The organism is Polaromonas sp. (assembly GCF_043778355.1).
Lineage (GTDB): Bacteria > Pseudomonadota > Gammaproteobacteria > Burkholderiales > Burkholderiaceae_C > Polaromonas.
Window position 1 is genome coordinate 1 of sequence record NZ_JAYWHI010000068.1, and the last position, 55,497, is coordinate 55,497.

57 protein-coding genes and 1 tRNA gene (1 of these 58 only partly in view) are annotated in these 55,497 nt (G+C 63.2%); 28 read left to right on the plus strand and 30 right to left on the minus strand.

The features are described 5' to 3' along the window. Positions 1–245 (plus strand): hypothetical protein (locus ACH2CW_RS10580; RefSeq protein WP_395057856.1); only part of this gene is annotated, 245 nt, incomplete at its 5' end. Positions 246–462: 217 nt separating this feature from the next. On the opposite strand, the gene purH is transcribed toward ACH2CW_RS10580, so the two are convergent. The 3 genes from purH to dusB are packed head-to-tail and all read right to left on the minus strand — an operon-like array spanning position 463 to position 3,359. Beyond that, positions 463–2,034, minus strand: a complete 1,572-nt coding sequence (purH, locus tag ACH2CW_RS10585; protein ID WP_395057858.1) for a bifunctional phosphoribosylaminoimidazolecarboxamide formyltransferase/IMP cyclohydrolase — start codon at positions 2,032–2,034, stop codon at positions 463–465. A gap of 36 nt (positions 2,035–2,070) precedes the next feature. Further along, positions 2,071–2,310: a helix-turn-helix domain-containing protein gene (locus ACH2CW_RS10590; RefSeq protein ID WP_395057860.1), complete on the minus strand. Its 240-nt coding sequence runs from the start codon at positions 2,308–2,310 to the stop codon at positions 2,071–2,073. Then, a complete protein-coding gene (dusB, locus tag ACH2CW_RS10595; RefSeq protein ID WP_395057862.1) occupies positions 2,307–3,359 on the minus strand; it encodes a tRNA dihydrouridine synthase DusB in 1,053 nt (350 codons plus the stop codon). The genes ACH2CW_RS10590 and dusB overlap by 4 nt, the downstream gene beginning before the upstream one ends. Positions 3,360–3,497: 138 nt before the next feature. Here dusB and ACH2CW_RS10600 point away from each other — a divergent pair, with 138 nt between their 5' ends. Beyond that, positions 3,498–3,989, plus strand: a complete 492-nt coding sequence (locus ACH2CW_RS10600; RefSeq protein ID WP_395057864.1) for a YqaA family protein — start codon at positions 3,498–3,500, stop codon at positions 3,987–3,989. 127 nt (positions 3,990–4,116) lie between these two features. Here the strand turns inward: ACH2CW_RS10600 and ACH2CW_RS10605 are convergent, their stop codons facing one another. Both ACH2CW_RS10605 and ychF read right to left on the minus strand, forming a co-directional pair. Beyond that, positions 4,117–4,866, minus strand: coding sequence for an rRNA pseudouridine synthase (locus ACH2CW_RS10605; protein WP_395057866.1), 750 nt, complete (start codon positions 4,864–4,866; stop codon positions 4,117–4,119). 386 nt (positions 4,867–5,252) lie between these two features. Next, positions 5,253–6,344: a redox-regulated ATPase YchF gene (gene ychF / locus ACH2CW_RS10610; protein WP_395057868.1), complete on the minus strand. Its 1,092-nt coding sequence runs from the start codon at positions 6,342–6,344 to the stop codon at positions 5,253–5,255. 31 nt (positions 6,345–6,375) lie between these two features. Here ychF and ACH2CW_RS10615 point away from each other — a divergent pair, with 31 nt between their 5' ends. Further along, complete coding sequence (locus ACH2CW_RS10615; RefSeq protein ID WP_395057870.1) at positions 6,376–8,169, plus strand: 7TM diverse intracellular signaling domain-containing protein; 1,794 nt, start codon at positions 6,376–6,378, stop codon at positions 8,167–8,169. Between the two features lie 7 nt (positions 8,170–8,176). Here the strand turns inward: ACH2CW_RS10615 and ACH2CW_RS10620 are convergent, their stop codons facing one another. Next, positions 8,177–9,085: an MOSC domain-containing protein gene (locus tag ACH2CW_RS10620; RefSeq protein WP_395057872.1), complete on the minus strand. Its 909-nt coding sequence runs from the start codon at positions 9,083–9,085 to the stop codon at positions 8,177–8,179. Positions 9,086–9,157: 72 nt separating this feature from the next. Here ACH2CW_RS10620 and ACH2CW_RS10625 point away from each other — a divergent pair, with 72 nt between their 5' ends. From ACH2CW_RS10625 to ACH2CW_RS10635, 3 genes are all read left to right on the plus strand, one after another. Then, on the plus strand, positions 9,158–10,276 hold the full coding sequence (locus ACH2CW_RS10625) for an FAD-dependent monooxygenase (protein WP_395057874.1): 1,119 nt from the start codon (positions 9,158–9,160) through the stop codon (positions 10,274–10,276). Positions 10,277–10,293: 17 nt separating this feature from the next. Then, on the plus strand, positions 10,294–11,013 hold the full coding sequence (locus tag ACH2CW_RS10630; RefSeq protein ID WP_395057876.1) for a DsbC family protein: 720 nt from the start codon (positions 10,294–10,296) through the stop codon (positions 11,011–11,013). Positions 11,014–11,131: 118 nt separating this feature from the next. Then, the gene (locus ACH2CW_RS10635) at positions 11,132–12,967 is read left to right on the plus strand and encodes a M61 family metallopeptidase (RefSeq protein ID WP_395057878.1); all 1,836 of its coding nucleotides are present in this window, start codon (positions 11,132–11,134) and stop codon (positions 12,965–12,967) included. A gap of 9 nt (positions 12,968–12,976) precedes the next feature. Here the strand turns inward: ACH2CW_RS10635 and ACH2CW_RS10640 are convergent, their stop codons facing one another. From ACH2CW_RS10640 to ACH2CW_RS10655, 4 genes are all read right to left on the minus strand, one after another. Further along, positions 12,977–13,480, minus strand: coding sequence for a hypothetical protein (locus ACH2CW_RS10640; protein ID WP_395057880.1), 504 nt, complete (start codon positions 13,478–13,480; stop codon positions 12,977–12,979). A gap of 240 nt (positions 13,481–13,720) precedes the next feature. Then, positions 13,721–15,016, minus strand: a complete 1,296-nt coding sequence (gene paaK, locus ACH2CW_RS10645) for a phenylacetate--CoA ligase PaaK (protein ID WP_395057882.1) — start codon at positions 15,014–15,016, stop codon at positions 13,721–13,723. Next, on the minus strand, positions 15,013–15,462 hold the full coding sequence (gene paaI, locus ACH2CW_RS10650; protein WP_395057884.1) for a hydroxyphenylacetyl-CoA thioesterase PaaI: 450 nt from the start codon (positions 15,460–15,462) through the stop codon (positions 15,013–15,015). Before paaI ends, paaK begins: the two co-directional genes overlap by 4 nt. After that, positions 15,459–16,277: an enoyl-CoA hydratase-related protein gene (locus ACH2CW_RS10655; protein WP_395057886.1), complete on the minus strand. Its 819-nt coding sequence runs from the start codon at positions 16,275–16,277 to the stop codon at positions 15,459–15,461. The genes paaI and ACH2CW_RS10655 overlap by 4 nt, the downstream gene beginning before the upstream one ends. Before the next feature lie 115 nt (positions 16,278–16,392). On the opposite strand from ACH2CW_RS10655, the gene ACH2CW_RS10660 reads away from it, so the two are divergent. The 9 genes from ACH2CW_RS10660 (at position 16,393) to mdoH (ending at position 26,692) form a co-directional block, all read left to right on the plus strand. Beyond that, positions 16,393–17,169: an enoyl-CoA hydratase gene (locus tag ACH2CW_RS10660; RefSeq protein ID WP_395057888.1), complete on the plus strand. Its 777-nt coding sequence runs from the start codon at positions 16,393–16,395 to the stop codon at positions 17,167–17,169. A gap of 223 nt (positions 17,170–17,392) precedes the next feature. Next, positions 17,393–17,469: transfer RNA gene (locus tag ACH2CW_RS10665), tRNA-Met, on the plus strand. Positions 17,470–17,620: 151 nt separating this feature from the next. Next, the gene (locus ACH2CW_RS10670) at positions 17,621–18,085 is read left to right on the plus strand and encodes a hypothetical protein (protein WP_395057890.1); all 465 of its coding nucleotides are present in this window, start codon (positions 17,621–17,623) and stop codon (positions 18,083–18,085) included. A gap of 80 nt (positions 18,086–18,165) precedes the next feature. After that, positions 18,166–19,512 carry a tRNA (N6-isopentenyl adenosine(37)-C2)-methylthiotransferase MiaB gene (gene miaB, locus ACH2CW_RS10675; RefSeq protein ID WP_395057892.1) on the plus strand — a complete coding sequence of 449 codons (1,347 nt, stop codon included), beginning with the start codon at positions 18,166–18,168 and terminating at the stop codon, positions 19,510–19,512. Between the two features lie 30 nt (positions 19,513–19,542). After that, the gene (locus ACH2CW_RS10680; protein ID WP_395057894.1) at positions 19,543–20,964 is read left to right on the plus strand and encodes a sensor histidine kinase; all 1,422 of its coding nucleotides are present in this window, start codon (positions 19,543–19,545) and stop codon (positions 20,962–20,964) included. Then, entirely contained in the window at positions 20,948–21,565 is a 618-nt protein-coding gene (locus ACH2CW_RS10685; protein WP_395057896.1) for a hypothetical protein, read from the plus strand. Before ACH2CW_RS10680 ends, ACH2CW_RS10685 begins: the two co-directional genes overlap by 17 nt. Then, the gene (locus ACH2CW_RS10690) at positions 21,562–22,989 is read left to right on the plus strand and encodes a sigma 54-interacting transcriptional regulator (RefSeq protein WP_395057898.1); all 1,428 of its coding nucleotides are present in this window, start codon (positions 21,562–21,564) and stop codon (positions 22,987–22,989) included. The genes ACH2CW_RS10685 and ACH2CW_RS10690 overlap by 4 nt, the downstream gene beginning before the upstream one ends. 161 nt (positions 22,990–23,150) lie before the next feature. Beyond that, positions 23,151–24,719, plus strand: a complete 1,569-nt coding sequence (locus ACH2CW_RS10695) for a glucan biosynthesis protein G (protein ID WP_395057900.1) — start codon at positions 23,151–23,153, stop codon at positions 24,717–24,719. Then, positions 24,695–26,692: a glucans biosynthesis glucosyltransferase MdoH gene (gene mdoH, locus ACH2CW_RS10700; protein ID WP_395057902.1), complete on the plus strand. Its 1,998-nt coding sequence runs from the start codon at positions 24,695–24,697 to the stop codon at positions 26,690–26,692. The genes ACH2CW_RS10695 and mdoH overlap by 25 nt, the downstream gene beginning before the upstream one ends. A 643-nt stretch (positions 26,693–27,335) precedes the next feature. On the opposite strand, the gene ACH2CW_RS10705 is transcribed toward mdoH, so the two are convergent. Genes ACH2CW_RS10705 through ACH2CW_RS10725 form a run of 5 tightly spaced genes read right to left on the minus strand, consistent with a single transcriptional unit; the run spans position 27,336 to position 31,579 of the window. Continuing rightward, positions 27,336–27,614, minus strand: coding sequence for a YfhL family 4Fe-4S dicluster ferredoxin (locus tag ACH2CW_RS10705; protein ID WP_395057904.1), 279 nt, complete (start codon positions 27,612–27,614; stop codon positions 27,336–27,338). 2 nt (positions 27,615–27,616) lie between these two features. Then, positions 27,617–28,111 carry a pantetheine-phosphate adenylyltransferase gene (gene coaD, locus ACH2CW_RS10710; RefSeq protein ID WP_395057906.1) on the minus strand — a complete coding sequence of 165 codons (495 nt, stop codon included), beginning with the start codon at positions 28,109–28,111 and terminating at the stop codon, positions 27,617–27,619. A gap of 54 nt (positions 28,112–28,165) precedes the next feature. Next, a complete protein-coding gene (gene rsmD / locus ACH2CW_RS10715) occupies positions 28,166–28,819 on the minus strand; it encodes a 16S rRNA (guanine(966)-N(2))-methyltransferase RsmD (protein ID WP_395057908.1) in 654 nt (217 codons plus the stop codon). Then, a complete protein-coding gene (locus tag ACH2CW_RS10720) occupies positions 28,816–30,171 on the minus strand; it encodes a M16 family metallopeptidase (protein WP_395057910.1) in 1,356 nt (451 codons plus the stop codon). The genes rsmD and ACH2CW_RS10720 overlap by 4 nt, the downstream gene beginning before the upstream one ends. A gap of 43 nt (positions 30,172–30,214) precedes the next feature. Beyond that, a complete protein-coding gene (locus tag ACH2CW_RS10725; protein WP_395057912.1) occupies positions 30,215–31,579 on the minus strand; it encodes a M16 family metallopeptidase in 1,365 nt (454 codons plus the stop codon). A gap of 130 nt (positions 31,580–31,709) precedes the next feature. Here ACH2CW_RS10725 and ftsY point away from each other — a divergent pair, with 130 nt between their 5' ends. Further along, positions 31,710–32,852, plus strand: a complete 1,143-nt coding sequence (ftsY, locus tag ACH2CW_RS10730; protein ID WP_395057914.1) for a signal recognition particle-docking protein FtsY — start codon at positions 31,710–31,712, stop codon at positions 32,850–32,852. A gap of 12 nt (positions 32,853–32,864) precedes the next feature. Here the strand turns inward: ftsY and ACH2CW_RS10735 are convergent, their stop codons facing one another. Next, complete coding sequence (locus tag ACH2CW_RS10735) at positions 32,865–33,905, minus strand: YeiH family protein (RefSeq protein ID WP_395057916.1); 1,041 nt, start codon at positions 33,903–33,905, stop codon at positions 32,865–32,867. Beyond that, positions 33,902–34,690, minus strand: coding sequence for a GntR family transcriptional regulator (locus ACH2CW_RS10740; protein ID WP_395057918.1), 789 nt, complete (start codon positions 34,688–34,690; stop codon positions 33,902–33,904). The genes ACH2CW_RS10735 and ACH2CW_RS10740 overlap by 4 nt, the downstream gene beginning before the upstream one ends. Before the next feature lie 118 nt (positions 34,691–34,808). On the opposite strand from ACH2CW_RS10740, the gene ACH2CW_RS10745 reads away from it, so the two are divergent. The 9 genes from ACH2CW_RS10745 (at position 34,809) to rpoH (ending at position 42,867) form a co-directional block, all read left to right on the plus strand. Continuing rightward, positions 34,809–35,090, plus strand: a complete 282-nt coding sequence (locus tag ACH2CW_RS10745) for a UxaA family hydrolase (RefSeq protein ID WP_395057920.1) — start codon at positions 34,809–34,811, stop codon at positions 35,088–35,090. A 151-nt stretch (positions 35,091–35,241) separates the two neighbouring features. Next, positions 35,242–36,417, plus strand: a complete 1,176-nt coding sequence (locus tag ACH2CW_RS10750; protein ID WP_188705644.1) for a UxaA family hydrolase — start codon at positions 35,242–35,244, stop codon at positions 36,415–36,417. A gap of 11 nt (positions 36,418–36,428) precedes the next feature. Further along, on the plus strand, positions 36,429–37,439 hold the full coding sequence (locus ACH2CW_RS10755; protein ID WP_395057922.1) for an Ldh family oxidoreductase: 1,011 nt from the start codon (positions 36,429–36,431) through the stop codon (positions 37,437–37,439). 100 nt (positions 37,440–37,539) lie between these two features. After that, positions 37,540–37,998: a DUF962 domain-containing protein gene (locus tag ACH2CW_RS10760; protein ID WP_395057924.1), complete on the plus strand. Its 459-nt coding sequence runs from the start codon at positions 37,540–37,542 to the stop codon at positions 37,996–37,998. Between the two features lie 59 nt (positions 37,999–38,057). Then, positions 38,058–38,354 carry a hypothetical protein gene (locus ACH2CW_RS10765; RefSeq protein ID WP_395057926.1) on the plus strand — a complete coding sequence of 99 codons (297 nt, stop codon included), beginning with the start codon at positions 38,058–38,060 and terminating at the stop codon, positions 38,352–38,354. A gap of 132 nt (positions 38,355–38,486) precedes the next feature. Further along, positions 38,487–39,185, plus strand: coding sequence for a GntR family transcriptional regulator (locus tag ACH2CW_RS10770; protein WP_395057928.1), 699 nt, complete (start codon positions 38,487–38,489; stop codon positions 39,183–39,185). A 38-nt stretch (positions 39,186–39,223) separates the two neighbouring features. After that, positions 39,224–40,195 (plus strand): Bug family tripartite tricarboxylate transporter substrate binding protein, encoded by a 972-nt coding sequence (locus tag ACH2CW_RS10775; protein ID WP_395057930.1) that lies wholly within the window; start codon positions 39,224–39,226, stop codon positions 40,193–40,195. Positions 40,196–40,295: 100 nt separating this feature from the next. Beyond that, the gene (locus tag ACH2CW_RS10780; protein WP_395057932.1) at positions 40,296–41,675 is read left to right on the plus strand and encodes an MmgE/PrpD family protein; all 1,380 of its coding nucleotides are present in this window, start codon (positions 40,296–40,298) and stop codon (positions 41,673–41,675) included. A gap of 247 nt (positions 41,676–41,922) precedes the next feature. Continuing rightward, complete coding sequence (gene rpoH, locus ACH2CW_RS10785) at positions 41,923–42,867, plus strand: RNA polymerase sigma factor RpoH (RefSeq protein WP_395057934.1); 945 nt, start codon at positions 41,923–41,925, stop codon at positions 42,865–42,867. Between the two features lie 96 nt (positions 42,868–42,963). Here the strand turns inward: rpoH and ACH2CW_RS10790 are convergent, their stop codons facing one another. The 5 genes from ACH2CW_RS10790 to ACH2CW_RS10810 all read right to left on the minus strand — a co-directional run bounded on the left by ACH2CW_RS10790 (position 42,964) and on the right by ACH2CW_RS10810 (position 47,356). Continuing rightward, the gene (locus ACH2CW_RS10790) at positions 42,964–43,602 is read right to left on the minus strand and encodes an SCO family protein (protein ID WP_395057936.1); all 639 of its coding nucleotides are present in this window, start codon (positions 43,600–43,602) and stop codon (positions 42,964–42,966) included. Further along, entirely contained in the window at positions 43,599–44,516 is a 918-nt protein-coding gene (cyoE, locus tag ACH2CW_RS10795) for a heme o synthase (protein WP_395057938.1), read from the minus strand. Before cyoE ends, ACH2CW_RS10790 begins: the two co-directional genes overlap by 4 nt. Further along, positions 44,513–45,763, minus strand: coding sequence for a heme A synthase (locus ACH2CW_RS10800; RefSeq protein ID WP_395057940.1), 1,251 nt, complete (start codon positions 45,761–45,763; stop codon positions 44,513–44,515). The genes cyoE and ACH2CW_RS10800 overlap by 4 nt, the downstream gene beginning before the upstream one ends. A gap of 133 nt (positions 45,764–45,896) precedes the next feature. Next, positions 45,897–46,601, minus strand: coding sequence for a hypothetical protein (locus ACH2CW_RS10805; protein ID WP_395057942.1), 705 nt, complete (start codon positions 46,599–46,601; stop codon positions 45,897–45,899). Further along, positions 46,598–47,356: an SURF1 family protein gene (locus ACH2CW_RS10810; protein ID WP_395057944.1), complete on the minus strand. Its 759-nt coding sequence runs from the start codon at positions 47,354–47,356 to the stop codon at positions 46,598–46,600. Before ACH2CW_RS10810 ends, ACH2CW_RS10805 begins: the two co-directional genes overlap by 4 nt. 18 nt (positions 47,357–47,374) lie before the next feature. Between ACH2CW_RS10810 and ACH2CW_RS10815 the strand changes: the two genes are divergently transcribed. Beyond that, on the plus strand, positions 47,375–47,596 hold the full coding sequence (locus tag ACH2CW_RS10815; RefSeq protein WP_395057946.1) for a twin transmembrane helix small protein: 222 nt from the start codon (positions 47,375–47,377) through the stop codon (positions 47,594–47,596). Between the two features lie 155 nt (positions 47,597–47,751). Here ACH2CW_RS10815 and ACH2CW_RS10820 read toward each other — a convergent pair whose 3' ends face one another. The 8 genes from ACH2CW_RS10820 to ACH2CW_RS10855 all read right to left on the minus strand — a co-directional run bounded on the left by ACH2CW_RS10820 (position 47,752) and on the right by ACH2CW_RS10855 (position 54,236). Next, a complete protein-coding gene (locus tag ACH2CW_RS10820) occupies positions 47,752–48,633 on the minus strand; it encodes a cytochrome c oxidase subunit 3 (RefSeq protein WP_395057948.1) in 882 nt (293 codons plus the stop codon). 65 nt (positions 48,634–48,698) lie between these two features. Continuing rightward, the gene (locus ACH2CW_RS10825; RefSeq protein ID WP_395057950.1) at positions 48,699–48,911 is read right to left on the minus strand and encodes a DUF2970 domain-containing protein; all 213 of its coding nucleotides are present in this window, start codon (positions 48,909–48,911) and stop codon (positions 48,699–48,701) included. Next, positions 48,908–49,498 (minus strand): cytochrome c oxidase assembly protein, encoded by a 591-nt coding sequence (locus ACH2CW_RS10830; RefSeq protein ID WP_395057952.1) that lies wholly within the window; start codon positions 49,496–49,498, stop codon positions 48,908–48,910. The genes ACH2CW_RS10825 and ACH2CW_RS10830 overlap by 4 nt, the downstream gene beginning before the upstream one ends. Positions 49,499–49,501: 3 nt before the next feature. After that, the gene (locus ACH2CW_RS10835; protein WP_296921857.1) at positions 49,502–49,615 is read right to left on the minus strand and encodes a cytochrome oxidase small assembly protein; all 114 of its coding nucleotides are present in this window, start codon (positions 49,613–49,615) and stop codon (positions 49,502–49,504) included. Between the two features lie 29 nt (positions 49,616–49,644). Further along, positions 49,645–51,276 carry a cytochrome c oxidase subunit I gene (gene ctaD, locus ACH2CW_RS10840; RefSeq protein ID WP_296921855.1) on the minus strand — a complete coding sequence of 544 codons (1,632 nt, stop codon included), beginning with the start codon at positions 51,274–51,276 and terminating at the stop codon, positions 49,645–49,647. A gap of 80 nt (positions 51,277–51,356) precedes the next feature. Next, positions 51,357–52,496 carry a cytochrome c oxidase subunit II gene (gene coxB / locus ACH2CW_RS10845; protein ID WP_395057964.1) on the minus strand — a complete coding sequence of 380 codons (1,140 nt, stop codon included), beginning with the start codon at positions 52,494–52,496 and terminating at the stop codon, positions 51,357–51,359. A gap of 208 nt (positions 52,497–52,704) precedes the next feature. Further along, positions 52,705–53,205, minus strand: a complete 501-nt coding sequence (locus tag ACH2CW_RS10850; protein ID WP_395057954.1) for a DUF2244 domain-containing protein — start codon at positions 53,203–53,205, stop codon at positions 52,705–52,707. A gap of 134 nt (positions 53,206–53,339) precedes the next feature. Continuing rightward, on the minus strand, positions 53,340–54,236 hold the full coding sequence (locus ACH2CW_RS10855; RefSeq protein WP_395057956.1) for a biotin synthase: 897 nt from the start codon (positions 54,234–54,236) through the stop codon (positions 53,340–53,342). A 54-nt stretch (positions 54,237–54,290) separates the two neighbouring features. Here ACH2CW_RS10855 and ACH2CW_RS10860 point away from each other — a divergent pair, with 54 nt between their 5' ends. Both ACH2CW_RS10860 and ACH2CW_RS10865 read left to right on the plus strand, forming a co-directional pair. Further along, positions 54,291–55,040, plus strand: a complete 750-nt coding sequence (locus ACH2CW_RS10860) for a ComF family protein (protein WP_395057958.1) — start codon at positions 54,291–54,293, stop codon at positions 55,038–55,040. Positions 55,041–55,066: 26 nt separating this feature from the next. After that, positions 55,067–55,497, plus strand: the 5' portion of a protein-coding gene (locus ACH2CW_RS10865; RefSeq protein ID WP_395057960.1) for a tRNA (cytidine(34)-2'-O)-methyltransferase. The gene runs 40 nt beyond the window's last position; 431 of the gene's 471 nt are visible here — the first part of the coding sequence; it begins with the start codon at positions 55,067–55,069; its stop codon lies off the right edge, out of view.

The following is a 55,497-nucleotide window of genomic DNA, read 5'->3' on the forward strand; positions in this document are numbered from 1 at the left end:
TGCGCTTCCTGCACTCCGGATTTGAATTCGGCATTGGTTTTCGCCTCCACCCGTCGGGCTGGGCCGAGGAGCGCAGCCGAAAACGGATCAGGGCCAGCGATTGTCTGAGGCAAAGCCGAGTTCGCGCGAGACCCCGCTTTTACCGAGCACCGCAGGTTGCCCCGCAGCGCAGCGAAGGGGACCCGGACCATCGGGTCGCCTTTTTCTTTGCTCACTTTCTTTTTGGCGACGCAAAAAGAAAGTGAGTTGCCGCCGGGCAACCCCCGGCTTGCAGGAACACCCTTACCGCAAGAGGGAAAGACGGCTTCGACAGGCTCAGCCCGAACGGTGGTGAAAGATGGCCAACATGGATCCCGGATCAAGTCCGGGATGACAGATGGTCCGAACAGTTCGCTATGAATTCAGTAGCTGCTCGCGCCCATTGGATATGGGTTGGAACCACTTTTAGCTTGAAATCCGTGGTCAGTGCCGAAAGTGCCTGACCCCGCTCAGCACCATCACCACTCCGCGCTCATCCGCCGCCGCGATCACTTCCTCGTCCCGCATGCTGCCGCCCGGCTGGATCACGGATGTCGCCCCAACGTCGACCACCACATCGAGCCCGTCGCGAAAAGGAAAGAAAGCGTCGCTGGCCACGGCCGACCCGGCGAGGTCCAGCCCGGCATTGGCGGCCTTGATGGATGCAATGCGGGCCGAGTCGATGCGGCTCATCTGCCCGGCGCCCACACCCAGCGTCATGCCGCCACCGCAAAACACGATGGCGTTGGACTTGACGTATTTGGCGACCTTCCAGGCAAACAGCAGATCCTGCAGTTGCGCCGGTGTCGGCTGCAGCTTGCTGACAACCCGCAGGTCGGCCAGTGCGAGTTCGTGGTTGTCGGCGGTCTGCATCAACAAGCCCGAGCCGACACGTTTGAGGTCCATCAGGTTGCGGCCCTGTTTCCAGGCGGTATCGCCACCAGGCGGCAGGGCGATCTGCAGGATGCGCACATTGACCTTGCTTTTGAACACCGCGAGCGCCTCGGGCGTGAAAGCCGGGGCCATCAGCACCTCGACAAACTGTTTGGAGATCTGCTGCGCTGCCGCTTCATCGAGCACACAGTTCAGCGCGATGATGCCGCCGAAGGCCGAGGTCGGGTCGGTCTTGAAGGCCTTGCTGTAGGCCTCAAGCGCATCGGCGCCGATGGCTACGCCACAGGGATTGGCATGTTTGACGATGACGCAGGCGGACTCTCTGAAACTCTTGACACACTCCCAGGCCGCATCGGCATCGGCAATGTTGTTGTAGCTGAGCTCCTTGCCCTGCAGCTGCGTGGCCGTGACCAGCGAGCCGGGTGCCGGGTGCAGGTCGCGATACAACGCCGCCTGCTGGTGCGAATTTTCGCCGTAGCGCAAATCCTGCACCTTGATGAAACGGCCGTTGACCTGACCCGGGAACGGGCTCAGCGCGCCATCGGCCTGAATGCCGGAGAGGTAATCGCTGATCGCGCCGTCGTACTGACTGATGCGGTTGAAAGCGGCCACCGAGAGCGCGAATTTGGTGTTGTCGGTGAGTTTGCCGTCAGCCTTGAGTTCTTCCAGCACACCGGCGTACTGGGAGGCGTCTGTCAGCACACCCACGTCTTTCCAGTTCTTGGCAGCCGAACGCACCATGGCCGGGCCGCCGATGTCGATGTTCTCGATGGCGTCTTCCAGCGTGCAGCCGGGTTTGGCAACCGTGGCTTCAAATGGATACAGGTTGACGACCAGCAGGTCGATGGTGGCGATGTTGTGCGTCTTCAGCGCAGACATGTGTTCGGCAACATCGCGGCGCGCCAGCAGGCCGCCGTGGATTTTCGGGTGCAGGGTCTTGACCCGGCCGTCGAGCATTTCAGGAAAGCCGGTGTGGTCGGCGACCTCGGTGACCGGCAGGCCGGCGTCAGCCAGCAATTTGGCCGTACCGCCCGTGGACAGCAGCCGGATGCCCAGCGCATGCAGCGCCTGCGCAAATTCGAGAATGCCGGTTTTGTCGGAGACGGAAATCAATGCGTTCATGTTTTTCTTTGGTGGTCCGGGCGATGGGTTCGCAACTTACTTGATCAGCTTGTGTTCAAGCAGTTTTTTGCGCAGCGTGTTGCGATTGAGCCCCAGCCATTCGGCGGCGCGTGACTGGTTTTTGTCGGCATGCTGCATCACCACCTCGAGCAGCGGTTTTTCAACCACGCGCACCAGCATTTCGTACATGCTGCCGTCGGGTTCGGTGCCGCGCAGGTCCCTGAAATAACTCTCAAGACTGCTGCGTACGCATTCTTCGATCTGCTTCTTGCTCATGCGAGCTCTCCCTGCCTGTCTTGTTGTTGTTCGTACACCTCGCCGGACACCGCCACTGGCATGCGGTCCATGCGCGCTCCCATCTCATCAAAAAAATCGGCCACCGCCTGCCACTGTGCCTGGCTGTCCTCCAGCAGGTTCATACGGCTGCGGAAAGCCTCTCCACCCGGCAGCGTCTTCACGTACCAGCCGATGTGTTTGCGCGCACTGCGCACACCGCTGAACGCACCATAAAGTTCATAGTGGTCCAGCAGATGATCGAGCAGCAAACGCCTGACCTCGGCCACCAGCGGTGGCGCAAGATGCGTGCCGGTCGCCAGGAAATGACCGATCTCGCGAAAGATCCAGGGCCGTCCCTGGGCCGCGCGGCCCACCATGATGGCGTCCGCACCGGTGAACGCCAGCACATCGCGGGCTTTTTCGGGTGTGTTGATGTCGCCGTTGGCCACCACCGGAATCCGCACGGCGGCCTTGACCGCGGCAATCGTGTCGTACTCGGCCTGACCCTTGTAGCTCTGAGCGCGGGTGCGGCCATGCACCGCCAGCATCAACACGCCGGCGCTTTCAAACGCGCGGGCCAGCGTGACGGCATTTTTGTGAGACTCGGCCCAGCCAGTGCGCATCTTCAGCGTGACCGGCACGCCGCGCGGCGCGCAGGCAGCCACCACCGCTTCTGCAATGGCCAGGGCCAGCGGCTCGTCCTGCATCAGGGCCGAGCCGGCCCACTTGTTGCAAACCTTCTTGGCCGGGCAACCCATGTTGATGTCGATGATCTGCGCGCCGCGATCAATGTTGTAGAGCGCTGCCTCGGCCATCATTTGCGCGTCGGTGCCCGCAATCTGCACCGCAATCGGCGCCGCCTCGCCGTCATGGTTGGCGCGGCGCGAGGTTTTCAGCGTGTCCCACAGGTCGCGCCGCGAGGTCACCATCTCGCTGACCGCGTACCCGGCGCCCAGGGTTTTGCACAGGCGCCGGAACGGCCGGTCGGTGACGCCGGCCATGGGCGCTGCAAACAGGTTGTTTGCCAAAACGTAGGGGCCGATGTTCATGGACGTGTGCGAAGGGGATTGCGGAAAACGAGATGTGATTGTAGCTGCCCAAAAATTCAGCAATCGAAATTTACACACGGTGTAGCGAGCGAACGCCCTACAGCGCCGGACCTGGCAGGCTCCCTATACTCGCTGCAGATGGAACTCTGGCTACAACACCTGATAGACGCGCTGGCGCTGCCTGAATTCGGACTGAGCACGGTGTTTGTGGTGTCCTTCATCTCGGCCACCCTGTTGCCGCTGGGCTCCGAGCCGGTGGTCTTCGGTCTGGTCAAGCTCAACCCCCACATGTTCTGGCCGGCCATCCTGGTCGCCACTGCCGGCAATACCCTGGGCGGCGCGCTTGACTGGTGGCTGGGTTACGGCGCACACAAGGTCGTCGACAAATATTCACATTCCTCGCACCATGGTCGGGCCATTCGCTGGCTCGAAAAGCTCGGACCCAAGGCCTGCCTGCTGGCCTGGCTACCTGCCGTCGGTGACCCGCTGTGCGCGGTAGCCGGCTGGCTCAAGTTTCCGTTCTGGCCCTGCGTGGCTTACATGGCGATCGGCAAGTTCGCGCGCTATTTCATGATGACCGGCGCGCTGATCTGGGCGTTTCCCGGTGGCTTCAAATTCCTTGGTGGCTAGGACATTGGCCCCCACGTTCGTTCACTTCGTGTAACTCTCTGTCCTCCGAGGGGGCGCTGCGCCTGCGGGCCGGCAAAGCCGGACCCGCGGCCCCGGCTTGAAGGAACCTGTCGACGGACGACACTGCTCAGAAGCGCTCAGTGGGGAGCAAATAACGCCACTGGCCAGGCGCCAGGCTGCTCATGGGCACACGGCCGACACGAAGGCGTTTCATGGCCTGAACGCTAAGCCCAACGGTTTCGCACATATAGGCGATCTGCCCCGGCCGTTCGCCCTTCAAGGCAAAGCGCAGCCGCGTTTCGTTTTGCCAGCTGACCTTGGCCGGCGGCAGCAGGATGCCGTTGAAAGTGAAGCCGTGATCGACGCGGTTGAGCCGCTCCAGGCCGCCGGGCACCAGTTGGCCTGCGACCTCGACAATCACTTCATGCTCCATCACCGAGGCGTCTTCGCTGAGCTTGCGCGCCACACGCCAGTCCTGGGTGAACACCACCAAGCCGCTGGCCGGTGTGGCCAGCGGTGTCGTCAGCGCCTGCGTGCTGAAGTGTTTTTTCAGCGGACGGATGCCGGAGCGATCGTCAGCCGACCGGTTGGCGGGCGTCAGCAGTTGCCGGGCCGGCGCAGCGGGTTTGCCCGATACACCGTCGAGGCCGGCCTCGTACCCAGCCGGCTTGTGCAGCAACAAGGTCACGGGTGTCAGCGCGAGCAGGCTGGCATCGCGGTCCAGTTCGATCTTCTGGCCCCCGACGCGGAACTGAGGTTCTTCCACTGCCACACCGTCGACACGCACCCAGCCGCCCTCGATGTACTGCTCAGCCTCGCGGCGCGAACAGTTCAGCATCTGTGCCAGGGCTTTGGCAAGGCGGACGGGTTCTGTCATACGGTCTGCACTGTCCTGTCAGGGGCCGCCGTCGAACCGGCTCCGCCAGGCGACAGGAGGCGTCCCCTGCAAGGGGAGGATGGGCTACACGCAGTGAGACCAGGCAGGGGTGTACCTATCGAGGGCCTGTTTACCCTATTTACGCAAGTGCGAACGTGTTTAAAACGGCGCCAATCTAGGCGCGCGACGACGCCCAGCCTGGCCGGCTGGACGAGGAGTGCAACAACGAGTGGTGTCGTTTTGACCACGTTCCCGCCGGGTTGCGGCCAAAAAGGCCATGCGCAGCGTTGCAAAGCCTTGCCGGGCATCAGCCCGGCTGCATTTTGCGCCTCGCGCATGACCTTTTTGACTCGCAACGCATCTTGCATAAATAGGGTGAACAGGCCCTAGCTACTGAACAGGAAATTCATCACGTCGCCATCCTTGACGACATAGTCCTTGCCTTCGCTGCGCATCTTGCCCGCGTCCTTGGCGCCCTGCTCGCCCTTGTTCGCGATGTAGTCGTCGAAGGCAATCGTCTGCGCGCGGATATAGCCTTTTTCAAAATCGGTGTGGATCACGCCGGCCGCCTGCGGGCCGGTGTCGCCGACCTGAATGGTCCAGGCGCGCACTTCCTTCACACCGGCGGTGAAATAAGTCTGCAGGCCCAGCAGCTTGTAGGCCGCCACGATCAGGCGGTTCAAGCCGGGCTCGTCCTGGCCGATCTCGGCGAGAAACATCTTTTTGTCCTCGTCCTCCATGTCGGCCATCTCGGCTTCCATCTTGGCGCAGATCGCGACCACCGGCGCCTTTTGTTCGGCGGCGTAGGCCTTCAGGCGGTCCAGGAAGGGGTTGTTCTCGAAGCCGTCCTCGGCCACATTCGCCACAAACATCGCCGGCTTGGCGGTGATCAGGAAGAACTGCTTGAGCAGCGGCAGCTCTTCCTTGCTGAAGTCAATCGTGCGCACCGGTTTGGTGTCATTGAGCGCCAGCTGGCATTTTTCGAGGATGGCCACCAATTTGATGGACTCCTTGTCGCCTGAACGCGCCAGCTTGGTCACGCGGTGCAGCGCCTTCTCGACGGCGGCCAGGTCGGCCAGGCAGAGTTCGGTCTGGATCACTTCGATGTCGGAGATCGGGTCGACCTTGCCGGCAACGTGGATCACGTTATCGTCTTCAAAGCAGCGCACCACATTGACGGTGGCGTCGGTCTCGCGGATATGCGCGAGAAACTTGTTGCCCAGACCTTCACCCGTGCTGGCGCCGGCCACCAGCCCGGCGATGTCCACAAATTCAACAATCGCAGACTGGATCTTCTCCGGATTGACGATAGCTGCCAACTGGGCCAGTCTCGGGTCTGGCACTTCTACAATCCCCACATTGGGTTCGATCGTGCAGAAGGGGTAGTTTTCCGCTGCGATTCCCGCTTTGGTCAACGCGTTGAACAGGGTGGATTTTCCGACGTTAGGCAGACCGACAATACCGCACTTCAAACTCATGACAAACCTTAGAAAACAGGCTAAGAAGTGTATGCGATATGCGGTTTTGCAGATCGTTGGCCTGACATTGGTGGTGCTTGCGGCACTCGCGGCCACACCCAGCCAGGCCCAGCCGGTGGTCGTGCTGCAAAACCCGGATGTCTCACTCGACCTGCAGGCCCAGGGCCAGGTATGGGTAGATGCCAACGCCGAGGCCAGCATCGAGCAGGTCGCGTCCGGTCAATTCCAGGCAGCCATGCGCCCGCCGCGCAGCAACACCATCTACACGCTGGGGACCCGTGCTGCGCTGTGGCAGCACTACCGCTTTCTGAAACCACTCGGCTCGCAGCACCAGTGGGTCATGGAGTTTCCGATCCCGCTGCTCGACAAAGTCACCGTTTACCAGCAATCGGCAAACGGGCAATGGCTGGGGCAGACCGCAGGCGACACCCTGCCCGTCTCCAGCTGGCCGGAGCCGGGACGGTATGCGCAATTTTCCCTGGACCTGCAACCGGGGGTGGTGCGGGACGTGTATGTCCGCATCCAGCACCAGACCCAGATCAACATTGCAGTCAAAGTCACCTCCAGCGTGACCAGAAACCAACGGCTGCAGGTCGACTACATGTTGATCGGCGTGGTATTTGGCGCCCTGCTCCTGCTGGTGGTGGCCAGTGCCGCGCAGAGCTGGGTCTACCGCGACCGGCTGTACGGCTGGTATGCAGCTTATGCGGCGATCATGATGGGCGTCATCGCCACCACCAGCGGCATGGCGGGTCATCTGCTGTGGGGCGAATCCGCCGCCTGGAACAACGCTGCACAGGGTTTTCTGGGACTGATAGGTGGCAGCATTGCACTGTTGATGGTCAGGGTGCTCTGCAGCTCGAATGCCCACAATGCACGGCTCGATCGCATCAGCTACTGGACGGCCCTGGCCGGCCCGGTGTTGGCGCTGCTTTTTGTGGTGGTGGACCGGGTATGGGGCGTTCGCCTGATCGGTGTTTACCTGACGCTGTGCGTGGTTCTGGGCCTGGCAACAGCATTTCTGGCATCGCGGCGCGGGGACGTGGTGGGTCTGTGGGTACTGGGCGCCTTCGTCCCCCTGTCGGTGGCCGCGCTGGCGGCGGTGGCGCGGATTTTTGGCTGGGCGCCCAGCTCCTGGCTCATCGAGCACTCGGTGATGATCGCGCTGACAGTGGAGGCACCCTTGCTGCTGGTGGCATTGAACATTCGCTCCCGCGAGCGGCACATCATCGAAACCCGCGAGCAGGCCATGTCCAGCCAGGATGCGTTGACCGGCCTGCTGACCCCGCATCTCTTCAGCGACCGCCTGTCTCAAGTGCTGTCCCGCGCCACACGCTACCGGGAACCGGCCGCCGTGGTGTATGTCGAGCTCGTGAACTACGGTTACGTCAAACGTACCCACGGTATCGCCGTCGCGGAACAAAGCCTGCTGCGCAGCGTCATCAAGCTGCGCCGTATCCTGCGGGACGTGGACACGGTGGGCCGGGTGGACGAGGCCTGTTTTGGCCTGATCATGGAGGACGTGTCAACGCGCGAGCCGGTCAACGAACTGGCGGCGAGGTTGATCGCGGCGGGCCTGATGCCGCTCAAAGGCCTCAAGCCCGAGGTGCTGCTGCAATTTCACGTGGCCGGCGTGCTTCTCAGCGAACGGCTGATGGATGGGCCGGCACTCTCGCAAGCCCTGTCCGACCTACTGGCCAGCATGGCCGAGCGTACGCGCCGTCCCATCCGCTTTCTGGAACCCGAGTTGACCCGTCCGTCGCCCCTGGCGGTGGACTCGCACGGGGGCGACAGCGACACGCACGCGCTGGGTAACTCACGCTGAACAACAGTCAGTCGAAACGGTAGTCGGCGCGCACCTCCTGCCCCACCCGAAGCAGGTGGTCGTCTTCATCGAGCCGAATCAGGTTCATGCCGAAACTCAGTGCGCCTTTCAGACGCGGGTCCTGCCGGTAGGTCTGCAGCATGTCGCTGACCTCCGGGCTGCTGACGGCAGTGGCCGGATCGATGTTGGGGATGGGACAACGCGCGCAGGGCTTGACGGGTTTGAGTCGGGCCAACCCCTGTTCTGTGCTGATACTCAGTTCACCCAGCCGGTCTTCGTCGTGGGCAGACAGCGCATCCGCAGCGCCGGTTGAAGCGGGGCCCAGAACAATGTTCGGCCGAAAACGCGCCATGGTGACGGGCGCGACACCCGAGGCCTGCAGCTTGTCATTGAGCCCGGCCAGCGAGGCTTCGCTGAGCACCAGCAAGGGGTAACCGTCGCTGAACTGGTTGAGCGCCTCCACGCCGCCGGTCCAGCGGGCGCTGGAGCAGCGCTTTTGATCAGGGTCAAAGCGCACCAGCCGCAGCTTCTCACCCAGGAAATCACTGAACCACTGGGCCGCAACCGGGCCCATGTCATAGGCCTTCACCTCGTCGTCCCAGACCCGCACGCGAACCGGCTCCTGCACCTGGTCAAGCGCAATGTGCAAGGCCAGCATGCCGGGCGCGCGCAGCACCATGTCCTGGGTCTTGAGCTGCGGGCGGACCAGCGCCATGCGCGGCAACTCACGCTGGGACACAAATTCGCCGTGTTCGTCCACCACCATCCAGGCACGGTCGAACTCCAGGCCAGTCTCGGTCAGGATGGCTTCCTGGACCTGCACGCCGGCGCAGGATTTGACGGGGTAGACCCAAAGGGCAGCAATCGCCGCCTGCACGTCGGCAGTGGCAGAGGTTTCGCTCGATGTTTCACTCACTTGATGCACCCTTCAAAGTTTCAATTCAATCCCTACAAGCCGGTTATTTTGCACCGGCTCCTAAAATGAGCCATGTCCAAACCATTTGATGTCTGTATCCGCGGCGGCGGCGTGGTTGGCAGCAGCCTGGCCTTGCTGCTGGCCCGCGAGCGCCTGCGGGTAGCGCTGGTTGCCCGTCCCGTTCCCGACGGTGACCTGGCTACGCCGCCCCTTCAGGATGTGCGCGCCTATGCACTGAACAGCGCGTCGCGCCAACTGCTGGAGTCGCTCAGGGCCTGGCCCGACGCAGCCTCGGCAACGGCTGTCAGACAGATGCAGGTCTGGGGCGACGATGGCGGCCAGCTTGCTTTCACCGCTGACGGCGGCAAGGACTCGTCGCTGGCCTGGATCGTCGATGTCCCTGCGCTGGAGCAGCAACTGGCCGAGGCCGTGCGCTACCAGCCGCAGATAGAAACCGTGCCGGCGCCCGTCCCGGCCGCGCTCAGTGTGGTCTGTGAAGGCAAGGCCAGCAGCAGCCGCAACGCGTTCGGTGCCGCCTGGACCGTCAAGTCCTACCCGCAAAAAGCCATCGCAGCGCGCCTGCAGAGCGACCAGCCGCACCAGGGGGTCGCCAGACAGTGGTTCAGCCAGGGCGAGGTGCTGGCGCTTTTGCCCATGGGCGGCGATCAGGGGAACTCTGTGGCGCTGGTCTGGTCAGTCTCTGTGGCGCGCGCACTTTCACTGGAGACGCTGTCGCCGGAAGAATTTTCGGCGGCGGTTCAACTCGCTTGCGGGGCCGAGGCCGGACGGCTGCAACTGGCCAGCAACCGGTCGAGCTGGGCGCTGGCGCTGTCTACCGCTGATCGCTGGGTCGGGCCGGGCTGGGCGCTGGCCGGGGATGCGGCCCACACCGTGCACCCGCTGGCCGGCCAGGGCCTGAACCTGGGACTGGCCGATGCGGCGGCATTGGCTGCCGTGGTGCGGGCGCGCGAGTATTGGCGCGGCCTGGGTGACGAGAAGCTGCTGCGGCGCTACGAACGGTCGCGCAAGGGCGATGTCGCGGCCATGGGCGCTGTGACCGACGGCTTGCACGGCCTGTTTGCGCAGACCGATGTGCGCTGGCAAGCGCTGCGCAATTGGGGCATGACAGGTTTTGAAAAAAGTGGTCCGCTCAAGCAATGGGTCACACGGCGGGCGATGGGTCAGATTTAACCAAGACGGGAAAAGTAATGAAACTGTTCAAACATATCGCGGTCTGCGGCCTGCTGGCCTGCAGCCTGGGCGCAGCCTTCGCACAGGAAGCGGTGATTCGCAAAAACCTCACTGATCGGCTGCCGAGCCTGCCTCCCATCGAAGAAGTCAGCAAGGCGCCGATGGCCGGTCTGTACGAGATCCGGGTCAATGGCAACGACATTTTTTACACCGATGCCGAGGGCAACTTCCTGATTCAGGGGAACCTGATAGACACCAAACAGCGGCGCAACCTGACCGAGGAGCGTGTGGAAAAACTCAATGCGGTGGCTTTTGACGCCCTGCCGCTGAAAGACGCATTCACCCTGGTACGCGGCAACGGCAAACGCAAGCTGGCCGTGTTTGAAGACCCCAACTGTGGCTATTGCAAGCGTTTTGAACGCGACATGCAAAAGGTCACGGATGTGACGGTCTACATGTTTTTGTACCCCATCCTGAGCCCCGATTCGGCCGAAAAATCAAAAAACATCTGGTGTGCCAAAGACAAAGGCAAGGCCTGGCAAGACCTGATGGTGCGTGACCAGCCGGTGGCAACTGCGAGCTGCGACAGCAGCGCGCTGGCGCGCAACCTCGAGTTTGGTAAAAAACACCGCATCACCGGCACTCCCACACTGATCTTTGCCGACGGTACGCGTGTACCGGGCGCTGTCAGCGCGCAGCAGGTGGAAAAATACCTTAGCGAGGCCAAGGTACAGTAGTCGGCATCATGCTCTGAGACAGGCATCAAAAGCGGCTCCAACCCATGGCTAGTCTGCGCGAACAGCTCCTCTTTTGATAGCAATGCACCGATCTCCTGTTGTCGGCTATTCTTGATTCATGGCAAAACCACGCGCTCCTGTTTCCCCGCCCACCTTGTCCCCGGCACCCGGTATCACTTACCGCATTGAAATCGCCGATGTACACGCCCACCTATTTCGCGTCACGCTGACCATCCCCCGGCCCGCAGCCTTGCAGCGGCTGGCCCTTCCCGTGTGGATTCCGGGCAGCTACCTGGTGCGCGAATTTTCCAAAAATCTGCAGGGCTTGCGCGCCCGCCAGGGCACCAGGCCGCTGCCCGGGACACAGCTCAGGCAACACGACAAATGCAGCTGGGAGGTCCGCTGCAACCCGGACAAACCGCTGCACCTGGTTTATGAGGTGTATGCCAACGACAATTCGGTCCGCACGGCCTGCCTGGATGCCCATCGCGGCTTTTTCAACAGCAGCTCGCTGTGCCTGCGCGTTGAGGGCCAGTCACAGGCGCCGCACCTGCTGGAGATTGCGTCATCCCCGGCCTGCAAGGGCTGGTCGGTCGCCACCGGGCTCAGCCCACTGAAAATCAACAAGCTGGGTTTCGGCAGTTACCTCGCTGCAGACTACGATGAACTGGCGGACTGCCCGGTAGAGATGGGCGCTTTCTGGAGCGGCAGCTTCAGTGCCTGCGGTGTGCCGCACCGCTTTGTGGTCGCTGGCGCCACCGCCGGTTTTGACGGTGCACGCTTGCTGGCCGACACGCGGAAAGTTTGCGAGACGCAGATTCGTTTCTGGCATGGCCATAAAAAACCACCCTATAAAAACTACCTGTTCATGCTGTATGCCGTGGACGACGGTTATGGCGGGCTGGAGCACCGCAATTCCACCGCGCTGATCTGCGGCCGCAAGGACTTGCCGCGCCTGGGTGATGCCAAATTGCCCGAGGGCTACACCACCCTGCGCGGCCTGATCAGCCACGAGTACTTTCACACCTGGAACGTCAAGCGCCTGCGGCCGGCAGAATTTGCAAGTTACCGCTACGACAGCGAGAACTACACCGAGTTGCTCTGGTTCTTCGAAGGGTTCACAAGTTATTACGACGACCTGCTGCTGCGCCGCGCCGGCTTGCTTGACGATGCGGGTTATCTGCGGCTGCTCAACAAGACCATCAACCAGGTCATGCAAACGCCGGGACGACTGCTGCAGTCGGTCGCGCAGGCCAGTTTCGACGCCTGGGTCAAGTATTACCGCCAGGATGAAAACACGCCCAACGCCACCGTCAGTTACTACACAAAAGGCGCACTGGTCGCCCTGTGTTTCGACCTGAGCCTGCGCAGTGAAGCCGGCGCCGGCGGCCCGGCGAATCTGGACGAGGTGATGCGCACGTTGTGGCTGCGTTGCAAGGCCGGTCCCATGAGCGAAGCGGACTTTGCGGCCGCGCTGCAAGAGGTGAGTGGCCGCTCTTACGCGGCCGAAATTGCGGCCTGGGTGCACGGCACCGGCGAGCTGCCCCTGGAAGACATGCTCAAGCGCCACGGTGTGGCGGTGCTGCAGGAACCGGCGCAACTGGCCCAGGCGCTGGGGCTGCGTGTGCAGGAATCTGCAGGAAGCGTGCATGTCAAAACGGTCTTGCGCGGCGGCGCGGCCGAACGGGCAGGTTTTACCGCCGGCGATGAATGGCTGGGGGTTGAAATTCCGGCTCCCGCAAGCAACCAAAGAGTGGCGGCGGGAAGCTCAAGCTGGCGCCTGGGCAAGCTCGATGACTTGCCACTTTATGCGGGCACCAGCAAAAAAATCGGGGCACTGGTGGCGCGCGACAAACGCCTGCTGCGCCTTGCGCTTGTGATGCCGCCCGCGACGACCACCTGGCGCTTGGTGTCTCGGGACACGGCGCTTGTGGAAAGATGGCTGGCAGGCTGACAAAAGGGCTCAGCCAGCGGGCATCTGCGCCTCGATCTGGGCAACGAACCGCTCGGCTTCGGCGTTGCCTTTGACCTCCCGCACAATCTCGCGTGCACGTTTGATCACGACGATGAAGTCGGGCAGGTCGCGCGTCGCCTCGATCTTGATGCACAGCGGCTCAGCCGTGGGGCCCAGCAGGTTCTCAAGGAGGTGGGACGAAAAAAGCCGCGCCTCTGCCAGATTGGCGGCGCGTGCAGGTGCAGCAGCCGCCGGGGACTCAGCCCGCTCCAGCGGCACCGGCATGGTTTTTTCTTCGGCACCCACAGGTTCCACCAGGCCTTCGCTTTCGAGCTCCGCCAGGCGCTCAGCGTCGCCCAAGCTGGCGGCGATGGTCGCCAACTCCGCATGCGTCCGCTTGCCATCCACCATGATCAACAGCGAGCGCAGCTTGGGGGAAAGCCCCGATTGCCGGTTTGCAATGGCCTCTGCCCCCTTCGGAGTCTTGTGGTAAATCGCTTGCTTGTTAGCCATGGCTTGTCTCCACTCAAAGCTTGTTGCAAGTTCAGTGTAAGACCGAAGTCAGGCCACGTCGAGAGGGTGACCATCCGGGAAAATCTGGATTTGCATGACATGCTCCCAGGCCATACACAGTTGCTCCGGTTCAGCACCTGCTTGGCTTTGCCCAGGCTGCGCCCAACACCACCTTCGGCCACCGCTGCGTCCCGCGGCCCCTTACCCAAGCAGCCCAAAAGCAGGCGCGGTGTTGCGCGATCAGGTGCGCCGCAGATCCAGCACCCGCTTGGCTTTGCCCAGGCTGCGCTCCACCCCGCCTTCGGGGCGCAACTCGATCTCGGCGGTGGTGCCCACATAAGCCTTGATCTCATGCTGCAGCAGGCGCGCTGCGGCCTGTGCCTCAGCGCTGTCGGGGACCAAGCCGGGACGTGTCTCCACGGCCACACGCAAACCGTCCAGCACGCCCTCGCGCGTGAGAATGCACTGGTAATGCGGCGCGAGTTCGGCGCGTTTGAGGATCAGCTCCTCGATCTGCGTGGGAAACACATTGACGCCGCGCACAATCATCATGTCGTCGCTGCGGCCCGTGATTTTTTCCATGCGCCGCATGCTGCGCGCTGTGCCAGGCAGCAGCCGCGTCAGGTCGCGGGTGCGATAACGGATGATGGGCAGCGCCTCCTTGGTCAGGCTGGTGAACACCAGCTCGCCGATGTCGCCGTCAGCCACCAGCTCGCCGGTTTCCGGGTTGATGATCTCTGGATAAAAGTGGTCTTCCCAGATGGTCGGGCCGTCCTTGGTCTCCACACATTCACTGGCGACACCGGGCCCAATGACCTCGCTCAGGCCGTAAATATCCACCGCATCGATGCCCATTCGTTTTTCTATCGCATGCCGCATATCGTTGGTCCAGGGCTCGGCGCCGAAGATGCCAGTGCGCAGACTGGTGTCCGCAGCGTTCATGCCCTGCTTTTCGAACTCATCAGCAATCGCCAGCATGTAGCTGGGCGTGACCATGATGATGTCGGGTTTGAAGTCGGTGATCAGTTGCACTTGGCGCTCGGTCTGGCCGCCGCCAAAGGGCACCACCGTCAAGCCCAGCTTTTCGGCGCCGTAATGCGCGCCCAGGCCGCCGGTAAACAGGCCGTAGCCGTAACTGATGTGCACCAGGTCGCCAGGCCGCGCGCCGGCCGCGCGAATGCTGCGCGCGACACACCCGGCCCACATGTCCACGTCATTTTTTGTGTAGGCCACCACGGTGGGTTTGCCGGTGGTGCCGCTGGACGCATGCAGACGCACACACTGTTCACGCGGCACCGCCAGCATGCCGAAGGGATAGCTGTCGCGCAGGTCGTGTTTGGTGGTGAAGGGAAATTTTCGCAAATCCGCCAGCGATTGACAGTCATCGGGATGCACACCGGCGGCATCGAACTTCGCGCGGTAGACCGGCGAATGCAGCCAGGCATGTCGCAGCGTGGCCTGCTGCGGTTTGTGCTGCTGGCCACGCAACTCGTCCAGGCCCGCCTTCTCAATGGGTTCCAGGGGAAAACTTTTCATATGGCTTCCTCACCCGCAGCAGGAATGACAGTGCCGGAAAGCTGCGCGCTTTTCCCCCGAAACATGGCCACCACCTCGCCGAGCTGGTTGCTGACCTTCATGTCGTAGATGCCGTGGCGGCCCTGCAGGATCTGCTCCACACCCTCACAGGTCAGCACGTCGCCGGCCTGGCCGGGCTTGAGAAATTCGATGCTGCACCCTGCCGCCACCGTGACCCGGTTGCGGCTGTTGCAGGCGAAGGCAAAGGTGGAGTCGGCCAGCGTGAAGATGAAGCCCCCGTGGCAAATCTTGTGGCCGTTCAGGTGCCGTTCAGCCACCGTCATGCGCATCAGCGCGCGGCCGGGCCCGCAAGCCAGCAGTTCCATGCCCATGGTGTCTCTGGACGCCGTGTCCGCCGCAAACATAGCTTCGCCGACGCGCTGTGCCAGTGCTTGCTCGTCCATCATTCACCCCTGAACGCCGCGGGGCGCTTCTCAAGAAAAGCCGTCACACCTTCGATGTAGTCATGCGTGCGGCCGAGGGCCGACTGGGTGTCGCGTTCGGCGTCAAGTTGCTGGTCCAGGCTGCGGCTGGAACTCTCGCGCAACATCTGCCGCGTCGCCACCAGCGCTTTTGTCGGCATGCAAGCCAGACGCTGCGCCAGCGCAAGCGCGGCAGCCACGCAGTCGTCGGCCACTTCCCAGATCATTCCCCACTCCCTGGCCTGCGCGGCCGAGAGTTTGTCGCCGGTCATGGCCAGCGCCATGGCCCGCGCCAGGCCCAGACGTTGCGCCAGGAACCAGGTGCCGCCGGCGTCGGGAATCAGGCCGATCTTGCTGAAGGCCTGAATGAAGCTTGCGCCAGGCGCGGCAATCGCGATGTCGCAGGTCATGGCCAGCGAGGCACCCGCACCGGCTGCGACGCCATTGACGGCGGCAACGGTCGGCATGCGCAGCGCCTGCAGGCGGCGCACCGTGGGGTTGAAAGCCTCATCGATAACCGGTCCGGGGTTGGCGCGTGCCACCAGATCAGGGCCGGGCGCAAAGTCGAACTCGCCAAGGTCGGCGCCCGCGCTGAAACCACGACCAGCGCCGGTGATGACCAGGGCACGAATCAGCGGATTCGCTTCGGCCCGATCCAATGCCGCCCACAAGTCGCGGTGCATTTTCCGGGTAAAGCTGTTGAGGGCCTGCGGTCGGTTGAGCGTGAGCAACGCAACCGCGCCGTGCTCGGCATACAACACGGCGGCTTCGCCAGCCGTGTCAGGTGAGGATTGGGGCATAGATAGGGTCTCCTGTGCTGAATTTAGCATTAACCGACCCATCGGTCGGTTAATGTTTTCCCTTGGCGGGGCAAGCCCTCAGCATGGCATGATTCAGCCACAAAGGATGCCTGCCATGACTTATGAATTGATTCTGACCCGAACCGAAGGCCGCGTGGCCACCATCACCCTGAACCGCCCCAAACAGCTCAATGCACTGAACGATCAGTTGATGGACGAGCTGGGCACTGCCCTCAAGGCCTTCGATGCCGACGACACCATCGGCTGCATCATCCTGACCGGCAGCGAAAAAGCCTTTGCCGCCGGCGCCGACATCGGCGCGATGGCGACCTACGGTTTTGCCGGCGTCTACAAAAACGACTACATCACCCGCAACTGGGAGCAGCTTCGCAGCGTGCGCAAGCCGGTGATTGCCGCCGTCAGCGGCTTCGCCCTCGGCGGTGGCTGCGAACTGGCCATGATGTGCGACTTCATCATTGCGGCGGACAACGCGAAATTCGGCCAGCCCGAAATCAAGCTGGGCATCATTCCCGGCTCGGGCGGCACGCAGCGCCTGCCACGCGCGGTCGGTAAGGCGAAAGCCATGGACCTGGTGCTGACCGGCCGCATGATGGACGCGGCAGAGGCCGAACGCAGCGGTCTCGCCAGCCGGGTCGTGCCGCTGGACAAACTGATGGACGAGGCGCTGGGTGCGGCGCTGCAGATCTGCGACTACGGGCAGATCGCGGTGATGGCCGCCAAGGAGGCGGTGAACCGCGCCTACGAAGGCACGCTGGCCGACGGCATCATGTTCGAGCGTCGCCTGTTCCACGCCACCTTCGCCACCAGCGACCAGAAGGAAGGCATGGACGCGTTTGTCAACAAACGAAAGCCCGTTTTCACCCATCAATAGCAGACTCGAGACGGCTTCCCGGCGCTTTCAGAAATTCAATTGCCGGGATGCAGGGCAAGGCGCGTGTCGCATCGCTCTTTCGAACTCATGCGAGGGTCGCGCAGGATACCGGAACGTATTCAGGTGCGTGAGGATTCCGAGCACCGAGCACCGAGCACCGCGCAACGCCGCCATGCGCCCGGCAATTGGGTTTATGGAAGTGCCGCTATAATTCTTGTCGCGCGGTGATATAGCTCAGTTGGTTAGAGCGCAGCATTCATAATGCTGATGTCGGTGGTTCAAGTCCACCTATCACCACCAGTTTTCCCGAGCCCCAGAAATCCATTCTTCTGGGGCTGACGAACGCAGCGAAGGGGCCGCCCCAAGCAAGTTCAGCCCCCTTGGGGGGCAGCGTCTACACGAAGTAAAAAGCGTGGGGGCCTTTGTACTTCACAGCCTCTGGATAGACACCATGAAACGCTGCCTGAAACACCTTGTTCTCGCCCTGCCGGCCACCTGTGTTGCTATCTGGATGATGCTGGCCGTGCCCGCAAGCGCTCAAACCACCGGCAGCGATGGCAGCCTCAGCGTCCGGCAATTTCCAAAAACCGCGCTGCGCGGCGTGCTGGTGATCAAGACGCCGCCGGAGGTCAGCCTCAACGGTAAGCCCGACCGGCTCTCGCCTGGCGCGCGTATTCGCAATCTGAACAACAACTTCGTGACACCAGGCGCGTTGGTGGACCAGGAATTGCTGGTGAACTACACCCGAGACAGCATGGGCCAGATCTATGAGGTCTGGATGCTCAGCGCCGAGGAAGCCAAGGAAAAGCGCGCCGGCCTGCCTGCACGCGGCTTCAACTTCGGTTTTGAGTCCAGCGCCGCACCGCAGGACAACGGCAAGACGCCCTACAACCAGCTGCCGCGCTACAAGCAGTAAATCGCTGGTTTTTCAAGCCAGATCGGGCTTCAACCCATACCAGACAGTCGTAATCAGCTACTAATTTGATAGCAAATATCATGAGCAAAAAAGTCTTTATCAAAACCTTCGGCTGCCAGATGAACGAGTACGACTCGGACAAGATGTCCGACGTCCTGCACGCGGCCCAGGGTTACGAGTCCACCAGCAATGTCGATGAAGCCGACCTGATTCTTTTCAACACCTGCTCGGTGCGTGAGAAGGCGCAGGAGAAGGTGTTCAGCGACCTGGGCCGCGTCAAACACCTGAAGAAAAAAGGCGTGCTGATCGGCGTGGGTGGTTGCGTAGCCAGCCAGGAGGGCGAGGCCATCATTGAACGGGCGCCGTATGTCGACGTCGTGTTCGGCCCGCAAACCCTGCACCGCCTGCCCGACCTGCTGAGCAAACGCATGAGCCTGGGCAAGTCGCAGGTGGACATCAGTTTTCCCGAAATCGAAAAGTTCGATCACCTGCCACCGGCGCGTGTCGAAGGCGCCAGCGCCTTTGTCTCCATCATGGAAGGCTGCTCCAAATACTGCAGCTACTGTGTCGTGCCCTACACACGTGGTGAGGAAGTCTCGCGCCCGTTCGAAGACGTGCTGGTTGAAGTGGCTGGCCTGGCCGATCAGGGCGTGCGCGAAGTTACGCTGCTGGGACAAAACGTCAACGCCTATCGCGGGCCCATGGGTGGTACGGCCGAGATGGCCGACTTTGCGACCCTGCTCGAATACGTTTCGGACATTCCCGGTATCGAACGCATTCGTTACGTCACCAGCCACCCCAATGAGTTCACCCAGCGCCTGATCGACGCCTACGGCAGGCTGCCCAAGCTGGTGAACCACCTGCACCTGCCGGTGCAGCACGGCTCGGACCGCATCCTGATGGCGATGAAACGCGGCTATACCGCGATGGAATACAAATCCACCATTCGCAAATTGCGCGCGATCCGCCCCGACCTGGCCATGAGCAGCGACTTCATCGTCGGTTTTCCCGGCGAGACCGATGACGATTTCAGCAAGATGATGAAGCTGATTGATGACATCGGTTACGACACCTCCTTCAGTTTCATCTTCAGCCCGCGGCCCGGCACACCGGCCGCCAACCTGCCCGATGACACGCCGCACGCGGTCAAGCTCGCCCGCCTGCAGCGCCTGCAGGCCGCCATTGACGACAGCGTGCGCGCCATCAGCGCCAGCCGCCAGGGCACGGTGCAGCGCATCCTGGTCGAAGGCGCCTCGCGCAAGGATGCCTCCGAGTTGATGGGACGCACCGAATGCAATCGCGTTGTCAATTTCACCGGCTCGCCGCGCCTTATTGGACAGATGATTGATGTGACCATCACGCAAGCCTCCCAGCGTTCGCTGCGCGGCGAAGTGCTGCTGCGCGAAGAAGCTGCCGTGCCGGCTTGACGCCGGCGCCGTGACAGGCCGCCTTTCAGGATGCTGAAGCACGTTTCTTTCCGGCAGTTGCTGGTGGTCGCTTTTTTGCTGATCGCCGCGCTGCTGGCCGCAGCCTCGCTGCGGGCGCTGTTCACACTGGAACAGCTCACCCTGCAAAGCAGCGACAGCGCCACCCGTGCGCTGGACCTGAGCGCGGCGGCGCAATCGCTGACGGAACGCAGCGTGGCCATGGAGCGCTCTGCGCGCCAATCGCTGGTACTTGGCGACCGCCTGTTGCGCCGCCGCTTTGACGAAGCCGCCGGCGAGGCGCGCGAGGTGTTGGCACGCCTGGCACTACAAGGTGTGCCCGCTGAACGGGTGGCGGACTGGCGCCAGCGTCTGGAAACCATCACCGCCCTGCTCGACGGCGCGCCCGACACGGCTTTTGACCGGGACCGCCAGCTTGCGCTGGAATTTCGCGAGCTGGACCAGGTCAACACCGCGATTGCCCAGCAGGTGCGTCAGGCCATTACCGCGCAAAACCGCAGCCTGCTGGACACGCTTGAAACCCGCCGCAGCCAGCTCACCCAGCAGGTCATAGGCGCGATCGGGCTGTCGGTGCTGCTGGCACTGGCCTTCGGCATTTTGCTGACCCGGCCGCTGCGGCGCCTGGAAAAAGCCATCATCGGCCTCGGTGAAAACCGCCTCGACGAAGCGATTGCCATCGACGGCCCGGCCGATCTGCAACTGGTCGGCCAACGCCTGGAGTGGCTGCGCCTGCGCCTGGTCGAACTCGACGCCGACAAGTCACGTTTCCTGCGCCATGTCTCACATGAGCTGAAAACCCCGCTGGCCTCGCTGCGCGAAGGGGTCTCGCTGCTGGAAGACGGCATTGCCGGCGAACTCAGCAATAACCAGCGCGAGATCGCCAAAATCCTGCGCCACAACACCGGCCTGCTGCAGGGCCAGATCGAGGATTTATTGCGCTTCAACGCTGCCGCCTTCGAGGCCCGTCAGTTGCGACGGGAGAAAACCGACCTTCTGCAACTGATCACTGAACAGGTCCAGGCCCAGCAATTGCAATGGCGCGCGCGGGAGTTGCAGGTCCACATCGAGGGCAAGGCGGTGCACGCGGAAATTGACCGCGACAAGCTGGGAACCGTACTCGCCAATTTGTTGTCCAACGCCATTAGTTATTCCCCCGCCCAGGGTCGCATCAACTTGCGATTGAGCCGTTTGGCGGAGGCCGTGCGCATCGACATTGGTGATGAAGGGCCAGGTATCTCATTTGATGACCGGGCCCGTATTTTTGAACCTTTTTACCGTGGCGCCCAGCAACCGCTCCAGGCCGTGCGCGGCAGCGGCATCGGGCTGTCCATCGTGCAGGAGTACATCGCTGCGCATGGTGGCCAGGTGTACCTGCTGCCGGACGGCCCTGGCGCCCATTTCAGGATAGAACTTCCCCATGTTTTCAAGCCTTGACACCTGCCCCGGCAAACACCGGGGCTTTTGCGCGGCGCTAGCCGCCAGCCTGATTGCCGCCGGCTGCGCCCTGCCGGTTCAGACGCCGTCACAGACGGTGGCGGTGCTGCCCCCGTCGGCTGCGCGCTTGGCGACCGTGACGCCGCCAGGCAGCCGCAACGTGGTGGCGCTTCTGCTCGAACACGCCGATCGCGTGCGCAGCCTGCAGGGCGGCGAGCTGGCCCAGGAAATCACCCGCCTGAACGAGCCGGTCGCGCCGGCAGACCAGCTGCGGCTGGCGATGGCCCTGAGTCAGACGCGCCAGCTCTATGACCTCCTGCGTGCGCAGGAGTTGCTGCAGCGCGTGCTGACCAGCCAGACCGCAGAGGCGCGCGAGCTGCATGTGCTGACGCGGCTGCTGGCCGCACGATATGCCGACCAGCGGCGACTGGAAGACCAGCTGGATCGTCAAAACCAGCAAGTGCGCGAGCTGCAGCGCCGGCTTGCGGAGACCCAGGACAAGCTCGATGCCCTCAAGGAAATCGAGCGCAGCCTGACCAACCGGCCGCCGCCCGCACCGGCCTCGGCCCCCAGCAGCCGCACCCGGCCGGCCGCCCCATGAGCGCAGCTACCGCCGGCGCGCACCTGCTGGTCGTCGACGACGACGCCGACATGTTGCGCCTGCTGACCATGCGCCTGACCGCTGCCGGTTACCGCGTCAGCGCGGTGGCATCCGCCGAGGCGGCGCTGGCGCAACTCGACATCGAACGGCCGCAGCTCGTGCTCAGCGATGTGCGCCTGCCCGGCAAGGACGGGCTGGCGCTGTTTGAAGACATACGCGCACGCCACCCGTCGCTGCCGGTGATCCTGCTGACCGCACACGGCACGATTCCGGATGCGGTCGAAGCCACCGAACGCGGTGTCTTCACCTACCTGACCAAACCCTTCGACGGCAAGGCCCTGCTGGACAAGATCGCCCAGGCCCTGGCGCTGAGCGCCCCGGCACCGGACTCGCAGGTCGGCCAGGACCCGGCCTGGCAAAGCGCCATCATCAGCCGCTCCAGCCGCATGGCCGAAACCCTGGCCGAAGCCCGCATGGTGGCGCGATCAGACGCCAGCGTGATGCTGCGCGGCGAAAGCGGCACCGGCAAGGAACTGTTGGCCCAGGCCATCCACCAGGCCAGCCCGCGCGCGGCCCACCCCTTCATCGCCGTCAACTGCGGCGCCATTCCGGAAGCGCTGCTGGAGTCCGAGCTGTTCGGCCACGTCAAGGGCGCGTTCACCGATGCCTCGTCCAACCACAAGGGTCTGTTCCAGGCGGCCGAAGGCGGCACCCTGCTGCTCGACGAGATCGGGGACATGCCGCTGGCGCTGCAGGTCAAGCTGCTGCGGGTGTTGCAGGAACGGGTGGTGCGCCCGCTCGGCTCCAGCCAGTCGATCCCGGTCAACGTGCGTATCCTGTCGGCCACCCACCGCGACCTCGACGCCGCCATGGCCGACGGCCAGTTCCGCACCGACCTCTACTACCGCCTGAACGTGGTCACGCTGACGCTGCCGCCGCTGGCGGAGCGGCGCGAGGACATCACGCTGCTGGCCAACCACTTCCTGGTCAAGCTGGCCGGCAAATACGGCAAACGCCTGAGCGGCTTTGCGCCGGAAGCCCTCAAGGCCCTGACCACCGCCGCCTGGCCGGGCAATGTGCGCCAGCTCTACAACGTGGTCGAGCAGGTGTGCGCGCTGGCCAGCACACCCTTGATTCCGCTGGCGTTGATCCAGCGCGCCCTGCGCTCGCCCAGTGTGCAGGTGCTCACGCTGGCCGACGCGCGGCAGCGTTTTGAGCATGCGTACCTGGTCGGCCTGCTGAAATTGACCGATGGCAACGTGGCCGATGCGGCGCGCCTCGCCGACCGCAACCGGACCGAGTTTTACCGCTTGATGCAAAAACATGGCCTGACACCCAGCCACTTCAAAAGTGAAGCAGCCCCCGCGCCTGCAGACACTGTCGCTGACGAGCGACACGGCCAAGGGCCTGATTTAAAACAATAATTTCTCTCTCGCCAGCAGGGGTGTCGCTGATTGGCGACAAAAATCAAGGGTTTCCCCCTAGTTTTCCGGGCTTGGTGCCCGGGGCTTTAGCCGAATCGCTTCCAAGCCTTTGATTTAATTGAGTTTTTCATGCCTGGCACAGGGTTTGCCCTTGTCAGTGCATGGTTCTGCTTTCTCCCTTGATTTCAAGCCGCGCAGCTATGGCGCGGGCGGCCCGCCTGGCCCTGCTGCTGGGCGGCCTGCTGCTGACCGGTCTGGCCCAGGCCTGGAGCCTGGACGATGTCGCCAAACTGGCCCAGCAACGTGCCCAAACCCCTTACCAGCCGGTGCGCCAGGCCATCCCCGCCGAACTCGAACATCTGGATTACGACGGCCTGCGCGACATCCGTTTCAGGGACGACAAGGCCTTGTGGCGCGCCGACGGCTTGCCGTACGAAGCCAAGTTTTTCCACGTCGGCCGCCAGAACGATTCGGTCCGCATCCACGAGTTGTCTGCCACCGGCAACAAGGCGCTGTCCTACAAACCCGGTGATTTCAGTTTCGGCAAGAACCGCTTCCAGCCCGCGCGCTGGGGCGATCTCGGCCACGCCGGCTTCCGCATCCACACGCCGCTGAACTCACCTGCCTACAAAGACGAGTTGGTGGTTTTTCTCGGCGCGAGTTACTTCCGAGCCCTCGGTACCGGCCAGCGTTATGGCCTGTCGGCACGCGGACTCGCGGTGGACACCGCTGGCGCCGGCGGCCGCCCCGAGGAATTTCCGCGGTTTACCGATTTCTGGCTCGAAAAACCTGCGCCGGGTGCCAAGCAGATCACCCTCTACGCGCTGCTTGACTCCGCACGCATGACCGGCGCCTATCGCTTCGATATCCGTCCCGGCGAACAGACCGTGACGGAGGTCCATGCGCGTGTCTTCATGCGCGCCGGCGCCGGCCCGCGCGTCGCCACGCTGGGCCTGGCGCCGCTGACCAGCATGTTTTTCTTTGGCGAGAACCAGCCGCGCGCCGGCGACTTCCGCCCGGAGGTCCACGATTCCGACGGCCTGATGATCGCCAGCAGCGACGGCGAGTGGTTGTGGCGCCCCTTGCAAAACCCGAAGGCCCCCGTCGCGACGTCCTTTGCCATGAAAGGCCTCAAGGGCTTCGGCCTGATGCAGCGTGACCGCCTGTTCACCAGTTATGAAGACACCGAGGCGCGTTACGAAGCGCGCCCCAGTGCCTGGGTCACGCCGATCGGTGACTGGGGTCCGGGCCGGGTCGAGCTGCTGCAGTTGCCCACACCCGACGAAACCCACGACAACGTGGCGGCTTACTGGGTGCCGGACCGCCTGCCGCAAGCCGGCGAGTCGCTCAATTTTGCCTACCAGCTGGCCTGGCAGGGCGACAAGCAGCAGCGCCCGCCCAACGGCTGGGTGACCCAGTCGCGCCTCGGCATCGGCTTCAACAAGCTCGACGCGCCAACACTTGCGCAAGCCATTTCCTACGTCATCGACTTTGCCGGCCCGGCGCTCGATGCCCTCAAGGACGACGCGCCAGTGCGCGCCGTCGTCTCCAGCGACAGCAACGGCCGCGTGGTTGAAAGCCATGCCTACCGCAACCCGGTCAACGGCCAATGGCGCATGACCCTGCGCGTGCAACGCATCAACCCGGCCAAACCGGTTGAGTTGCGCGCCTTTCTCCAACACAACAACCACACAGTGAGCGAAACATGGACCACCCTCGTTACCCCCTAGAGCCTGGCGCACCACTGCCGGCGGTTTCAACACGCAGCCGCTTGCGCGAGGAGCGACATCCCAACTCCGTCACCACGCCGCCGATCAATCGCGGGTCCATGGCCCCGCGCCCCTGGCGCGGTTTCTGGAACAGCCTGGGCACGGCCCTGCTACTGCGTCTGACCGGCAGCGCCCGCCCGGCCCCTGCAATCGGCGCGATGGCGCCCTGGCAACACGCGGCCCAACGCCGGCGCGCCGTGCTGGTGGCGCTGACCGTGCTGAGTACCGCCTCTGCCACAGCGCTGTTTGCTGACATGCAGCCCGACTACGACAGCGCCTGGCTGGAATACGGGCAGATCGCCCTGTTCGGCCTGCTGTCGGCCTGGGTGGTGACTGGTTTCATGACCGCGCTGATGGGCTTTTACGTGACCCTGCGCGGAGACAAATTCGCGCTGACGGCGCGCAGCGTGGCGGGGCACACGCTGGACGCCTCGGCTCGCACGGCCATCATCATGCCGATCTGCAATGAGGATGTACGCACCGTGTTCGCCGGCCTGCGCGCCACCTGTGAATCGGTGACAGCCACCGGCCACACCGCCGCCTTCGACGTGTTTGTGCTGTCCGACAGCAACAACCCGGCAACCCAGCAGGCCGAACGCACGGCCTGGGAAGAGCTGCGCATGCAATTGGCGGCACAAGCTGGCCAGCCGCTGATCGAGGTGTATTACCGCCTGCGCCAGCGCCGCACCCATCGCAAGGCCGGCAATGTCGCCGACTTCTGCCGCCGCTGGGGCAAGGACTACCGTTACATGATCGTGCTTGACGCCGACAGCGTCATGAGCGGCGACTGCCTGGTCAACATGGTCAAGCTGATGGAAGCCAACCCAAGCGCCGGCATCATCCAGACCGCGACACAATCCATCGGTCACGTCACCCTGCATGCGCGCGCGCAGCAGTTCGCCTCGCGCATGACAGGCCGCCTGTTCACGCTGGGCATGCAGTTCTGGCAGCTCGGCGAGTCGCACTACTGGGGCCACAACGCCATCCTGCGTATGGCACCTTTTATGCAACATTGCGCGCTGGCGCCCATCGCGGGCAAAGGTGGCATGTCCGGCGGCATCCTGTCACACGACTTTGTTGAAGCCGCCTTGATGCGCCGCGCCGGTTACCACGTCTGGCTGGCCTCCGACCTGGTCGGCAGCTACGAGCAGCAGCCGCCTGACCTGCTGGCCGAACTGCAGCGCGACCGCCGCTGGTGCCAGGGCAACCTGCAGAACTCGCGGCTGATCGCCGAACCCGGCATACACCCGGTGCACCGCGCCATGTTCGGCACCGGCGCCATGTCCTACCTGTCGGCGCCGTTGTGGCTGTGTTTCCTGACGCTGGGTACGGCGCTGTGGCTGTCAGGCTCGCACATCATGACCGACTGGATGCTGGTGCCCGCCGAACTCGCCGCGCTCTGGGCCTGGACCCTGTCCATGCTGTTCCTGCCACGCGTGCTCGGCATCGCGGCTGTGCTGATCAAGGGCGAGGCCCAGGCGTTTGGCGGGCGCTTCAGCCTGCTGCGCAGTGCGGCGCTGGAAACCGTCATCGCCCTGCTGCAGGCGCCGATCCGCATGCTCGCGCATTCGCTGTTTGTTATCGCTGCCATCACCGGCCTCAAGCTCGACTGGAAGTCGCCTCCACGTGAAGCAGCCGCCGTGCCATGGCGCGACGCGCTGCTGCGTTTCGCGCCCATGAGCAGCATCATCGCGCTGCTGGCCCTGGGCATCGCCGCCATCGATGCACGCGCCCTGGTGTGGCTGCTGCCGGTCGGCTTGCCGCTGCTGCTGGCGATCCCCATGACGGTGCTGACCAGCCGCGTCGGCGTCGGCCGGGTCATGCGGGCGAAGGACTACCTGCTGATTCCGGAGGAGACCGTGTCACCGGCCGTGCTGGACCGGGCCTGGCTACATGCGGGATTGTTACCGGCGCCGCGTTTGCGGGCAGCGTGAAGTCTGTGAACAAGCATCACGCTGCGCCTGCGGTCCCAAACGGACGGTAGGTTTAACTCCCCACTCCCAACCCCCCGCCCTTCCCTCGCCCCGCTGGGCGAGGGAAGGGCGCCTCATCTGGCCGCGTGCGCTGCGCTCGCGTGCAAACATGACGGACTCTCGGGATTCCCGTGCAGGAAGCGCTTCGCGCCTCCTGCACTCCGGATCTTTGTCCCCGCATGGGTTCATCCCCCACCCGTCGGGCTGGGCCGAGGAGCGCAGGCAAAAGCGGATCAGGGCGAGCGATTGTCTGAGGCGAAGCCGAGTTCGAGCAAGACCCCGCTTTTACCGAGCACCGGAGGTTGCCCCGAAGCGCAGCGCAGGGGACCCAGACCATCGGGTCGTCTTTCTTTTCCTTAGGTTTCTTTGGCGAAGCAAAGAAAAGTAAGTCGCCCGCCAGGACGAGACCCGGCTTGCTGGTGAACCACAAAGAGTAGAGTTTGAACAGGCTTCGACACGCTCAGCCCGAACGGTGATGCATCAAGCGGTATGAGTTATTAAACATGGATCCCGGATCATGTCCGGGATGACCGCAAATCAATGATTCGCTATAAATTCAATAGCTACCCACGCCCACCGGAAATGGGCTGGCACCCGAAATTGCTTATAAAACCCGCGCCTGAACACCCGCCGCAGACTCCGCCTGCAGCCGCTGGTACTTCTGCCAGAGCGTTTCCCTGTTCTCGATGAAGTCGGGGTTCAGGGGGATGCAAGCCACCGGACAGACCTGCACACACTGCGGCTCGTCAAAGTGTCCGACACATTCGGTGCAACGCTGCGGGTCAATCTCGTAGATCTCGGGGCCCATGTAGATGGCCTGGTTCGGGCACTCCGGCTCGCACACGTCGCAGTTGATGCATTCGTCGGTGATCAGCAAGGCCATGGTCAGCCCTTTTTCTGCGCCTGCTGCAAAGCGGTAGCGACACTCAAACTGACCATCTGCGACACGTCGCCGCCCAGCTTGCTGATCTCTCGCACCAGCGTGCTGCTGATGCATTGCAGCGGCGCGTCGGGCAGCAGAAAAACGGTTTCGACCTGGGGCCGCAGCTTGCGATTCATCGCCGCCATCTGGGCCTCGTAGTCGAAGTCGGTGAGGTTGCGGATGCCGCGCACGACCGCGACAGCCTGCTGGGCAGCACAAAAATCCATGATCAGGCCGTCGAAAGGCAAGACGCGGACGCGGCCCATGCCGTGCGTCTCGGCCCGCACCTGCGCGATACGCGCGTCAAGGCTGAACCATGTTTTCTTGTGGTGGGCAGCGGCCACGCCGATGATCAGTTCATCAAACAGGCCAGCGGCACGCCGCACCACATCCGCATGACCGAGCGTGAAGGGGTCGAAGGTGCCGGAATAGACAGCAATGCGGGAGGGGGTCGCCATGGACCAATTATGCCCGGCGCCCTGCGCCGCCGCGTGTCCCTGCCGCTTGCAGGGCTACGAAGGCGCGCCGGCCCGGACCAGCAGATGGAAGTGCACCGCGCCAGCCTTGCCGCTGCGGTGTATCTTCAGGCCGTAGGTCGCCAGCGCCTCGTCGTCCCAGGCCTTGGGCGCTTCGAGGTAGACATAACCGGGCTCAGCCACCGCCTGGGCCGCCGCCTTGAGGGCGCCCTCGAACAGCGGCGAATCAAAGGGCGGATCGAGAAACACCAGTTGCTGGCTGCCCGGCGACTGCCGCCTGAGCAGCGCGATGCCGTCGCCACGTTCCACCTTGACCATGGCCGCCTGCAGCTTGAGCTGCAGCGTCTTCAGGCGCGCCACCAGAGCCGCATCCTGTTCGCACAACACCACCTCGGCCGCACCGCGCGAGGCAGCTTCAAAACCCAGCGCGCCGGTGCCGGCAAACACATCAATGCAGCGCCAGCCAGTCAGGTCCTGGCCCAGCCAGTTGAACAATGTTTCTCGCACGCGGTCGGGCGTAGGCCGCAGGCCGGGCTTGTCGGGCACTGGCAATTTGGTGCGTTTGTACTGTCCGCCAATGATGCGGATCTCGCCAGGCGGCACCGATTTGCGGGCCACGACCTTGCCGGATTTGGCGCGCGCAGCCGGCTTGCCGGCAGCCGGCGCGGCGGTTGCGGGTGTGTACTTCATGGCGCGGCTCCCACCGTGACGGTCAGCATTTTTTCTGGCTGCAATTTGCGCCCAAAAGCGGCCTTGATATCGGCCGCACTGACCTTGGCAATCTGAGCGGTCCAGGTGTCCAGGTAATCCAGCGGCAGGTCGTTCCAGGCAATGTTCGACAGGTTGCCCAGCAACTTGCGGTTGCTGTCGATCAGCAGCGGAAAGCCGCCAATCAGGTTGTCCTTGGCGGCCTGGAGCTCGGCAGTGGTCGGTCCTTCGGTCACAAACTTCGCCAGCACCTGCCGCGCCACCTCGGTCGCCTGCGCAGCCTGGTCGGGCCGGGTCTGCAAACCGATCGTGAAAGCCCCGGCGTGGCGGCCTGGAGAAAATGCGCTGTAGACGCTGTAACTCAGGCCGCGCTTTTCGCGCACCTCCTCGGTCAGGCGCGAGACGAAGCCGCCGCCGCCCAGAATGTAGTTTCCCACGGTGATGGCGAAAAAGTCCGGGTCCTTGCGCGTGAAGCCGGGCTGTCCCATCAGCACATGGGCTTGCGCAGAGTCAAAGGGAATGGTCAGCAACCGGGCCGCCTCCAGCGGCGCCACTTCAGCGACCGCAGCCGGTGGCTTGGCGACCGCGCAGTCCAGCGCCGGCAGGCGTGACAGCAGGCGGGCCACCAGTGCATCAGCCTGCGGACGCGTCACAGCACCCACAAGGCTGACGCGCGCGTTGCAGCGGGTGATATTCGCCGCGTGAAAAGCCCGCATGTCGGCCACACTGATGCGCGCCAGCGTGCCCTCGGTCAGCTCATGACCGTAGGGATGGTTGCCATACACGGTCTTGGAAAATTCCCGCGCCGCCACGCTGCCCGGCCGGGTGTAGGACTCCTTGAGCTGGGCCCCCAGCCGCTGCCGGTCGCGTTGCCAGACGTCCGCCGGGAAAGACGGCTCGGCGATTTGCCGCGCCGCGAGCAACACGGCCTGGTTCAGCAACTCAGGCTCCGTCAGGCTGCGCAGCGAAAAACTGAAACGGTCCAGACCCGCTGAAGCGCTGAAGGACGCGCCCAGATCAGCCCAGGCTTCGCCCAATGCGTTTTCATCGAGCGCGCGATCGGTGCCACGCGCTGCAACCCCCTTGGAGAGCAAGGCGGCCGTGGCACCCGCCAGGCCGGCCTGGCCCGCCGGCACGCGCCGGCTGCCCGCATCGAAGTCAAGCTGTACATCCAGCATCGCAATGGCGGGACTTTCGACCAGGTAGACCTTGGCACCACTGGCTTGCGTCCAGTGCTGCACAGGGATCGCTGCCATCACCAGATTGTGATAAAAAATGGCTGTAGCCCATAACAGACAAGCGGCTACAGCTCTACTTTTGATAGCAATTTTCACATGCAACCTTCAGATATGGGGGGTCTGGAATCGGAAAAAGGCATCAGTGCCGGGACACCGCAGCCGGCGTGCGCGGCCGTCGGTTCGGGTCCGGCGGCTGCGGCAGCAAGGTGGCCATGGTCAATTGATCGTCGCCGAAATAACGCGCGGCCACGGCTTGTACTTCTGCGCCGGTGATGGTGCGCAACTGCGCAATCAGGCGGGTGTCGGCATCCAGCGGCAGGCCGTTGATCCAGTACGACCCGAGCTGGCGCGCCTGGCTGAAGACAGCGTCGAGCTTGTAGGTTTCGCTGGCGATCCACTGGGTTTTGACGCGTTTCAATTCTGCCTCGCTCACGCCGTCGCGCACCACCAGCGCGACCTGCTGGCGCAGCGCATCGGCCACCTGCTGCGGCGTCTTGCCCTCTGCCGGAACACCGTCCAGCGTGAAGATTTGCGGCCCTCTGCCGATCAGCCCATTGGACGCGCCGGCACTGTCGGCCAGGCGATCGTCACCCTGGGTCAGGGCGCGCGCCAGGCGCGCACCACTGTAGCCGTCGAGTACCGCCGACAACACCGTCAGGGCCAGCGCGTCGCGGTTGAAGTTGTCGCTGCCCTCCGCGGCATCGGCCGCACGCAGGCCGGGCACCTTGAAGGACAGGCTCACATACGCCTGGCTGGCAGGGGCTTTGAAGTCGAGCCGGCGCAGGCCGGTCTGGGGCGGCTCCAAGCGCGGCTTGCGCGCGGGCACCGGGCTGGCCGCGATGCCGCCGTAATATTTTTCGGCGAGCCGGCGCACCTGCGCCTCATCCACATCGCCAGCCACCACCACCGCCGCATTGCCGGGCACATACCAGCGCCGGTAAAAGGCGCGGGCGTCATCGGGGGTCATGGCGTCCAGGTCGCTCATCCAGCCCACCACCGGCCGCCGGTAAGGCGAGGCCACAAAGGTGATGGCGTTGGCGGTTTCATACATCAGCGCGCGTGGTGAATCTTCGGTGCGCAAGCGGCGCTCTTCCTTGACCACTTCGAGCTCACGTTTGAACTCATCGTCGACCCACTGGTTGCGCGCAAAGCGGTCGGCCTCCAGGCGCATCACTTCTTCGAGTTTGTCCGAGGGAATCTGCTGGTGGTAGCCAGTGGCGTCGCGCGAAGTAAAAGCATTGTCACGGCCGCCCAGCGCTGCCACACGGCGTGAGAACTCGCCAGGCTTGAGGCTGGGGGTGCCCTTGAACATCATGTGCTCCAGCACGTGGGCGACTCCCGTGGTGCCGTCGACCTCGTCCATGGCGCCGACCCGTACCCAGAGCATGTGGGCCACGGTAGGCGCACGCCTGTCAGTCTTGACAATCACGGTCAGGCCGTTGGCGAGCCGGAACTGCGTGACGGGCGCCGCCGGTGCGGACTGCGACCGCGCCGCAGGGGCCATCAAAGGGAGAAGAAGGCACAGAACCAGCAGGAAAAAAGTGCTGCGTGCTGACGCGGAAAATCGGTTCAATAACCCCATGGAATGCTGTCCCCTGTGTTTCATAGAATAGTGTGACTCCAAAGCTCACCCAATGTTCAGTTTCTTCAAGAAAAAAAAACCTGCTGACGTCCCCGTTGCCGCTCCGGCTGCGCCCCTGCCGTCCCCCACCCCCGACATCACAGCAGTCGCCACGCCTGGCGCGCTGACTGTCCCGCCTGCCGCGCCCCTCCCGGCCGGCAGCCTCATCGGCAGTGCGCTGGTCACCCCCATCGAGATCCCTTTGCCCGGCGCTGCGCCGGCAGTGCGCGAACACTGGGTCAGCAAGCTCCGCTCGGGCCTGCACAAGACCGGTGCCAGCATTTCTGGCGTGTTCACCGGCACCCAGATCAACGAGGAACTTTATGAAGACCTCGAATCAGCGTTGCTGATGGCCGATGCCGGCACTGGTGCCACCAGCTACCTGCTGGACGAGGTCAAACGCCGCGTCAAGGACAGCGGCGTGACACATCCGGTGGCCGTCAAGAACATATTGACCGATGCCCTGACGCAGTTGCTCAAGCCGCTGGAGCAGGCGCTGGTGATCGGCGAATTCAAGCCGACCGTGATCATGGTGGCCGGTGTGAATGGCGCGGGCAAAACCACCTCCATTGGCAAACTCACGCGGCACCTGGCCAACGAAGGCGCCTCGGTGCTGCTGGCGGCGGCAGACACCTTTCGCGCGGCGGCGCGCGAACAACTGGAGGTCTGGGCCGACCGCAACCTGGTCGAGATCGTCAGCCAGGAGGGCGGCGACCCGGCCGCCGTGAGTTTTGACGCAATCAGCGCTGGCAAGGCCCGCGGCAAGGACGTGGTGCTGATCGACACGGCGGGGCGGCTGCCGACGCAACTGCACCTGATGGAGGAGCTGCGCAAGATCAAACGCGTGGTCGCCAAGGCCGATCCCACCGCGCCTCACGAAGTGTTGCTGGTCATTGACGGCAACACCGGCCAGAACGCGCTCAGTCAGGTCAAGGCCTTTGACGACATCCTGCAACTGACCGGCCTGATCGTGACCAAGCTCGACGGCACGGCCAAGGGCGGCGTGCTGGCAGCGATTGCGCTGTGGGCACGTGAACGCCAGAAAACGTCGCCGGCGCTGCGACCGGTACCGGTGTATTTCATCGGTGTTGGCGAAAAACTGGAAGACCTCGAAACCTTCAACGCACGCGAGTTTTCGCAGGCCCTGCTGGCCTGAGGCCGCAACCGGTCAGGCTGCACCGAGTTTCAACAGCAACACCCCGGCCACCACGAAGGCCACGATAAACACCGTCTCACCCACCAGCAGCGCCACCGGTTTCCAGCCGAGCCTGAGCAGATCTTCAAAGCTGGTCTTGACGCCGGCTGCAGCAATCGCCGTGACCAGCATCCAGCGCGATGCGTCGCCGGCAACCCCAGCCATATCGGGCGTGATGGTGCCCACGCTGGCCAGCATCACCAGCACGATAAAGGCCAGCAAAAAGCCGGGGATCAGCGGCACCTCGGTCTCCGGCGTCCTGACGGCCGCATGGTTGCGGTAAAGCACCGCAATCACCAGCACCACCGGCATCAGCAGCATCACACGAAACAGCTTGACCAGGGTCGCGGTATCACCAGCCTGCGGGCCCAGCATCATGCCGGCGGCCACGACCTGGGCCACGTCGTGGATGGAGCCGCCAAGCACAATCCCGGCCTGCCCCGGCGTCAAGCCGATGGCATTCAGGCTGAAGGGGTAAATCACCATGGCCACGGTGGACAGCACGGTCACGCCGACGACGGCCAGCAAGGTAAAGCGCTCGTTCTCGCGGGTCTGCGGCAACACTGAAGACACCGCCAGCGCCGCGGATGCGCCGCAGATGGCCACGGCACTGCCGGTCAACACGCCTTCGTCACGTGCGCAACCGAGCCAGCGCGCCAGCAACAGGCCAAACCCGATGGTCAGTACCACCGCCAGCACCATCAACAGCGCCGTCTGCAGGCCAAGCTCGGCGACCTGCGCAAAGGTGATGCGCGCACCCAGCAAGGCGACACCCACGCGCAGCACGGTTCGGCCACAGAAGTTGATGCCCGTGACCACGCGCGGGTCACTGTTGAGAAAATGAAAGGCCAGGCCGATCAGCAGCGCATACAGCAGTTGCGGGCCGCCATAGTGTTCCGACACAAAGGTGGCCGCCAGAGCGATCACCCCACACACCAGCACGCCCGGAAAATGCAGGCCCATTTGCACGCGCCAGCGGCGTGGCAGCTCACGCAGGCCCCAGCCCCGGTTCATGGCGATTTCGACAACATGCTGACGTAGTCGTGCGCCTGCGTGTTGATCGTTGAAACACGGTATTCCACTGGCCTGTCACCAAAGGTCAGCGCCAGCCGATGCACCTCCATCACCGGTGCACCAGCGGACACACCGAGGATGCGCGCCACCGCCCGGCCCGCCGCAACGGCGCGGGCCCGCTCCTGCGCGCGCAGTACCGTGATACCGAAATCGGTCTGGAACAAGGCGTAGATCGTGCTCGGTCGTTCGGAAAAACGTTTCTCGGTCAGATGACGAAACATCGCTGCCGAAAGTATCAAGCGGTCATGAATCACCACGCGTCCACGCAACGCCAGTTTGTTTTCTATCCTGAAGACTGCGTCGCCGGGTTTGATGCGAAGCGCCCGCGCCTCGGCCTCATCGGCCTGCTCCCGCGCAAAAGCGATGCAGTCAATATCGGGGAAAACCTGCTCGTGTGGTGTGTCGTCTTCCGGATCCCAGCGCGGCTCCACATGAAAAAACTGGAACATGAAACGCGCGCGGTTGTGCGGCGCTACAAAGGTGCCCTTGCCCTGGCGCCGCACCAGCACATGTTCATGCACCAATTCGTCGACCGCATGGCGCAGCGTGCCAATGCTGACCTGCAGGGCGAGCGCCAGCGTGGCTTCGCTGGGCAGGGGTTTTCCAGGGCCGTAATGCCCATCCTCGATGATTTTCTGCAGCTCCCGCTTGACCTGGCGGTACAGCGGGAGCGAATCGTCCGCCGGGGAGGTTGTCTGGGGAGCGGTTTTGTTTCTGGCCTGCACCGGGCTATTGGACCATTGGAGGCCGGTGACGTACAAGTCATTTATATGAGTTGATTGACAGCGTGTGCTGGCGGCCTAGACTGGCGCTTCGATTCAAACTTCGAACTCAGGAAAACCAATGATTCATTTTGTATTGCATGACGCCAAGGACACCGTGGCGGTCGTGGTCGTGGAAGGTGTGAAGTCGGGCATGGACATGACCGGCTGGATCATGGATGAAGACCGCATGATCAATGTCAAGGCGCAGCAGGACATCCCGATTGGCCACAAGGTGGCGCTCAAGGACATGCGCACCGGCGACACCGTCTGGAAGTACGGCATCGACATGGGCAAGGTCGTGGCCGACATCCAGGCCGGCCAGCACGCCCATGTGCACAACATTAAAACCAAGCGCTGGTAATTTGACGGCCCATCCAGCTACTGCGCGACCCGCATGCGTCGTTGCGAATCCTCGCCGGGTGCTACCCCGGCTGCGGTTCGCGCCTCGCCTGCAGGCCGCGCGCTACGCCGGCTGAGCCATCAAATCCGCATAGATTTTTAAAGGATTCCCCATGTCAGTCATCGATAAAAACACCACCTTCCTGGGCTACCGCCGCGAAAACGGTCGGGTCGGTGTGCGCAACCACGTGATCATTCTTCCGCTGGACGACTTGTCCAACGCCGCCGCCGAAGCCGTGGCCCACAACATCAAGGGCGCGATGGCGATCCCGCACCCCTACGGCCGCCTGCAGTTTGGCGCCGACCTGGAGCTGCACTTCCGCACTTTGATAGGCGCGGGTTGCAACCCCAACGTGGCAGCGGTTGTGGTCATTGGCATTGAGGACAGCTGGACCAAAAAAGTCGTGGACGGCATCGCCACCACCGGCAAGCCGGTGGTCGGTTTCGGCATCGAAGGCCATGGCGACCACGAGACCATCATGCGCGCCTCCAAAGCCGCCCGTGAGTATGTGCAGTGGGCCAGCGAGAAGCAGCGCGAGGTTTGCCCGATCTCCGAACTGTGGGTATCGACCAAGTGCGGCGAGTCCGACACCACCTCCGGCTGCGGCGCCAACCCGACCGTCGGGAATGCCTTTGACAAGCTGCACCCGCTGGGCAACTACCTGTGTTTCGGCGAAACCTCGGAGATCACCGGCGGTGAAAAAATTGTGGCCGAGCGCTGCGCCACCGACGAAATCCGTGATCAGTTCATGTTCATGTTCAACCGCTACCAGGCGATGATTGACCGGCACAAAACCAGCGACCTGTCGGACTCGCAGCCGACCAAGGGCAACATCGCCGGCGGCCTGACCACCATCGAGGAAAAAGCGCTCGGCAACATTCAGAAGATCGGCAAGAAGTGCACCGTGGACGGTGTCATCGACAAGGCCGAGATGCCGACCCATCCGGGCCTGTGGTTCATGGACTCGTCGAGCGCCGCCGCCGAAATGGTCACGCTGTGCGCCGCCTCCGGCTACGCCGTGCATTTCTTCCCCACCGGCCAGGGCAATGTGATCGGCAACGCGATTGTTCCGGTCATCAAGATCTGCTCCAACCCGCGCACGGTGCGCCTGATGAGTGAACACATCGACGTGGACACCTCCGGCCTGCTGCAACGCGAGATCACGCTGGACCAGGCCGGTGACAAGCTGCTGGAAAGCATGCTGCGCACCGCCAACGGCCGCTTCACGGCCGCCGAAGCACTCGGCCACCGCGAATTTGTGCTGACGCGCCTGTTCGAAAGCGCCTGAGCATCTGGGTCATGGCTCATCTGTCGATCGAAGCGGCAACCCGCCTCGCCACGCTTGCCTTGCGCAAGGCCGGCGCAGGCGAAGCCATGGCCACCAGCACCGCGCGGGCGCTGGTGCGCGCCGAAGCGCAGGGCCTGGCCTCGCACGGGCTGAGCCGCGTTCCCCAATACGCCACGCACCTGCGCAATGGCCGGGCCGACGGCACTGTCCAGGCGGTGATCGCGCGCCACAAGGGCGCGGCGCTGCTGGTCGATGCGAAGCGCGGCCTGGCCTTTCCGGCCTGTGACCTCGCGATCTCGACCGCCATCACCACCGCGCAATCACTGGGCGTGTGTTTTGCCGGCGTCACCAACAGCCACCATTGCGGCGTGCTGGTGGACCATTTGCGCGCGGTGGCGGACGCCGGCATGGTGGGCCTGGGTTTTGCCAACTCGCCGGCGGCCATGCCGGCGGCTGGCGGCAAACACCCGATTTTCGGCACCAACCCGGTAGCGGCAGTGTTTCCCCGCCGCCATGCCGCCCCCTTGATGATTGATCTGTCCCTCAGCGAGGTCGCGCGCGGCAAGGTCATGCTGGCAGCCAAAGAGGGGCGTCCGATTCCGTTGGGCTGGGCACTGGACAGCCAGGGCCAGCCCACCACCGATGCCGAGGCCGCGCTGGCCGGATCCATGCTGCCGCTGGGCGCTGTCAGCAGCCCCAAGGGCGCCATGCTGGCACTGATTGTCGAACTGCTGGTGACGGCCGTTGTCGGTGCGCAGTTCGGCTTTGAAGCCTCCTCGTTTTTTGTCGATGAAGGCAACGCCCCGCGCATCGGGCAGGCCTTTGTGGTGATTGATCCCGGTGCACTGGCTGGCCGCGATGTGTATCACGAACGCATGGAAACCCTGGTCAGCGAGATGCTGGTCGACGATGGCGTGCGTCTGGCCGGCGCCCGCAGAGTAAGCCTGGAGCAACAGGCGATGTTGTCGGGACTGACGATTGCCGATGCCCTGAAAAACCAGCTCGACCTGCTGGCGGCATGATCCTCGCGCAGCGCAGGCTCCGCCCGGAGCTTGCATGGGCGGTGGTTCCCCTGATAGCGGTAACCTGACCGGATGCCTTAGAGTGACCCCGGAGGTCACCATGAACACCACTGCTTCCCACTGTCCTGCAGCTACACGCCGCGTTGACCAGTTGCTGGCGCATTACGAAGCGAGCCACCGCAACCCGACCAACGAAATCATCCACTTCATCGCCATCCCGCTCATCATGCTGAGTCTGGTCGGCATGATGTTCGCGTTACACCCCTGGGTGGCCTATGCCTTCATTGCGGCGAGCATGGTCTATTACGCGCGCCTGTCGCTGGTGTTTCTCGTCACCATGCTGGTGTGGTCGGCGCTCAGCGTTGCTGTGCTGTTCGCCATGGGATCCATGGTGCTGGAGCTGTCGGTGGCGATTTTTGTCGGCGCCTGGATACCGCAGTTCATCGGCCACAAGCTGGAAGGCAAAAAACCCTCGTTTTTTGAAGACATCCAGTACCTGTGGGTTGGGCCGCTGTTTGTGTTGAGCAAACTTTTCACCAAGCTGGGTTTGCGCTGGTAGCTTGAAGTGCAACCATTGGTCCGCATCTGGGTCAGACTGCTTTTAACGGGAATCCACTCTTGCCATCTTTCGTCAGCAGCTTTCTGCGTTTCATCCTGCGCCTGGTCCTCTGGGTGTTGGCGGCGGTTTTTGCCATCAGCCTGCTGACCGCAGCGCTGGTTGTGATGAGCCTGGGCCTGCTCAAGGCGCTGATCACCGGCAAGAAACCCCAGCCCATGGTCTTCGGTCGCTTCCAGAAGTTTTCCCCCGATGCCTTCTGGCCGCGTGCCGGTGCACCGGGCACCACCCCGGCGCGCGCAACCGACGTTGTCGACGTGGAAGTTCGCGAAATACGCGACGACAAACGCCTGCCTTGAGCGCACTGGTCGGCATGAGCGCCGGCCACATTTCTGATCTTCATTCCGCGTTATGCCTTACCTTGATACCGTCTGGCCTCGTCTGCAACCACTTTCGTATACGATATAAGACATCCCAAAACCGACTCAAGCATGCTGCCCTGGCTCACCGAATCCTCCGCCGACCGCTTCAACGAAGTCCGTGACACCCCGCTGGCCAAACTGGTCAAGGGCGACATGTTGTCGCTGATCCTCAAGGGTGTGCTGGTGCCCGGCCAACGCATCAACGAGCCGGATGTGGCTGCCCGCCTCGGCGTTTCCCGCGTGCCGGTGCGCGAGGCGCTGCGCGAGCTGGAAAGCTCCGGCCTGGTGGTCGCGCGCAAACATGCGGGCGTGTTTGTGCGCCAACTGGACGCGCCCGAAATCCGCGACCTCTACCAGATGCGCAGCCTGCTCGACGGTTTTGCCGGGCGCCAGGCCGCGCAATTGCCGGCTGCGGCCAGAGCGGCCCTGCTGGCTGTTCTGGAAGACGCCGCTCTGGCCATGCAAGACGCTGTGAGTCGCCATGAAGTCCAGCGGTATTACGGTGAGAACCTGCGTTTTCACTGGGCGCTGGTCGAAGCCACCGGCAACCAGACCCTGGCCGACAGTTATCGCGACATCGTGCAGAAGCTGCACTTGTCGCGCCTGAAAAACCTGTCACACGACTACGGCATGCAGGCCTCGATCGCAGAGCACCTGGCGATCGTCCAGGCCGTCCGTGACGGTGATCCGCAGCGTTGCGAGGCCCTGATGGCGCGCCATGTGAGCGACGCCTTCAAGCGCCTGATCGATGCGGCACCAGCGCCCTGATTTTTTACCCGCTTTACAAAACCATCCGGAGACACACCATGAAAAGACGCACCCTTCTTCAGGCCGCGCCCGCGCTGATCGGCCTGCCCGGTTTTGCCCTTGCACAGGCGGCCTATCCGTCCAAAGCCATACGCTACATCGTGCCGGTATCGGCCGGTGGCGGCAGCGACATGGTCGGCCGCACCGTGACCGAACGCTGGGGCAATCTGCTCAAACAGAATTTTGTGGTGGACAACCAGGGCGGCGGCGGCGGCGTGATCGCCTGCCAGGCGACGGCCCGCGCCGCGCCCGACGGCTACACCCTGCTGCAGGGTTATGTGGCGACCCACGGCACCAGCCCTGCCACCCGCAAGCTGCCTTACGACGCCATCAAGGACTTCACGCCGATCGGCATGATAGGCGGCACGCCCAATGTGCTGGTGGTCAATGCCTCGCTGCCGGTGACCAACATCCGGGAATTCATCGACTATGTCAAAAAGAACCCCGGCAAAGTGAGCTACGGCTCGGCCGGACAGGGCTCGCTGACCCACCTGACCATGGAGTTGTTCAAGCAGCAGATCAACTCTTTCATGGTGCACATTCCCTACCGCGGCATTGCGCCAGCCTTCACCGATCTGATAGGCGGCCAGACCCAGGCCATGTTCCCCGGCCTGGCTGCCGCCGTGCCGCACATCCGCTCTGGCCGGGTGCGGCCGCTGGCCGTCACGGGGCTGCAGCGGCATCCGCAGTTCAAGGACCTGCCGACGCTGGACGAGTCCGGCTTCAAGGGTTTTGATGCCCAGCAGTGGTACGGCGTGGTGGGCCCGGCAGGCATGCCGGCCCCCATCGTGAAACAGCTCAACGACACCCTGGCCACCGTGCTGCGCGCACCCGACCTGCGCGAAAAGCTCTCGGTCGAGGCGATCGAGCCGCAGGTGATGACGCCGGAGCAGTTCGGCAACTTCATCAAAGCTGACATTGCGCGATGGACACAGTTGGCGCGTGCCCGCGGGATCCAGCTCGACAGCTGACATTTACAAGCCAAATCAGCCTCCAGCCCATAACTGACGTGGGCAGACAGATCCTTTTTTTATAGCGTATTCAACCCCTGGCAATCAGCCGAAAGAACCCATGGCCCGCAATACCCAGGTCGCCGCCGACCACAACGCCCCGCCCGTCACCCAGATCCTGGCCCAACATGTGGCCACCCACCCCGGCTTCCTGGCAGGCGGCTGGAGCGCTGCGGTTGACCACGAGGCGTACCGCACCTTCATGAACTGGCTGGGCTGCGCGGTCGGTGCCGCGCAGCACGAAGCAGCCGACGCGGCGCTGGCGGCCGTCAACATGCTGCAGCCCGCTGCGCAAGCCAGCGTGCTGGGCCGCAGCGAGAAGGTTGACATGGCCAGTGCCGCCCTGATCAATGGCATCACCTCGCACACCTTCGACTTCGACGACACCCACCTGAAAACCATCATCCACCCCGCTGGGCCGGTGGCCTCGGCGGTGCTGGCGCTGGCCGAACACACGGGTGCCTCGGGCCGGGAACTGATCGACGCGCTGGTGCTGGGCATCGACGTGTCCTGCCGCGTCGGCAACGCCATGTATCCGGAACATTACGACCGCGGCTGGCACATCACCGGCTCGACCGGTACGCTGGGTGCCGCCGCCGCCTGCGCGCGCCTGCTCAAGCTCGACGTGCAGAAAACCGCGATGGCGCTGGGCATTGCCGCCTCGCAGCCGGTCGGGATGCGTGAGCAGTTCGGCACCATGACAAAACCCTTCCACCCCGGCGGCGCGGCACGCGCGGGCCTGATGTCGGCGCTGCTGGCCAGCCAGGGCTACACCGCCAGCCCCAAAGCGCTGGAAGCGCCGCGCGGCATGATGCAAACCGTCTCGACCAAAAATGACTGGAACGAAATCACTGGCGAGCTCGGTCAGCGTTTCGAAATTTCGTTCAACAGCTACAAACCTTTTGCCTGCGGCATCGTGATTCACCCGAGCATCGACGCCTGCGCCCAGTTGCGCGCGCAGGGCGTGACACCGGACCAGATTGCCAGCATCGAGCTCAAGGTGCATTCGCTGGTGCTGGAACTCACCGGCAAGAAGGAGCCGCAGGACGGCCTGCAGGCCAAATTCAGCGTTTACCACGGCTGCGCCGCCGGTCTCACCTTTGGCCGCGCCGCCGAGGACGAGTTTTCCGACGAGATCGTCAACCGGCCCGACATGGTGGCATTGCGCCGCAAGGTGGTGGCCACAGTGGACGATTCCATCGACGAGGCCAGCGCCGACGTGACTGCCGTGCTGAGCGATGGCCGACGCGTCCATGTGTTTGTTGAACATGCGATTGGCTCGCTGCAGAACCCAATGACCGACGCCATGCTGGAAGCCAAGTTCAGCGGCATGTCGGACGCGGTGATCGGTGCAGCCAAAACGGCGCAGTTGATCCGGGCCTGCTGGGCAGTCGGCACAGCCACCGATGTGCGGACCTTGACCGCGCTGGCGCGTCCCTGAGAAGGCGTCCCACCGTCCCACCCGCCCAAGCAGGGCCGATGGGCGATGCGCGCGACTTTGCGCGCTCCAAGTCTGGCTGCTCTCCTACAGCAGCCGACTGAACCAAAGCGCACGATCAGGTACCAATAAGGGAGATGACCTAGGGTTTACGCGTATAGCCTGACCCTATGCACGTCATTGAACCTATTGCTTAGCACTCTCTCCAACAGAGTGCTAATATTTGACTTCAGAAAAGGAGTTTTGCCTCATGTCCTATGCGCTTTCCCCCAAAGTGACACCCGCCAGCACGGCCTTGGCGAGCGCCAATCCGTGGTCGCTGCTGCCGCCGCTGGGCAATCTGGACGCTTATATTTCTGCGGTCAACCGCTTGCCGATGCTCACCCTGGAGCAGGAGCAGGAGTTCGCACGCAGCCTCAAGGACAACAACGATCTTGACGCTGCCGGTAAGTTGGTGCTCTCTCACTTGCGTCTGGTCGTGGCCACCTCCCGCAAATACCTCGGTTACGGCCTGCCGCACGCCGACCTGATCCAGGAAGGCAACATCGGCCTGATGAAGGCGGTCAAACGCTTCGATCCGGACCAGGGCGTGCGCCTGGTGAGTTATGCGCTGCACTGGATCAAGGCCGAGATGCACGAGTACATCCTGAAAAACTGGCGCATGGTCAAGGTGGCGACCACCAAGGCCCAGCGCAAGCTGTTTTTCAACCTGCGCTCGATGAAGCAGGGGTTCAAGGACGACGCCGATGTGGCGACGCACCGCGACACGCTGACGGAAGACCAGATCAGCTCGATGGCGAAAACGCTGAACGTCAAGCGTGAGGAAGTCATCGAAATGGAGCAGCGCATGTCGGGCCACGATGTGTTGCTGGACCCAAGTCCGAGCGACGACGGTGAGGAGGCCTTTGGCCCGATTGCCTACCTCTCGGACGCGACGCAGGAACCGACCATGTTGATGGAATCGCGCCAGCGCGACTACCTTGCCAGTGACGGCATCTCGACGGCACTGGATGGGCTGGACGAGCGCTCACGCCGCATCGTCGAAGAACGCTGGCTCAAGGTCAACGACGACGGCTCGGGCGGCATGACGCTGCACGACCTGGCTGCTGAATACAAGGTCAGCGCGGAGCGTATCCGCCAGATCGAGGTGGCGGCGATGAAAAAGATGAAGAAGGTCCTGGCCGCGTACGCGTGATGGCCTGACACTTTTGACTGGTGCGGTCCCCACTGGCCGTACCCGAAGCCTGCATACGACCATCGTGTGCAGGCTTTTTTTTGGTCAGAAAAAGTCCTAATTGCCTTTGAGCAGCAGCTTGACGTCAGCCGCCAGCCCCGGTGCGCCACTGCCGTAGCGGCTGTACAGGCGTACCCGGCCCTGGGGGTCGAACACATAACTGCCGGCCGAATGGTCCAGCGAGTAGCTGCCCGGCGTCTTGCCGTCGACTTTTTTATAGTAAATCTTGAAGTCTTTGGCGACCTGCGGCAGCTTGTCGAGTGCGGGACGCAGCGCCAGAAAGCTGGGGTCGAAGTTGGCCATGTAGGCCTTGAGCACCTCGGGCGTGTCGCGCTCGGGGTCCAGCGAAACAAACAGGCCCTGCAGGCGATTGCCGTCGGTACCGAGCGTCTTTTTGATCTCGGCCAGCTCGGCCATGGAGGCCGGGCAAACATCCGGGCACTGGGTGAATCCGAAAAATACCACCACCACCTTGCCGGCAAAGTCCTTGATGCTGCGCATCTGACCATTGTGGTCGGCCAGCGCAAAGTCCTTCGCGTAGTCGGCGCCGGTGATGTCGATGCTGGTGAATTGCGGTTTTGCCTCTGTACACCCGGACATCAAGCCAAAAAGGCCTCCAGCCCCTGTCCACAAAGCGCCGCCAGCTATCAACTTGATAGCATTTCGTTTGCCGGAAAAAGTCGGGGAGAAGCTCATACGAGGTAATGGTCCAGCAGCAGCGCCGCGAATAAAACTGACAGGTGGATCAGCGAAAAACGGAAGGTCTTGCGCGCCAGCGCGTCGGAATAATTGCGCCACAGCTTCCACGCATACCCGCTGAAACCGACGCTCAGAAGAATGGCCACCACCAGGTACAACCAGCCGCTCATCTTGAAGACAAAAGGCATCAGGCAGGCGGCAAACAACACCAGCGTATAGAGGAAAACCTGCAGCCGCGTGAACGCGTTGCCGTGGGTCACCGGCAGCATCGGCAGACCGGACTTGCGGTAGTCTTCCACGCGGTACAGCGCCAGCGCCCAGAAATGGGGTGGCGTCCACAGGAAGATGATCAAAAACAGGATCAGCGCCTCAGGCGCCACGTTGCCGGTCATCGCGGCCCAGCCGAGGACCGGCGGCATGGCGCCGGAGGCGCCGCCGATCACGATGTTTTGCGGCGTCAGCGGTTTCAGGATCACGGTGTAGACCACGGCATAACCAACAAAGGTCGCAAAGGTCAGCCACATGGTCAGCGGGTTTACCCAGACGTACAGGATGACCGAACCGGCCGCGCACAGCAGCGTGGAGAACGCGAGCGTCAGCGGGTTGCTGATCTGCCCCTGCGCTGTGGCGCGCCAGGCCGTGCGTTTCATTTTCGAGTCGATCTGCTGCTCGACCAGGCAGTTGAAGGCCGCCGCCGCACCGGCCACCAGCCAGATGCCGGCACAGGCGACCAGGGCCAGCTGGATCTCGGCCCAGCCCGGCACGCCGGGCACGGCCAGCACCATGCCGATCAACGCGCAGAACACGATGAGTTGCACCACGCGCGGTTTGGTCAGCGCATAAAACTGCGCAAACTTCGACGGCACAAAAGCAGGAACCGCTACGGCAGCGGAGGAATCTGAAGGGGTCATAAGGAGGAAGCCCCTGATTTTGCAGTACTTGAGGTGTCCGGGCCGCGCCGGCTCGAAAAAAGGGCCCCCGTCAGCACCACCACCAGCGCCGCGGCGCCGCCGGTGTGCGACACCGCAGCGATCAGCGGCCAGCCCAGCACGACGTTGCTCAGTCCGGTGGCGAACTGCCAGAGCGCCAGACCGCCCACCCAGTTGCCATACAGGCGCATCGCGGGAATCCGCCGCAACTGCCAGGCCAGCGCCAGCAAGGCGGCAAACACCCCATAAGCGGCGAGCCGGTGCACATAGTGGATGGCGGTCAGCGCCTGGAAGCTGATGTTGTTTCCGTCCAGCCCGGCGCCCAGCGCGCGCCAGAAGGTGAAGCCTTCGCGGAAATTCATGGCGGGCCAGAAGCTGCCCTGGCACGAAGGGAAGTCCGTGCAAGCCAAGACCGCATAGTTGGTGCTGACCCAGCCGCCCAGCGCAATTTGCAGCCACAGCAGCACAAAGGTCGCGGCCAGCAGCAGCCCGACGCCTCGTGGCAAGAGCACCGGCCGCCTGGCCCCATGGGCCTGCGCATAACGCACCGCCTGCGCCTGCAGCAGCGCCAGCAGGATCAGCCCGCCCAGCAGGTGCAGGGTCACGATCAGCGGGAACAGTTTCATGGTCACCGTCAGGGCGCCAAAAGCGCCCTGGATGCAAACCCAGACCAGTGTCGCCATGGGCCACCAGAAAGAAATAACGCCCCCACGGTCGTCCACTGCGTGTGCTCCCTGCCCCCCGAGGGGGCCGCTGCGCCTGCGGACCGGCGAAGCCGGATCCGCGGCCCCGGCTGAACGGGAGCGGCTATGCGCGCGACTTGCCAGCCAGGTGACCACAGCGAGTGTCAGTATCAGCACACCGACCCCCGTCGCCAGGTAGCGGTGAATCATTTCTATCCAGGCCTTGGATTGCGTGACCGGCCCGCTGGGGAGGGCCGCCTGCGCCTCACTGATGGGCTGGGCAGCACCGACCGGACTGGCATGGCCGTAACAACCGGGCCAATCGGGGCAACCGAGGCCCGAATCAGTCAGCCGCGTGAAAGCGCCGAACAGCACCAGGTCAAAGGTCAAAAACAGCGTCAGCAGCGTCAGCACACGCAGGCGCCGCGCCACCGGCTGATTCTTGTTGCGCAACCAGACCCAGGCCAGAGGGCCCAGCGCCAGCACCAGGCCCATACCCATCAGGCGCAGTGCCGGGCTCAGGTTGTAAAGATCGGGGGCGTCCATCTTTAAACAGCGCGAAACACACGCGGCGTTGAACTCTTAGCCAAGCAGGGGCCGCGGGTCTGGCTCTGCCAGCCCGCAGGCGCAGCGGCCCCCTCTGGGGGCAGCGCATTACACGAAGTGAAAAGCGTGGGGGTCATGGCCTGCCAGCTTTGTCCCACGAGTTCGATGCACGCAGCAGGCGTTCCAGATCGCGCTTGGCCTGCGCGGCGCCAGCCGCGTCCATGTTGGCCGGGAAACGCATCATCCAGTTGCCGATCGGGTCCACCACATACAGATGATCGGAGAGCTTCTGGCCGGCAGCGGGTTGCAGCCATTGGTCCAGGCCGGTCACGCGCAGCACCGTGGCACCTTGCAGCGCGGTAGTGAGCGCATCGGGGATCGCCGCGGCATCACTGACCAGCCAGACGCGGTCCAGCCGGTCTTTCTCGCGGCCCAGCGACTCGCGCAACTGGCGCTGGAAATACAGGTGCTGCTGGCAAGCCGCATCGCAGGCGCCGCCGGCCACGCTGAGCAGCAGCCACTGGCCCTTGAGTTCGGGCAATTCGATGCGTTTGCCGTCGGTCGCCAAGGCCCCCAGCGCCGGCAGCGGCCGTTGCGGATCGATCAACTCACCGTAGTTGCGCCGGCCCTCCGGGCGGATCACGTAGTAGGTGAAGTAGGAGGCGATCACCGGCGCGGCGCAGACCAGCAACACAGCCAACATCTTCCAGCGGCCGGCGCGTGTGTCAGGCCGCGCGGTGGCGGCGGCCGCATCGGCCTGCGGCAGGCTGTGCACGGTCAGGTCCAGCGGCTGGTCACGGCCGACGCTTGCGGAGGAAGGAGGCTGTGAAGGTGTCACGGTAAATCGCTATCTGGAACAGAAGAAGGAACGGAAGACCTGCGGCGCGGAAGAACCAGCTGGAACCAGACATACAGGCCAACCAGCAACGCGCACAACGCAAACCACTGGAAGGCATACCCGTGGTGCTTGTCCACCCCGGTGTTGGGCGCCGCCCAGTTGCGCAGCAGGCCCTCGCTGGCTGCCCCGGTCTGCAACAGCGAAACCGGCAACAAGAGAACTCCGGTTTCGGCGCTGAAGGCCGGCAAATCAAGATTTTGCCGGATGCGGCCCGACGCAGCGCCTGCAAACTCATAAAGCTTGGACGGCGGCGGGGCCATGCGGCCAGAAACACGGACCTGACCTTCAGGCGTGCCGACGTCCGGCAAACGTGTGCGGTCGGTGAAGTCGCGCGGCACCCAGCCACGCTGCACCAGTACCGCCTGCTGGCTGTCGGCCAGCAGCAGCGGCGTCACCACCCAGAAGCCGGACTTGCCGTCCATGGGCCGGTTGTCCAGGTACACCGTGTGCGCAGCCAGCCATGTCCCCTGCAGCACCGCCTCGCGGTGCATCACATCTGCTATGTTTTCAGTAGCTAGCAGCGCCCGTACATCAAGGGCTGGAAGTCTTTTCTGTGCATCAATGGCGGCCTGCAGCGCTTCTTTCTGCGCGGCACGGCGCACCTGCCACTGGCCCAGCGAGAAGGTCAGGGTGACCATCAGTACGGTGGCCACCGTCAGCACCACAAAACGCGGCTGGAGCAAGCGGGGACTCATACGCGGATAATCCGGTTCATGAACTACCTTGTTGCACTTGCATTTTTGGCCATCCTCGCGAGCCTGGCTTCCGCCCTGTTTTTCATGCTGAAGGACGGCACTGGCGGCAAGGCGAAAACCAGCAACATGGCGCGCGCACTGGCGTTTCGTGTCGGCTTTTCCGTCCTGCTGTTTGTCTGCATCCTGATCGCCTGGAAGATGGGTTATATCCAGCCTACCGGGATTCCGGCGGGCAAGTAAAAAAGAAAAGGCCGCCTCAGCGACCTTGTATCTACCACGGCGTAGCGAGAGCTAGTCAGCCGAGGCGCGGGTGGCCGGAAACCGGAGTGGACTTCAGGTCCATGAGGATTTCCGGACGGGCTCCGCAACGACGGATCACGAGCTCGCAGTAGCCGCTACATCCAGTAGACGAGGATGTAGAGACCCAGCCACACCACGTCCACAAAGTGCCAGTACCAGGCCGCGCCTTCGAAGCCGAAGTGGCGATCTGCGGTGAAGTGGCCGCTTTGCAGACGCAAGGTGATGAACAGCAGCATCAGCATGCCGACAAACACGTGAAAACCGTGGAAGCCGGTCAGCATGAAGAAGGTCGAGCCGTAGACACCGGACGTCAGCTTCAGGTTGAGAGCGCTGTAGGCATGGAAATACTCATAACCCTGCACACACAGGAAGATGATGCCCAGCAGCACCGTGGCCCACATCCAGGCGATGGTCTTGCCACGGTGGTTTTCACGCAGCGCGTGGTGGGCAATCGTCAGCGTCACGCCGGATGTCAGCAGCAAGGCGGTGTTGATGGTCGGCAGCCAGAACGGACCCATGGTCGAGAACGGCTCGACGATGTCGGCGGGCGAACCGGTCACGCCGACAACGGCGCTGGGCCAGACGGCCTTGAAGTCAGGCCAGAGCAGCGCGTTTTCCAGGCCGCCCAGCGCCGGCAGCGAGTGCGAACGCGCCCACCACAGGGCGGTGAAGAAAGCGCCGAAAAACATCACTTCCGAGAAGATGAACCAGCTCATGCTCCAGCGGTAGGACAGCTCGATCTTGTGCCCGTACAGACCGCCTTCACTTTCGCGCGCTGCGGCGCGAAACCAGAAAAACAGCACGGTGAGCCACCAGACCATACCGAAGGCCAGCGACCAGGCGCCCCAGCCGGAGCCGTTGATCCACTGGCCCGCGCCCAGAATGACGAAAAACAGGCCGACAGATGTCATCACCGGGTAGGCCGAGGGCGCCGGGACAAAATAATGCGGGGTGCCTGTATGTGCTGCTGAAGACATTTCCAACTCCTGTTTCGCTAAATTCTTGAATTCACTGTTCGATCAACGCGTGGCGCACCTTGCAGCTACTTGCCTACCACCCAGGTAGCCAGAAGAATCAGGCTACCGACAAACACCAGCACACCCACCAGCCCGACCACGAGGATGTGCACCGGGTTGAGCTGCGCCACGTCCTGCTCATAGTCGCCGCGCGCGCGCAAGCCAACAAACGACCAGCTGACCGCCTTCACGGTGCGCCAGATCGAGCCCTTGCGCTGCGTCACCGGTTTGCCGCTCAAGCGCCCGGCTCCCGAACGGGAACAGCCGCCACTGGCGCCGGTGGTGTCTTGCCACCGACCTCGAAAAACGTATACGACAGCGTGATCGTTGTCACGTCTTTGGACAGCTTGGGATCAATCACAAATGCCACCGGCCACTGCTTTTTCTCGCCCGGCGCCAGTGTGTACTGGCTGAAGCAGAAACACTCAAGCTTGTTGAAGTGCGAACCGGCCTGCAGCGGCGCATAACTCGGAATGGCCTGCGCCGACATCGTGCGGTTCTGGACGTTCTGGAACTCATACATGACCGTGGCCAGTTCGCCCGGATGCACCTGGATCGACGTGACTGCGGGCCTGAACATCCAGGGACCGCGCGCATTGGCGTCAAACTCGACCGTGATGCTGCGGCTGGTGTCGACCTGGGTGTTCGCCGACGTGTTGGCCGTGGCACCGGGAATCTGCCGGTCACCAAGTGCCAGCACATTGATGCCGGTCATTTCGCAAATCGCCTTGTAGATGGGCACCAGCGCATAACCAAAGCAGAACATGCCGAGCACGATCACGCCCAGCTTGCCCACCATCCGGAAATTTTCGCGCTTCAGGCCCATGACTCAACCCCGGCCGAAAAACACAAGCTTGGCCATGAAGCCGAGAAAAAACACGACCGCGATCGAGGCCAGGGTCAGGCCCAGCCGCAGATTGTTTTTTTTCTGTTCAGGTGTCATGGTGTGTTGTTGTTCTGCCCGGCAGACGATCAACCGATCACCTTGGTCGCCGTAGCGTCCAGGCGGGGGGGCGTCTCGAAAGTGTGGAAAGGCGCGGGCGAGGGAACTTCCCACTCCAGGCCTTCGGCGCCGGCGCCGTCAGGATCATTCCAGGGGCGCTGCGGTGCTTTTTCGCCCTTGCCCATCATGGTCGGCAGAACGATGAACAGGAAGAAATAAACTTGTGCGATGCCGAAGAAGAAGGCACCCACGCTGGCTATCGCATTGAAATCAGCGAACTGCATCGGGTAGTCGGCATAACGGCGCGGCATGCCGGCCAGACCCAGGAAGTGCATCGGGAAAAAGGTGACGTTGAAGGAGATCAGCGACCACCAGAAATGGATCTTGCCGCGGCGCTCGTTGTACATCACACCGGTCCACTTCGGCGCCCAGTAGTAATAACCGGCAAACAGCGCATACAGCGAGCCGGCCACCAGCACATAGTGGAAGTGGGCCACCACGTAGTAGGTGTCCTGCAACTGGATGTCAATGGGCGCCACGGCCAGGATCAGGCCGGTGAAGCCACCCATGGTGAACACGAAGATGAAGCCGACCGCGAACAACATCGGCGTCTCGAAGGTCATCGAGCCCTTCCACATGGTCGCGATCCAGTTGAAGATCTTCACGCCCGTGGGCACGGCGATCAGCATGGTCGAGTACATGAAAAACAACTGACCGGTCACCGGCATGCCGGTGGTGAACATGTGATGCGCCCACACGACAAAACTCAGGATGGCGATGGAGCCGGTGGCGTACACCATGGAGGCGTAGCCGAACAGGCGCTTGCGGGCGAAGGCCGGGATGATCTGGCTGACGATGCCGAAGGCCGGCAAGATCATGATGTAGACCTCGGGGTGGCCGAAGAACCAGAAGATGTGCTGGTACATCACCGGGTCACCGCCGCCGGCGGGGTTGAAGAAGCTGGTGCCGAAGTGGCGGTCTGTCAGCGTCATGGTGATGGCGCCAGCCAGCACCGGCATCACGGCGATCAGCAGGTAGGCAGTGATCAGCCAGGTCCAGCAGAACATCGGCATTTTCATCAAGGTCATGCCGGGCGCGCGCATGTTCAAAATGGTCACGATGATATTGATCGAGCCCATGATGGACGACGCGCCCAGGATGTGCAGCGCAAAAATACCGGCGTCCATCGACGGACCCATCTGCAGGGTCAGCGGTGCGTACAGGGTCCAACCAGCAGCGGGCGCGCCGCCTGGCATGAAGAAAGAGCCGACGATCATCAGGCCAGCCGGAATCAACAGCCAGAAGCTGAAGTTGTTCATTCGGGCAAAAGCCATGTCTGCTGCACCGATCTGCAGCGGAATCATCCAGTTCGCAAAACCGACGAAGGCCGGCATGATCGCGCCGAACACCATGATCAGGCCGTGCATGGTGGTGAGCTGGTTGAACAGCTCGGGATTCACCAGTTGCAGGCCGGGCTGGAACAACTCGGCACGTATGCCCAGCGCCAGCATCCCGCCCACCATGAACATGGCAAAGCTGAACAGCAGGTACAGCGTGCCGATGTCTTTGTGGTTGGTCGCAAAGACCCAGCGACGCCAGCCCGTGGGGGCATGGTCGTGGTCGTCATGCGCGTGATCGTGATGGTCGAGAACTGCACTCATCTTGGCTTCCTTTGGTGGCTTGTGCCTGTAGCTTTGTCTTTGCGGCTGACCGGGGTCCTGCCTGAATCGGGAGAAATAACCTATTTGCGTGCGGCCTGGAATTCAGCAGGCTGCACGATCTGACCGGTCTGGTTGGACCAGTTGTTCTTGGTGTAGGTGGAGACGGCGGCGAGGTCGGTATCGCTCAACCCTTTCCAGGCAGGCATGGCGCCGCCGGCAGCGCCGTTGAGCAGAATGGCGATCTGCTTGCCGTGGTCCTTGTCAACCACGATGGCCGAGCCGTCCAGCGCCTTGATCGGACCGGCACCTTTGCCGGTGGCCTGGTGGCAGGCAGCGCAATTGGCAGCATAAACTTTTTCGCCGCGCGCCTTCAGCTCGGGCAGGGTCCAGACCTTGGAAGGATCGTCGGCCTTGGCGGCAGCTTCCTTGACCTTCACGCCGACCCATTTGCTGTAATCCTCGGCAGAGAGCACCTTCACATGGATGGGCATGTAGGCGTGTTCCTTGCCACACAGCTCGGCGCACTGGCCGTAGAAGTCGCCGGTTTTTTCGGCACGGAACCAGGTGTCGCGCACAAAGCCGGGAATCGCGTCCTGCTTGATACCGAAAGCCGGCACCATGAAGGCGTGGATCACGTCGTTGGCGGTGGTGATGATGCGGATCTTGCGATCCACCGGCACCACCAGCGGGTTATCCACTTTCAGCAGGTAGTTGTCCAGCTCTTCGCCTTTTTTCGGGCCGCCGTTGTTGGATATTTCGCGGTGCGTGCTGTCCAGGGTGGACACAAAACCAATGCCTTCGCCCTCGCCCTTGATGTAGTCATAACCCCACTTCCACTGCATGCCGGTGGCCTTGATGGTCAGATCGGCGCTGGTCGTGTCCTTGGAAGCCACCAGCACCTTGGTGGCAGGCAGGGCCATCAGGATCACGATGACAAACGGAACAATGGTCCAGATGATCTCGACCGTGGTGGACTCATGGAAATTGGCCGACTTGTGGCCGACCGACTTGCGGTGCTTCCAGATCGAATAAAACATCACACCAAACACCGCCAGAAAAATCACCAGACAAATGATCATCATGAACCAGTGCAGCCACTGCTGCTCTTCGGCAATTTTGGTCACCGCGGGGTGCAAATTGAGCTGGTTGACGGCCGGACCGCCTGGCAGGTCGTTGACCGCGTAAGCCGCCGTGCTGAGCCAGCCGACCACCAGGACCATCACCGCGGCCAGCTTCCGATTGGCCTGCTGAGCCAGGAACTTGAAAACTTCACCTGCGTGCTTCATTCCTGGCCCTATCGTTGTACGTACGTTCATCGTGATCACTTTTATTGCCTCAATTACCGACAGATTAAGCTGCTGATTATAAAGTTAGCCATGGCGCCCAGCGCCGACAGACCCGACCTGACACCCTGCTTTCAACCTGGTTTCAACACCCACGCAGTGCTCGCCGGATGTCCCGAGCGAGCGCCGGCCTCAATTCGGGCCGCACATGCCGACCCACCCTGACCGTCCGGCCCTGCCCCGAAACCTCGATCAGCGAGCCGTCGCCGTCCTTGGGCTCGACCCGCACCCATTGCCGGTTGAACTCCGCGCGCTCCAGTCGCCCTGCATTTTCCAGTTCCACCAGCAAATGCTCGCCCTGCAGCACGATGCGCTCACCGTCCGTGGCATGACGGGCGTACACCGAAAAGGCCGCGCCCACCACAATCAACTCCAGCCATGCAAAAGGCATGACCAGAGTCGCGCCCTGCCACCAGAAAAAACCGGCAATGCCCAGCGAGACCACGCACAGCGACGCATACAACCATGCCAGTTGCGCCGGTGACACTGAACAATTGCGCTTGAGCAGCCACTGAACCGCCTGCGGCCCCTGGCCACCTGGGCCCGATGCTGCGGAGAAACGAGATGTCGGGGAGACGTTCGACACGGGACAAGACTCGAAAATTGCTGCCGATCACACTTTCGGCCGCGTGGTGCGTGGGAACATACCCAAAATTCGTGACTGGATTGTAGCCGGGTTTACCCCGTGCAACCCGCCGTCGAGCGGGATCGCCCGCCTCCTCAGGCGCCCTTGCGCGGGCCTTGTAACATCGCCCGCATGTCAGCGACTGAAACCGCGCTCAGGGGGCTGACCTTGACTCTGGGCTGGGCTTTCAGCGCGTGCCCGTAAATGATTTCGAAGGTCAGCGTGAGCCGGCCGTCGGGCTGGCGTGGCAACTGCTGCGCCAAGGCCTGCAACAGGCGCGCCTTCCAGGCCCGGCTGCGCAGGGCCGGAAACCGCAGCGGATGAAAGTTGCGGCCCAGCTCGCGCAGTTCCTGCAGCAGGCGTTCGGGCGTTTCATACGTCAGCGTGATGCGCTCCATGTCCATCACCGGCTCGGCAAAGCCGGTCTGCACCAGCATGTCGCCCCAGTCATGCATGTCGGTCAGCGCATGACCCGCGGGAGGCCAGCCGAGCGCCTCATACAGGACACGCAGTTCGCGCACGGTGTCCGGCCCCAGGCAGGAAAACATCAGAAAACCACCGACCTCCAGCGACTGGTGCCACTGCGCCAGCAGCGCCTGCGGATCGGCCGCCTCATGCAGCGCCATGTTGGCCCAAAGCATGTCCACTGCGGCCAGCGGCGCCTCGACACGCACGGCAGGCCCCACCCAGCGCTTTGGATGCCACCATGGTTTAGCTATGCTTTTAATAGCTGCTTGCGCACGTTCCTTATGGGCTTCAAGCACAAAACATGCTGAATCCGGATATCGGGCCGCCAACTGGCGGTGCCCCTGCAAGCCACCGCGAAGCGCACCCCAATGGATCCAGGCTTTGGGTTGCAGCTTGATCCACTGCAAGCGGTCCAACATGCGCTGAGCCACCTCTTCATGCAACCAGGGCGAAACAAGCGGTGCCACCCGCTGCCAGCGTTCTGCGGCTATCGAATCGACGGTAGGGGGACGTTGGGTGGGCATCAATGGAGCGGGGAAACAATGGAAGGGGGAAGAAGCGCCGAGTATATTGACACGATGTTGTTGCGCCTGCCTCGTCCGGCCGCCTTGCTCCCTACGCTGGCCAGCCAATGTGCTGTCTGCCTTAGTTGGCCGGCCCGGCGCGTGTGCGCACCCTGTGTGGCGCGCTTCGGGCAAGCGCTGGCACGATGCAGCACCTGCGCGCTGGCCCTGCCTGCGGATTTGTCAGGCGGTCGTGGTTCGCCTTCGCTGCAGTGCGCGACCTGCCTGCGCCAGCCGCCGCCGCTTGAGGCCTGTTTTGCAGCGATGCCTTACGCCTACCCGTGGTCGGACCTGGTGGCCCGCTACAAATTCGGTGGTGATCCAGCCTGGGCCGCCGTGTTTGCCAGCCTGCTGCTGCAGGTGCCGGGCGTGCGCACGGCGCTGGAGCGCTTGCAAGCCGAGGACTGGCTGGTGCCGCTGCCGCTGTCGGCGCAGCGGCTGCAATCGCGTGGGTTCAACCAGGCCTGGGAACTGGCCAAGGCGCTGGCACAACAGAGCGGCTCTGCGGCACAGGTCGACGCCCGGCTGCTGCTGCGCATCAGGGACACGCCGCCGCAGGCCCAGCTCAAGCGTGAAGCCCGGCTGCGCAACGTCAAGGGCGCATTTGTTGTCGACCCGCTGCGCGTGCAGCCCTTGCAGGGCCGCCGCGTGCTGCTGGTCGATGATGTGATGACCAGCGGCGCCTCGCTGTTCGCCGCCGCGCAAGCCTTGCGTGACGCAGGTGCCACCCATGTCACCGCGCTGGTCTTCGCCAGAACCGAATAGGCACACGCGGCGGCGACAATCGGGCCATGTTCAATATCGTTCTGGTCGAGCCCGAAATCCCGCCCAACACCGGCAATGTGATCCGCCTGGCGGCCAACACCGGCTGCCGGCTGCACCTCGTGGAGCCGCTGGGGTTTTCGATGGACGACAAACACATGCGGCGTGCCGGGCTGGACTACCACGAGTACGCCACACTGAGCCGCCACACCGACTGGGCCGCATTTCTGGCCACTGAACAACCCGATCCGCTGCGGCTTTTTGCGCTGACCACCCGCGGCACGCGGCTGGTTCATGAGGTGGTGTTTGCACCCGGTGACTGGCTGGTGTTTGGCTCGGAAACGCGTGGATTGGCCCCGGAACTGCGCGACGCTTTTGCGCCCGCGCAGCGCCTGAAGCTGCCCATGCGGGAAGGACAACGCAGCCTCAATTTGTCGAACGCGGTGGCGGTAACGGTATT

Bases quoted from the DNA above. Each gene is read 5' to 3' on its own strand.
- purH (WP_395057858.1), bottom strand. From the start codon at position 2,034: ATGAACGCATTGATTTCCGTCTCCGACAAAACCGGCATTCTCGAATTT.
- ACH2CW_RS10590 (WP_395057860.1), bottom strand. From the start codon at position 2,310: ATGAGCAAGAAGCAGATCGAAGAATGCGTACGCAGCAGTCTTGAGAGT.
- dusB (WP_395057862.1), bottom strand. From the start codon at position 3,359: ATGAACATCGGCCCCTACGTTTTGGCAAACAACCTGTTTGCAGCGCCC.
- ACH2CW_RS10600 (WP_395057864.1), top strand. From the start codon at position 3,498: ATGGAACTCTGGCTACAACACCTGATAGACGCGCTGGCGCTGCCTGAA.
- ACH2CW_RS10605 (WP_395057866.1), bottom strand. From the start codon at position 4,866: ATGACAGAACCCGTCCGCCTTGCCAAAGCCCTGGCACAGATGCTGAAC.
- ychF (WP_395057868.1), bottom strand. From the start codon at position 6,344: ATGAGTTTGAAGTGCGGTATTGTCGGTCTGCCTAACGTCGGAAAATCC.
- ACH2CW_RS10615 (WP_395057870.1), top strand. From the start codon at position 6,376: ATGCGATATGCGGTTTTGCAGATCGTTGGCCTGACATTGGTGGTGCTT.
- ACH2CW_RS10625 (WP_395057874.1), top strand. From the start codon at position 9,158: ATGTCCAAACCATTTGATGTCTGTATCCGCGGCGGCGGCGTGGTTGGC.
- ACH2CW_RS10630 (WP_395057876.1), top strand. From the start codon at position 10,294: ATGAAACTGTTCAAACATATCGCGGTCTGCGGCCTGCTGGCCTGCAGC.
- ACH2CW_RS10635 (WP_395057878.1), top strand. From the start codon at position 11,132: ATGGCAAAACCACGCGCTCCTGTTTCCCCGCCCACCTTGTCCCCGGCA.
- ACH2CW_RS10640 (WP_395057880.1), bottom strand. From the start codon at position 13,480: ATGGCTAACAAGCAAGCGATTTACCACAAGACTCCGAAGGGGGCAGAG.
- paaK (WP_395057882.1), bottom strand. From the start codon at position 15,016: ATGAAAAGTTTTCCCCTGGAACCCATTGAGAAGGCGGGCCTGGACGAG.
- paaI (WP_395057884.1), bottom strand. From the start codon at position 15,462: ATGATGGACGAGCAAGCACTGGCACAGCGCGTCGGCGAAGCTATGTTT.
- ACH2CW_RS10655 (WP_395057886.1), bottom strand. From the start codon at position 16,277: ATGCCCCAATCCTCACCTGACACGGCTGGCGAAGCCGCCGTGTTGTAT.
- ACH2CW_RS10660 (WP_395057888.1), top strand. From the start codon at position 16,393: ATGACTTATGAATTGATTCTGACCCGAACCGAAGGCCGCGTGGCCACC.
- ACH2CW_RS10670 (WP_395057890.1), top strand. From the start codon at position 17,621: ATGAAACGCTGCCTGAAACACCTTGTTCTCGCCCTGCCGGCCACCTGT.
- miaB (WP_395057892.1), top strand. From the start codon at position 18,166: ATGAGCAAAAAAGTCTTTATCAAAACCTTCGGCTGCCAGATGAACGAG.
- ACH2CW_RS10680 (WP_395057894.1), top strand. From the start codon at position 19,543: ATGCTGAAGCACGTTTCTTTCCGGCAGTTGCTGGTGGTCGCTTTTTTG.
- ACH2CW_RS10685 (WP_395057896.1), top strand. From the start codon at position 20,948: ATGTTTTCAAGCCTTGACACCTGCCCCGGCAAACACCGGGGCTTTTGC.
- ACH2CW_RS10690 (WP_395057898.1), top strand. From the start codon at position 21,562: ATGAGCGCAGCTACCGCCGGCGCGCACCTGCTGGTCGTCGACGACGAC.
- ACH2CW_RS10695 (WP_395057900.1), top strand. From the start codon at position 23,151: ATGGTTCTGCTTTCTCCCTTGATTTCAAGCCGCGCAGCTATGGCGCGG.
- mdoH (WP_395057902.1), top strand. From the start codon at position 24,695: ATGGACCACCCTCGTTACCCCCTAGAGCCTGGCGCACCACTGCCGGCG.
- ACH2CW_RS10705 (WP_395057904.1), bottom strand. From the start codon at position 27,614: ATGGCCTTGCTGATCACCGACGAATGCATCAACTGCGACGTGTGCGAG.
- coaD (WP_395057906.1), bottom strand. From the start codon at position 28,111: ATGGCGACCCCCTCCCGCATTGCTGTCTATTCCGGCACCTTCGACCCC.
- rsmD (WP_395057908.1), bottom strand. From the start codon at position 28,819: ATGAAGTACACACCCGCAACCGCCGCGCCGGCTGCCGGCAAGCCGGCT.
- ACH2CW_RS10725 (WP_395057912.1), bottom strand. From the start codon at position 31,579: ATGGCCCCTGCGGCGCGGTCGCAGTCCGCACCGGCGGCGCCCGTCACG.
- ftsY (WP_395057914.1), top strand. From the start codon at position 31,710: ATGTTCAGTTTCTTCAAGAAAAAAAAACCTGCTGACGTCCCCGTTGCC.
- ACH2CW_RS10735 (WP_395057916.1), bottom strand. From the start codon at position 33,905: ATGAACCGGGGCTGGGGCCTGCGTGAGCTGCCACGCCGCTGGCGCGTG.
- ACH2CW_RS10745 (WP_395057920.1), top strand. From the start codon at position 34,809: ATGATTCATTTTGTATTGCATGACGCCAAGGACACCGTGGCGGTCGTG.
- ACH2CW_RS10750 (WP_188705644.1), top strand. From the start codon at position 35,242: ATGTCAGTCATCGATAAAAACACCACCTTCCTGGGCTACCGCCGCGAA.
- ACH2CW_RS10755 (WP_395057922.1), top strand. From the start codon at position 36,429: ATGGCTCATCTGTCGATCGAAGCGGCAACCCGCCTCGCCACGCTTGCC.
- ACH2CW_RS10760 (WP_395057924.1), top strand. From the start codon at position 37,540: ATGAACACCACTGCTTCCCACTGTCCTGCAGCTACACGCCGCGTTGAC.
- ACH2CW_RS10770 (WP_395057928.1), top strand. From the start codon at position 38,487: ATGCTGCCCTGGCTCACCGAATCCTCCGCCGACCGCTTCAACGAAGTC.
- ACH2CW_RS10775 (WP_395057930.1), top strand. From the start codon at position 39,224: ATGAAAAGACGCACCCTTCTTCAGGCCGCGCCCGCGCTGATCGGCCTG.
- ACH2CW_RS10780 (WP_395057932.1), top strand. From the start codon at position 40,296: ATGGCCCGCAATACCCAGGTCGCCGCCGACCACAACGCCCCGCCCGTC.
- rpoH (WP_395057934.1), top strand. From the start codon at position 41,923: ATGTCCTATGCGCTTTCCCCCAAAGTGACACCCGCCAGCACGGCCTTG.
- ACH2CW_RS10790 (WP_395057936.1), bottom strand. From the start codon at position 43,602: ATGAGCTTCTCCCCGACTTTTTCCGGCAAACGAAATGCTATCAAGTTG.
- cyoE (WP_395057938.1), bottom strand. From the start codon at position 44,516: ATGACCCCTTCAGATTCCTCCGCTGCCGTAGCGGTTCCTGCTTTTGTG.
- ACH2CW_RS10800 (WP_395057940.1), bottom strand. From the start codon at position 45,763: ATGGACGCCCCCGATCTTTACAACCTGAGCCCGGCACTGCGCCTGATG.
- ACH2CW_RS10810 (WP_395057944.1), bottom strand. From the start codon at position 47,356: ATGAGTCCCCGCTTGCTCCAGCCGCGTTTTGTGGTGCTGACGGTGGCC.
- ACH2CW_RS10815 (WP_395057946.1), top strand. From the start codon at position 47,375: ATGAACTACCTTGTTGCACTTGCATTTTTGGCCATCCTCGCGAGCCTG.
- ACH2CW_RS10820 (WP_395057948.1), bottom strand. From the start codon at position 48,633: ATGTCTTCAGCAGCACATACAGGCACCCCGCATTATTTTGTCCCGGCG.
- ACH2CW_RS10830 (WP_395057952.1), bottom strand. From the start codon at position 49,498: ATGGGCCTGAAGCGCGAAAATTTCCGGATGGTGGGCAAGCTGGGCGTG.
- ACH2CW_RS10835 (WP_296921857.1), bottom strand. From the start codon at position 49,615: ATGACACCTGAACAGAAAAAAAACAATCTGCGGCTGGGCCTGACCCTG.
- ctaD (WP_296921855.1), bottom strand. From the start codon at position 51,276: ATGAGTGCAGTTCTCGACCATCACGATCACGCGCATGACGACCACGAC.
- coxB (WP_395057964.1), bottom strand. From the start codon at position 52,496: ATGGTCCTGGTGGTCGGCTGGCTCAGCACGGCGGCTTACGCGGTCAAC.
- ACH2CW_RS10855 (WP_395057956.1), bottom strand. From the start codon at position 54,236: ATGCCCACCCAACGTCCCCCTACCGTCGATTCGATAGCCGCAGAACGC.
- ACH2CW_RS10860 (WP_395057958.1), top strand. From the start codon at position 54,291: ATGTTGTTGCGCCTGCCTCGTCCGGCCGCCTTGCTCCCTACGCTGGCC.